Source organism: Mesorhizobium sp. M1307 (genome assembly GCF_040318155.1).
Classification (GTDB): Bacteria; Pseudomonadota; Alphaproteobacteria; order Rhizobiales; family Rhizobiaceae; genus Mesorhizobium.
On record NZ_JAMYLR010000020.1, the window covers coordinates 1 to 56,868 of the forward strand.

The following is a 56,868-nucleotide window of genomic DNA, read 5'->3' on the forward strand; positions in this document are numbered from 1 at the left end:
TCGACCTCAACGCAAGCAACAGATAGGGTGGGAAACTGTTCGCGATGTCCTCGCACACCTGTTCGCGATGTCTCCGGTCCAAACAAAGGGGAGAAGGGGAGGTCTGCGCGTCTCACGCCGGCCTGTAAACGCGCTCCGCCGTGTTCCAGAAAATATCGGCCTCGGCGGCCGCGCCGTGTTTCGCCACCGCCTCCCGGTGCGCCTTGATCAGCTCGGAATGGCTGGTCCACAGCTTCTCGATCGGGAAGTTCGAGCCGAACATCAAATGGTCGCTGCCGAGGATGTCGATGGCGTTGTCGACGATATAGGCGATCAGCGCCGGGTCGTTGCGGTGGACGAAGGTGCCGAGGCCGGACAGCTTTGCATAGAGGTTGGGCGCCGCTGACAGCGTGCGCAGGCCGGACTTCCACGCCTCGGTGGTCTCCGGCTCCATGTCGGTCAGCATGCCGGCGTGGGTGAGGATGAAATTCGTCTCGGAGTTGTCGCCGACGAGCGTCAGCCCGTCCTTCATCTGGGCGGGGAAAAGCTGCAGGTCGAAGGACAGGCCGTAATCCTTCAGCCGCGCGACATTGGCCCGCACCTTGGGATCGATGACCTGATCGGCCGAGGCGGCGAAGCGGAAGGCCGGCGTTCCGTGCCAGTGCAGCTGCATGCGCACGCCGCGCAGCAGCGGATATTTTTTCAGCCGGTCGATCTGGGGCCTGATATCGTCCACCGTCATATCGGCATAGCCCACGATGGCGTGCGGCCAGCCGGTTTCTTCCGCGGTCTTCTGCAGGAACGCCACCTCTTTCTCGAAATCCTCCTTGGCCCAGTTGGTCTGGACATAGACCGCCTTCTCGACGCCCGAGCCTTGCTGGTCGGCGAGGAATTCCTCGATCGGATAGTCACGGCGGATCGGCTCGTATGGACCGAAGATGCGCGGCACCATCGGCCCGCGCAGCCAGGGCTGGTCCTCTCGGCGCCAGATGTGGAAATGCGCGTCGATCGCCTTTTGCATCACAAAACCCTTTTCCAGATTGCCGCGGCCGCCGGGGCTGGGCGGGCGAGCGACAGGATGAACTCGGTGAGACCGGCGATCGAGGAGCCGTCGACCAGATCGTCGAGCACCGGCAGGATGGTGCGAAGTGCTGCCGTTGCCGGCCGGAAGCGCGGGTCGCCGGCCAATGGCGTCGCCAGCGAAAGCCGAAAGGCGCGGGCGCTCAGCCGGCGCATCGCGGTCTCCAGCTCGGCATGATCGCCGCGCTCCAGCGCGTCGGACAGGATGACGATTGCCGCCCCGCGTGCAAAGGCGGAGAAGCGCGGCACCGATAGAAACGCGAGCAGCGTCGGTCCCATACGGGTGCCGCCGTCCCAGTCGTCGACCTGGGCAGCGGCGCGGGCCAGCGCCTGGTTGCGGTCGCGAATGCGCAGCGGCGAGGTGATGCGGGTCAGCCGTGTGCCGAAAGTGAATACCTCCGCCCGGTCGGCGCCTTGCACGGCCGCATGCGCCAGCTTGAGATAGTCCGATGTGTAGAGCTTCATCGAGCCGGACACATCGATGATGATGAGAAGCTTGCGCGGCATTGTCTGCCGCCGGCGCAGCAGCGGCGAGGGGATATCGCCGTCGGCACTGACGATTTCGCGCAGCGAGCGGCGCAGGTCGAGCTTGCCGCGGGCATGCGTGCGTACGGTGCGGAAGGAGCGGCGGGCGGGCAACGCGGTGGCGAGCTTGCGGCGGAAGGCGGCAAGCCCGTCGCTGTCGCGCTGGAACTCGCGGACGCTCAACTGTTCGCTGGCCGAAGACAGTTCGCCGCCTTGCTCCTGGCGGACCACCTCGATTTCTTCTTCGCCCGTTGCACCATCGTCCTTGATGCGGGTTTCCTCGTCGGCCTCGCCTTCGACCACGGCAGCAGTGCTGCCATAGAAATGGCTCCGGAAATGCGCCTCGAATTCGTCGCGGCGGTCGGGCGGCGGCGCCAGCGTGGCGAGGGCGGCCTCGCGGATGTCGGCCATCGAACGGGGACCGAGCAACGTCACCGCCTGCATGAAGCCGGAGACCTGCTCGGGCGCCACCGGGAAGCCGTAGCGGCGGAGCAGCCGGCCGAAGCCGAGGAAGGGTGCTGCTCCTTGAGGCAGGCCCGCCGCGCTCACGCCAGCGCCTCCTCGACAATCTTGCCGAGCTCCGGCGCGATGCAGGATAGATCCTCCTCGTCTTTGATCAGCACGCCGATGGCGCGGCGAAACGCTTCCGGCCACGGACTGCCGCCTTTTTCGAGGATGGTCGCGGCATTGGCCCATTCGACCGCCTCGGCGATGCCGGGCGGCTTCGCCAGCGGACGCGCGCGAATATCGCGCACGGCGGCAGCCACGGCGCGCGCCGTGGCCTCGGCGACATCGCCGGCGCGCAGCATAATGATCTCGGCCTCGCGCCTGGCGTCGGGATAGGTGATCCAGTGGTAAACGCAGCGCCGCCGCAGCGCTTCGGCCAGTTCACGGGTGCGGTTCGAGGTCAGGATGACGATCGGCTGCGCCGTCGCGCGGATGGTGCCGCGCTCGGGAATGCTGATCTGGAAATCGGAGAGGAATTCCAGCAGCAGCGCTTCGAACTCATGGTCCGAGCGGTCGATCTCGTCGACCAGCAGCACGCGCTTTTCCGGCGCCTTCAGCACCTGCAGCAGCGGCCGCGCGATCAGGAAACGGTCGTCATAGATGTCGACCTCGTGCTCGCCGGCATGGCGGATGGCGAGCAGCTGGCGCTGGTAGTTCCACTCGTATAGCGCATGTGCGGCGTCGATGCCTTCATAGCATTGCAGCCGCACCAGATCGCGCCCGAGCAGTTCGGCTATCGCCTTCGCCGCTTCGGTCTTGCCGACGCCGGGCGCGCCTTCGAGCAGCAGCGGCTTACCCAGCCTGATTGCCAGGAAGATTGCGGTGGCCAGGCTTTCATCGGCGAGATAGCGCGAGGTGGCGAGCCGGGACGCCACCGCCTCCGGCGAGGTCGCGACTGTCTCTGCGTTTGAAGTCCGGGCGCTTCTCTTGGGCATTTCCGGCACTCAGTTCGGGGCTTGCGCCTTCAGCGCCCGCAGGATGCGCTCCGGCGTGATCGGCAGCGTATCGATGCGCACACCGACGGCGTCGAAGACGGCATTGGCGACCGCCGGGATCTGCGGGTTGGCGCACATTTCGCCCGGCCCCTTGGCGCCATACGGCCCGTCCGCCGAGGGCCTCTCCAGCACGATGATATCGGTTTGAGCGAGATCCCCAGGACCCGGCATCAGATATTGGTTGAAGTCGGTGCCGCCATGGTCGCGATTGGGATAATAGGGTTCGGTCGTTTCGTAGAGCGCATGGCTGATGCCCATCCACGAGCCTCCGACGAGCTGCTGCTCGACCATTTTCGGGTTCAGCGCGCGGCCGATCTCAAAGACGTTCTTCACGGTCAGCACGGTGACCTCGCCGGTCTCGTCGTCGACCTCGACCTCGGCAACCGTGCAGGCGTGGGCGTAGCAGGTCGACGGCTTCATCGCGCCGGTTTCCTTTTCCGGATAGGAGCGCGGGATCAAAAACATGCCGCGGCCGGAAATCGAACGGCCGCGCTTGAAATGCGCCGACAGCGCGACATCGAAGATCGAGATCGATTTCTGCGGCGCGCCCTTGACCAGGATGTTGCCTTGCCCGTCGGTCTCGAGGTCCGACGCATTGACCTCCAGCTCCTCGGCCGCCACTTCCAGCATCACCTGGCGGGCTTCCCTGGCCGCCTGGATAACCGCATTGCCGGCGCGATGCGTGCCGCGCGAGGCGAAGGTGCCCATGCAGTGCGGGCCGGTGTCGGTGTCGGCGGTGTCGACGACGACGCGGTCGGTCGGCACGCCGATCGTCTCGGCGCAGATCTGCGCCATGATCTGCTTCATGCCCTGGCCGAGATCGACGCTCGACAGCGTGACCATGAAATTGCCGGTCGGCGTCGAATGGACCAGCGCCTGCGTCGGGTCGCCGCCGAGATTCATGCCGGTCGGATAGTTGATCGCGGCGACGCCGCGTCCGCGCCTGATCGCCATCTCAAGCTCCCTTCGCGTAGGACGACATCGCCATGAATGTTTCTGCCACGGGCCAGTTGGCGGCGCGCGAGGCTTCCTGCATGCACTCGATCAGCGCAGCACCCTCGGTCGGCTGCCGATGTGCTTTCATGTCGCCATCGCGATAGGCGTTGATGAAACGGAATTCGAGCGGGTCCATGCCGATCAGCCGGGCGAGCTTGTCCATCTGCACCTCCAGCGCGAAATCGCCGATGGTGACGCCGAAGCCGCGCATCGCAGAGGACGGGGTGCGGTTGGTGTAGACGCAGTAGGTGTCGATCCAGACATTCGGGATCGTATAGGGGCCGGGATAATGCCCGGCGCCCTTCTGCGCGCCGTAGGGCGAATGGCGCGAATAGGCGCCGGCATCGGTGTAGCCCGTGACTTTACGCGCGACGATGCGGCCGTCGTTCATGACGCCGTCCTTGATGACGACTTTCTCGGCGGCGCGCGGCGAGGAAATCTGCATCTCTTCCTCGCGGCTGTAGATAAAACAGACCGGTCGTCCTGTTATTTTGGCGCCAAGGATGGCGATCGGCTCGACGATGACGTCGACCTTGCCGCCAAAGCCGCCGCCGACAGTGCCGCCGACGAAATGCAGCTTGTTGCCGGGCATCTGCAGGATGATCGAGGCGTTATCGAGGGTGAAGAACATCGCCTGCGTGTTGGTGTAGCAGGTGAAGCGGTCGTTACCCTCGGGTGCGACGATGCAGCCGGTCGTTTCGGTCGGCGCATGCTCGATCGGTGAAGACTGGTAGGTCTGTTCGAGCACGTGGTCGGCTCCTGTAAAGCCTGCCTCGACATCGCCGAAGCGCACCTTGCGGCATTCGCCGCTGTCGTAGAGGTAATAATTCCGGCCGTGATATTCGTTGACGATCGGCGCGCCGGGCTTCAGCGCTTCGTCCATGTCGAAGACGGCCGGCAGCACCTCGTAATCGACCTTGACCTTGGCGGCGGCTTCCTGCGCGGCGCGCCCGGTCTCGGCCAGCACCGCCACCACGGCCTCGCCCTTCCAGCGCACCTTGCCGTCGGCCAGCACCGTCTCGTCCTCCGGCCCGATCTGGATCAGGATCAGGATGGTGTAGACATTGTGCGGCACATCCTTGGCGGTCAGCACCTTGACGACGCCGGGGTGCTTTTCCGCCTCTGACGTATCGATGCTGCGGATGCGGGCGTGATGATGCGGGCTGCGCACCATCTTCAGGTGCAGCATGCCGGGAAAATTGCGGTCGGCGAAATAGGCGGTCTTGCCGGTGACATGGCCGGGCGAATCCGAACGCGGCCGCGGCTGGCCGATCTCGTGCAGATCGTCCTTGCGCTGGTCGGCGAAATAGCTCTTGCGGAGTTCCATTTTCTTAACTCCCCTCAAGCCGCGTTCTGCGAATTGGAGCGCGCGGCGCTCAGAACTGCCTGGATGATCGGCTCGTAACCGGTGCAGCGGCAGATATTGCCGGACAGTGCCTCGACGACATCCTCGCGGCTGGGGTTCGGCGTGTGATCCAGCAGCACCTTGGCGGCCATGATCATGCCCGGCGTGCAGAAACCGCATTGCGTGGCGAAAGCATCGAGGAAAGCGCGTTGCAGCGGATGCAGCACGCCGCCTTCCGAAAGCCCCGTGGTCGTGGCGATAGTTGCGCCATTGCAGGTCTCGGCCAGCGTCAGGCAGGACAGCCTGAGCTCGCCGTCGATGATGACCGAGCAGGCGCCGCAAGTGCCTTGATGGCAGCCGCCCTTCGGCGAGGTGTCGCCGATCTTGTCGCGCAACGCATGAAGCAGCGTCGTGCCGCTGTCGATGAACTCGGCTTTCTCCGCACCATTGAGCGTGAACTGAATCGGGACCTTTGCCATCTTTTTACTCCTTGCGCCGCAGCCAGGCGGACATATGCGCCACGGTCTTTCAGGCGAGCAGCAGCCGGCCGAGATGGACCGGCAGGACTTCGTTGCGATACCAGGCGCTGGCGATCGGATCGGTTGGCGGCGAAGTGCCGTCGCGGGCAACGGCCAGTGCCGGTGCGATGCCCTCGCTGGTGAGTTTCCGGCCAATCAAGGCTTTCTCCGCCGCCCTGGCACGGATCGGCCGGTCGGCCATGCAGCCGAGCGCGATCCGCGCTGACGTGACAGTGCCGTCCGGCGCCTGTTCCAGCACGGTGGCGATGCTCAGCACCGAAATGCCCTTTGGCTTGACCCGCGACACTTTCAGGAAGCGAAAGCCGCCTTCGGTCGGAAGCGTGAAGCCGACCGCGGTGACGATAGCGTCATTGCTCTCGCGCCTTGCCAGGAATGTCTCGATCGGCAGCTCGCCGTCGCTGGTGCTGACCGTTGCGTCCAAGGCCAGCAGCGCAACGGTGAAATCGCCGTAAGGCGCTGGCGCGAAGAGATTGCCGCCGACCGTTGCCATGTTGCGGATCGCCGGGCCGCCGACGGCGCGCGCGGCGTGGGCCAGCGGGGCGAGATCCGGATGGCGGGCGATCGCCGCCATGGTCACCGAAGCGCCGATGCGGACCTCGCCGCCGGAAATGTGGATGACCGACAGCGCCGGTTCGGTCGACCTGACGAAACCGGAGATCGACACGTCGCCTTCATTGGCGGCGCGCACCACCAACGTGCCGCCACCGAGGTAGCGGGTGCCGGCGGCTTTCAGCGCCGCGCTGGCATCCTTCACCGTCGCGAAACTCTGCAGTGCAAGCGCCATGGAACGCTCCCTTTACGCCTGGCTCTGGCCGGCAAAATGGGCCTTCAGGGCGTTGAACCCGCCCTGGAAGACGTTGGCGCCCATGCCTTCGGCCAATTGATCGGCTTCCTCGGGAGCGGCGTCGAAGCTGGCGGTCCATTCGGCATAGGTGCGGTCGCCGTCGGTCACCCGCCGCAACTGCAACGTCGCCTTGTGGTTGGTGAGCGGCTGCGGCGTCTCCAGGATGGCGTAGCTGACGAGGAAGTTCTCGTCGGAGAAATCGAGCAGCTTTTCGCGCAGGCGGGCGCCACTGGCGAGCTGGAAATTGCGCACGCAGCCGATCATGCCGGCATCCTTGCCGTCCTCGATATGGCTTTCGACCATGCGCGGGTGCCAGGTCGGCAGACCGTTGAAGTCGCGTATGCGGGCCCAGACCTTTTCGACCGGTGCGTCGATGACGCTGGAGATGGTGACTTTCGCCATATGATCGTTCCCTTGCACATCAGCTGCTTGGGAGGGTAGGGCGGCAGGCTCGGCGGCGCTTATCAATGCGTCTTGAACGCCTATCAAATAGTCTGAAAAACGGGCGCTCAGCTGATCGCCCGCGCCGCCTCGCGGTAAAGCGTCGGCGGGACGCCGACATGGTCGCGGAAGAAGCGCGAGAAATTGCCTTGCGTGGTGAAGCCGAGATTGCAGGCGACCGAGATCAGCGGCTCCTGCGACCACTGCAACTGCCGCACGGCTTCCTCCATGCGCAGCGTGTTCCAATAAACGTTGGGCGTCAGATTGGTCTGTTCCTTGAACAGCGCGAAGAAATGCGGCCGCGACAGGCCGACGCTGCGCGCCACGTCGTCGAAGCAGATACGCTCGCAGACATTGGCTTTCATCAGCTGGATCGCCTTGCGGACGCGGAAGTCCTGCATGGTGTTGATGCGGGCGCGCACGGTCTGCGGTGCGGAGGCATCGGCGGCATCGAGTACGCTGTCGATGAAGCGCTCGATCTCGTAATTGGCGATGTCGTCGATGCTCTCATTGTCGCTGAGATGGTCGAGGAGGTTAGCCGCTGCCTTGTGCAGCCAAGGCTCGAGCGTGATTGCCGGGGCGGAGAACAGCGGCGCGGCGGAAGGCAGCTCGCGGCGTTTCCGTGCCCAGTCCGGATCGATGTAAAAGGCGAGGAACAGGCCGGGCGTGCCGTCGCGGGACAGAGCGTGGCTGTGCGGCTGGAAGGAATTGATGCCGGCGGCGGTGCCCGGTCCAAGCCGCACCGTCTCGCGGCCGATGGTCATCTCGCCGGCGGTGCCTTCCAGCCAGATGATGATATGCGCCTCGACATGGGCGTGGGTGACGAAGTCGCTGGCGACGTTCAGGACAGAAACATGTCCGAACCGGCCCCAGTAGAGCCTGATCGCTTCCGTCATGGGTATATCCTCCCGCAGGCGACTGGCCTCCCTTCGCCTGCTGCGAGCGATTGTGCGGCGCAGTTCGGGCTTGCGTCAAGACGGATGTGCACGTCCGGGCGCCGGCCATGCGCCGCACCGGCGGATTATCAGACCCGGCGATAGGAGCGCGTCCCCTTCTCCCCCTGTGGGAGAAGGTGGATCGGCGCGCTAGCGCCGAGACGGTTGAGGGGTGTTGGAAGAAATGAGGCGATGGCAAACTGGAGCACCCCTCATCCGTCGCCTTCGGCGACACCTTCTCCCACAAGGGGAGAAGGGGGAGGCTGCGCTTGAACGTCAGTCGTTGCGCCTGAAATTGCGGATGCGGTCGAACAGCACGGCGAGCAGGATGGCGCCGCCGATGAACACGCCTTGCCAGAAGGCATTGATGCCGAGCAGGCCGAGGCTGTTGCGGATGACCTCGATCAGCGCCGCGCCGACGACCGCGCCGAAGGCTGTGCCCATGCCGCCGGCCAGGTTGGCGCCACCGATGACGGTGGCGGCGATCACCTGAAGCTCCATGCCGTTGCCGAGATTGGTGGTGACCGCGCCCAGCCAGCCGGTCTGGATGATGCCGGCAAGGCCAGCCGCCATTGCCGAGATCATGTAGACGACGACCTTGATCTGGCGCACCGGAACGCCGGTCAGCGTTGCCGCATGCTCGTTGCCGCCGATGGCGAAGATGTGCCGGCCGAATTTCGTCCAGCGCAGCACAAAGCCGGTAATCAACGCCAGCACGATCATGTAAAGCACCGGATTGGCGATGCCGAACACCCAGGCGCCGCCGCCCAGCGCCAGCAGCTTTTCGTGGTCCGGCCCGAACTGGAAGACGACGGTGTTGTTGGAGGCGACCATGGCTAGGCTGCGTGCGATCGACAGCATGCCGAGCGTCACCACGAAGGGCGGGAAGCCGAGATAGGCGATCAGAACCCCGTTGAAGGCGCCGATGATCAGCGCCGTCGCGATCGCAGCGCCAATGCCGATCTCGATGCCGTAGCCGGCATGCATGGTGACGGCCAGCACCATCGAGCACAGGCAAAGCACCGAGCCGACCGACAGATCGATACCGCCGGTGATGATGACGAAGGTCATGCCGAGCGCCACGATGGCGACGAAGGTGACGTTGCGGGTGATGTTGTAGAGGTTCTTGGTCGTGGCAAAGGAATCCGTGGCCACCGACAGGAACAGGCAGGCGAGGATGACCGCGATCACCACCCAGAAGGTCTGGCTGGCAAACACCTTGCTCAGCAAGGTGTGCTGCTTGTGCGCGATCGTCTGATCAAGGGTGACTGCCATTATCGACCTTTTTTACTCATGGTTGAGGCGTCAATCATACCTGTTCGATGGCGCCGGTGATGAGTCCGGTGACTTCTTCCGGCGAACTCGATGCGATCGTCTTGTCGGCGACCTTGCGGCCGCGCCGCATGACGATGACGCGGTCGGCGACGTCAAAGACGTCGGGCATGCGGTGGCTGATCAGCACGACGGCGATGCCCTGGTCGCGCAAATGGCGGATCAGGTTCAGCACCTCGGCGACCTGGCGCACCGAGATCGCCGCGGTCGGCTCGTCCATCAGCACGATCTTGGCCTGCGAAAGCATGGTGCGGGCGATCGCCACCGCCTGCCGCTGGCCGCCCGACATTTGTTTGACCAGGTCGCGCGGGCGCGTTTCGGATTTCAGCTCGGCGAAGATCTGGCCGGCACGCTTGTACATCGCGGCATAGTCGAGGATGCGAAGCGGCCCGAGGCCGCGGCGCAATTCACGGCCGAGATAGACGTTGGCGGCGGCCGTCAGATTGTTGCACAGTGCCAGGTCCTGATGGACGATTTCGATGCCGTGCTGGCGCGCCTCGACCGGCTTGTGCAGGATCAGCTCCTTGCCGTCCATCTGCATCGTGCCATGGCTCGGCGGGAAATTGCCGGCGATCATCTTGACCAGCGTCGACTTGCCGGCGCCGTTGTCGCCCATCAGGCCGACAACCTGTCCGGCCTCGATCGACAACGAAACGTCGTTGACCGCCTGGATGGCGCCAAAATGCTTCGAGATGTTGGTGAGTTCGAGAACCGCCACCAGCCTTCTTGCCTCCCCGTGCTTTGGGGCCTGCGGTTCTGCCGCGGCCATTCGCTCTCCCCAGTTCCTCCCGGAAGCAGCGATTTTGCCCATTTACGCATATGCCTCCTTGGCGTCAACCACGGCTTCTTTCGAAAAATCAGTTTTGTAGGACAAATAGCATTGACGTCGGTGACAAGGCGATATTAGCTAAGTGTCGGAGGAGCTTGCGCCGAGCCACCGGGTTGCCGGAAGGAATCGGTGAGGGTTTGTCGGTCAGGGATTTGGTAACCAGCGATATCTGTCGGTGCCGGTCCGAGACTGAATATGAAAATGCTTATCGACCTGGCTTGGCGACACGAGTGCGACGTCCTCTGTCATCTTGCTCCGGGTCGATCTGTGTGTGGCGGGCACGCGGTGTCCGTTTGTTTCAAAAGGGAGGACTGACATGAGGAAATCACTATTGCTCGCTGCCGCCGCCGTCATGGCGTTGGGTGCCGGGCCGGCTATGGCCAAGAAACAGCTCGTCATCGTGGTGAAGGGTCTCGACAATCCATTCTTCGAGGCCATCCACCAGGGTTGCGAGAAGTGGAACAAGGAAAACGCCAGCTCGGAATATGAGTGCTTCTACACCGGACCGGCATCGACCTCGGATGAGGCCGGTGAAGCCCAGATCGTCCAGGACATGCTGAGCAAGCCCGATACGGTGGCAATGGCGATTTCGCCATCGAACGCGCCGCTGATCGCGCAGACGATCAAAAGCGCCAATCCGTCGATCCCGATCATGACCCTCGACGCCGACCTCAGCAAGGAAGATGCGGCGCTGCGCAAGACCTATCTCGGCACCGACAATTACCTGATGGGTCACAAGATCGGCGAATACATCAAGAAGGCCAAGCCGAATGGCGGCAAGATCTGCACCATCGAAGGCAATCCGGCCGCCGACAACATCCTGCGCCGCGCGCAGGGCATGCGTGACGCGCTGTCGGGCAAGGACGGCCTCGCGGCGCTGGCGGGCGAAGGCGGCTGGACCGAAGTTGCCGGCTGCCCGGTGTTCACCAGTGACGACGGCGCCAAGGGCGTGCAGGCGATGACCGACATCCTCGCCGCCAATCCCGATCTCGACGCCTTCGGCATCATGGGCGGCTGGCCGCTGTTCGGCGCTCCGCAGCCCTACCGCGACCTGTTCAAGCCGATGGCCGACAAGATCGCCAGCAACGCCTTTGTCATCGGCGCCGCCGACACGATCGGCGACGAGGTGGCGATTGCTCGTGACGGGCTGGTGACCGCACTGGTTGGCCAGCGGCCGTTCGAGATGGGCTACAAGGCGCCCTCGGTGATGATCGACCTGGTCGACGGCAAGCCGGTCGCCGATCCGGTGTTCACCGGCCTCGACGAATGCACCAAGGACACGGTCGACACCTGCATCCAAAAGTAGGTCGGCAATTTCGGGGCGCCCATCGACGGGCGCCCCGTTCGCACTGTCCATACAAAACGCACGAGGCGACGCTGCTTTGGAGCGTAGGCCGCTGCTTTGCCGTGCCCTGAGTTCAGGCTTTCGACAAGCAGTTGCCGGGGAATACCAATGCCGGACGCGACATCAAAAAAGCGACCCGCCAAATTCAAGGCAGAGCCTGGGCGGCCGGCCGTCGTTCGGCGTGCCGATGCCGCACACTTTCCCGGCTCCAGTGTGCACGCCTCGCTCGCCAACGAAATCGGGCTGAGAATCGTGCGCGGCGACTATCCGCCGGGAACCATCCTGCCCAACGAGGCCAAATGGTCCGAGACCTTCGACGTCAGCCGCTCGGCGGTGCGCGAAGCCATAAAAATGCTGATGGCGAAGAGCCTGCTGGCGTCACGCCCGAAGATCGGCAGCTGGGTCGAGCCGAAGGAACGCTGGAACCTGCTCGATCGCGACGTGCTGGCCTGGTATGCGACCTCGCCGGACCGCGAGGTGTTCCTCAGGACCGTGCAGGAATTCCGCCACATCATCGAGCCGGAGGCCAGCGCCTTTGCCGCGATGCGGCGCACCGACGAGCAGATGGCCGAGATCAGCCTAGCCTGCCGCGAAATGGGCGAGGCGACCAACCTGCCGGAGCGGACCCGCGCCGACACGCGGTTTCACCTCGCCATCCTGCGGGCATCGGGCAACGATCTGCTGGTGCCGCTCGGCGTGCTGATCGAATCGGCGCTCGACCATTTGTTCCAGTTCGTCACCCGCGAGACCAGCGATCAGCGGCGGGCGCAGGCACTGCACGAGGCGATCGAGAAGAACATCCGCCTGCAGCGGCCCGCCGCAGCCCGCGCCGCGGTGCACAGGCTTCTTGCCAACACCGACGATGTCATCGGCCGGTCGCGGCGGTGATTTATAACGCAAAGTCCGGCGCCGCCCCTCATCCGGCTGCCGCCACCTTCTCCCCGTATAGTGACGGGGAGAAGGGGCTGGCCGCGATCTTGGCACACTCTTTGCAATGGAAATAGTTGGCGAAATCATCAGCGAAAGCGTCCTTCTCCCCGTCACTATACGGGGAGAAGTGCCCGGCAGGGCGATGAGGGGCGGCGCTGGCGTTGATTGAAAAATAGTGCGCCGTGCGCATTGCCCATGCGCTTAGATCGTCTGCATTTTTCGCATCCTTGGCCGGCATGACGTCGACACCGTTGAGCTTTGTGCGACCGGGGGCGTATTTTGTTCTTGCTTTGTGCCGGCAGCTATGCTACTAATTTTGGTATGGTGCTAATTGGCTCCAACGACCCGCCTCCCGAGGCGGTTTTTTGTTTCTGGCTTCTTCCGATCGGAAGTGCGCGTGCTTTGGTGCACAGACTTCTCGCCAATACCGACGACGTTATCGGCCGGTTTCGGCGCTGATTCGATCGTTTCTCGGCCAACTGCGTGTAAGTCGGGTCAACCAGCAACGAAGGTCGATCATTCCCGTCAGTCGCAAATCGCAAATTTAGGAGATTAGCCGAAACCCTCCCTTCGTCATCCCAGGGTCTGCGCGACGTCGCTTCGCTCCTGCTCCGCCCTGGGATGACGAAGGTGTGGTGTCATATGCTAATCGCCAGCGTTGGAGATTGGCGGATGTAGCTGGTCGGCAGCGAACGTTTGCAGTTGCGACACTCCCAGGCGTTAATCCCAACGTTCTCAGATCGTCTGCTTTTTGCCATCCTTGGTGGGCATCAGGTCGACACCGTTGACCTTGCCGATATGCGTGGCCAGCATCGGCACATATTGATCGGCGGGGCCGACCGCGAAGGCGCAGGCGAAGGCGTTCTTGGTGGCGTTGCCAAGCGGGTTGGCGATGCCGGCAGCACCCGCCATCGATTCGAGATAGGTGAGGTCCTTGAGGGCGTTGGCGATGGTGAATTTGTGCGCGTCGCGGTCGCCTTCCAGCGTCCAGCGCATGAAGGTCTGGTAGAAGCCGCAGTCCATGCGGCCGTTGCGGATGACGCTGTCGAAGCGCGGCGGCGAGATGCCGACCTTCTGCGCCAGCGCCAGCGCCTCGGAATAGATCGCGGCGTAGCCGAGCGAAATGAAGTTGTTGAGCAGCTTCATGCGGTGGCCGTCGCCGGTGTCGCCGATATGGACGATGCGTCCGGACCAGGTGTCGAGCACTGGCTTCAGCCGGGCAAAGATCGCATCGGGCGCGCCGACCATGGCGTCGAGCGTGCCTTCCCAGGCCTCCTTCGGCGTGCGGCTGAGCGGGGCATCGACATAGTCGACGCCGAGCGCCTTGAGTTCGGCGGCCAGCGCCACCGTCGAGACAGGATCCGAGGTCGAACAGTCAACGACAACCGATCCCGGCTTCAGGCCCTCCTTGAGGCCGCCTGGACCCCGAATGATGGCTTCGACTTCGCGGGAACCGGTGACGCAGATGAAGACAACCGTCGATGCCGCCGCCACGTCGCGCGAGGTCGCCGCTTCCTTGGCGCCCCGGCCGAGCAGGTCTTCCGCGGGCTTGCGGTTCTTGCGGCCGAGAAACGTCAGCGGATAACCTTTGTCGACGATGTTCTTCGCGATCCCGTGCCCCATCAGGCCAAGCCCGATGAAGCCAATCTTTTCACTCGCGGCAGTCGTGTTCATGTCGTTTCGTCCTATTTGCAGTGATGGATGACGGCGCTGCACCTTGCCGGCGAATTGTTGAGGCGGTTTTTGCCGCATGCCATGGCAGGCGATTGCAGAGTTCGATATTGTCTGACAATACACATGAATTCCAGGGAATGTGGAGAGCAAAATGACAAAGCGGATCATGTTCACCGGCGGCAGCGGCAAGGCTGGGCGCCATGTCGTGCAGTATCTGGTCGAGCAGGGCTGCCAGGTGCTCAACATCGACACCAAGCCGCTCGACAATCCCAAGGTGCGCACGCTGATCACCGACATCACCGACAGCGGGCAGGTGTTCAATGCGCTGTCGAGCTATATCGGCCTGCACGAATTCGACCCGTCGCTGCGTTCGCAACCGATCGATGCCGTTGTGCATTTCGCGGCGATCCCGCGCATCATGATCACGCCCGACAATGAGGTGTTCCGCATCAACGCGCTCGGCACCTACAACGTCATCGAGGCCGCGGTGAAGCTCGGCATCCGCAAGGTGGTGATCGCCTCCAGCGAAACGACCTACGGGCTGGTCTTCGCCAACGAACCGCGCGATCCGACGCATTTCCCGCTCGATGAGGCGTACGACGTCGATCCGATGGACAGCTACGCGCTATCCAAGGTGGTCAACGAGAAGACGGCGCGCGCCTTTGCACAACACGATGGCAGCGACATCTATGCCTTGCGCATCGGCAACGTCATCGAGCCGCATGAATATTCGCTGTTTCCGAAATGGTTCGCCGATCCGGGTTTCCGCAAGCGCATCGCCTGGAGCTATATCGACGCGCGCGACCTCGGCCAGATCACGCTGCGCGCCATCGAGAAGGACGGGCTCGGTTACCAGGTGTTCAACGCCGCCAATGACGACACCTCGTCCGACCTGCCGACAGCCGAACTTTTGAAGCGGTTTTACCCCGATGTGCCGGTCAAGGGCGAACTTGGCGAATACGAGACGCTGCTCTCCAACCGCAAGGCACGCGACATGCTCGGCTTCCGGCCGGAGCACAGCTGGCGGAAATACGTCAAGACGAGCTGACGGGCGCAGTAATTCAGTTTTGAAATTCCGCTGCCAGATTAAATTTTGGTAAGGCTCTCACCGGCCCATGGACAATGGATCAGCTAACCCCAATTAACGCTTCATAAATATTGATGCTTGAGCGGGCTAGCATTCCCCTCTCCCCTGTGGCACGGTGAAATCATGGATAGAAATAGGCCGAAACGACCCCGCGATCCCAATGAGTTGGCGAAGCTTATCATGGAATTGGCAACCGGAGACAAGGGCGAACCCCTGCAGACTCCAGATGGGAAAGACCTGATAGCGTCACTGATGGGCCGCAAGGGCGGGCTGAAAGGCGGCGTCGCTAGAGCTGCGAAACTGTCTCCAGAGAGGCGCAAGCTCATAGCTGTCAGGGCAGCACAAGCGCGATGGAAGAAAAAATGACGGAAGACGAGGCCAGCGTAAGGCTGCTTGAGTTGGCAGCGGCATCGGCCGAAATTTACGATGCCGATATCATCCTCTATTCCGGAGACATTTCGGACGTTGGCTTCGGGAAGATCGTTGAGACGATCCTCACAACGCGCAATCGAGAAAACATCGTCCTGGTCATGACTACCAATGGCGGTTCCGCCAATTCGGCTTACCAGATCGCGAGGTTCATCCAGAAAGTATACAAGAAGTTCTACCTGTATGCGCCAAGCTATTGCAAGAGCGCAGGTACCATAGTGGCGCTTGGCGCGCATGAGTTGATTATGGATCCATTTTCTGAGCTTGGCCCGCTTGATGTTCAGCTGTTGAAGCAAAACGAGCTTGGCGCAAGAAAATCGGGGCTTTTAACAAAATCCGCATTTGAAGGTCTCGCAGACGCTTCTTTGACCGTATTCGAGAGGCTGATGCTGCCTATTATGCAGAAGAGCGGCGGGCTAGTTAACTTTCAGCTGGCTGCCGAACTAAGCTCGACTATGACTGCCGCAATGATGTCGACAATATTTGCAAAGCTTGATCCAGATACCGTTGGCAGCGACAAACGAGACTTGGAAGTAGCTTTCGACTATGGTATAAGACTTATTGAAAAATCCGGAAATGCTAGTCATGCTACGGTGATGCACTTGGTTCAGCATTACCCCGCTCACGATTTCATCATCGACGATGAAGAGGCCAGCGACCTTTTTGAAAATGTTTCGTTCCCGGACCCGAACCTTATGGGTCTGGCGAGCTTGTTGGGTAGCAGGGCATACGATGAATCTGAGGATGTGCAGGTCATCTCACTAAGTGCGATGGCGACCGATCAAAGGAGCGACGACAATGAACGATCAACCCAAGAAGAAGCTGCATCGAACGGCGACGGAGTGCATACCGCCAGAAGTCGGCGCACTGATCGGAAGGGCAATTCAAAATCGAAAGGCGACAAGGACGAGGATATTCTCACCGATAATCCCGTCAACGCCGCGCCGGAAACCGATCTCGCAGGAGGCAATGGTGAAGGCACACCAATTAAGGATGCCTAGAATTTCAAAATAACTTTTGTCGGTGCGAAGGTCAGTCGATCCGCTCCATCGCCAGGGTGACGGGCGTCAGCAAGAACACTGTCGCCAAGCTGCTATCGGATGCTGGCGCGGTGTGTGCCGAGTACCAGGATCAAGCGCTTCGCAATCTGACCAGCAAGCGCATTCAGGTGGACGAAATCTGGTCGCTCACCTACGCCAAACAGAAGAACGTTGCTAACGCCAAGGCCGCTCCGGAAGGTACTGGCGACACGTGGACTTTGGACGGCCATCAATGCCGACACCAAGCTGGCCGTGTCTTGGCTCGTCGGCGGGCGGGATAGCGAATACGCAACGGGCGAAGCGCCTCGCCAACCGCGTCCAGCTGACTAGCGACGGCCACAAGGCTTACCTGGAGGCTGTTGAAGGCGCATTCAAACTTTGATGCATGTCGTTATCGCAAAACCGCTGCACATTTTTGCGCGACATGCATTAGGTTCAGGCGTTCGCCGTCGGGTTCATCCATACGATTTCCCAGACGTAGCCATCCGGGTCTTCGATGTGGCGGTTATACATGAAGCCAAGATCCTGTGCCGGGTTGGGATCGGCGCGACCGCCCGCCGCGACCGCGCTGGTCAGTGTTGCATCGACGGCGTCGCGGTTATCGACAGTGAGGGCGATCATTGCCTGGCTGTCGCGCTGTGCGTCGCCGATTGGGCGTGTGGTGAATTCGCGGTAGTGGTCATGGGTCAGCAGCATCACCCCGATCGTGTCCGAGAACATGAGCGAGGTGGATTTCTCGCCCGAAAACTGCGGGTTCACAGTGCCGCCTAGCGCCACGTAGAACGCCGTCGAGGCCGACAGGTCACGGACAGGCAGGTTCACGAAAATCATTTTGGGCATCGATTTCTCCTTCTCCAGGGCTGCGCGCTGCGCTATTGTCTTGCCACAATGTAAGTAGATGCGATGTATCTTGATTGCAAGATACATTTTTGCCGAGGGAATATTTGCCATGGATCGCGCCGAGGCCGCAGCTAAGGAATGGGCCCGCGAGCGCCCCGATCTTCCGTTGCTACCTGTTGAAACGGTAGGCCGTCTGCTTGATGCCGCCGCGCGGGTTATCCGCGATCACATGAACCCGTTGCTCAAAGAAGCTGGCCTGAATGTAGGTGAGTTCGATGTGCTCACGCCGCTCAGGCGCGCCGGTGAACCCTATACGCTCTCACCTACTCAGCTCTACGAATCGGCAATGATCTCCTCGGGCGGCATGACGAGCCGCCTGGATCGGCTGGAGCGCGCTGGGCTGGTTGAACGACGCCCCGATCCCAACGACCGGCGCGGCAAGCAAATTGCGCTGACGACTGGCGGAAAGCGCGCGATAGATGATTTGATCGGTCCAATGGTGGCGCTGGAAGAGCAATTAATCTCCGTGCTGACGCCGTCGGAGCAGGAAACTCTTAACGCTCTACTTAAGAAATTGCTCACCGGCCTTTGAATTAGAAACTGTTTTGTCGTTCACGGAAACGCCGAACCGATCTATATTTTTTGTTTTGAGCCAATTCCGGGCGGAAAATCGTTTCACACTTTTCCTGGAATTGCTTCAGGTCGTTGTCCACGTCGGCACTCACCTCTGCCTCTGAATCAACGAGTCCTGACCCTACTTGTCCTTCCAGAATTCGGCCTGGAGTTGCGCCGCTTCATCGGCAAGCAGCGGGCCGACGACTTCAGTCGGACGCTGCCCGGCTTCGAAGACGATCCTGCAGGGCAGGTCGAGTGTGGGGTTCTCGACATGTGCGCCCGTCAACCCCTTGAGGTCATGTTCGCTCTGCCCAAAGACGACCCGTCCGATGCCCGCCCAATAGATTGTCCCGGAGCACATCGCGCAAGGTTCGGCCGACGTGTAGAGCGTGCAGGAAGCCAGCTTTTCGAGACTGACATTCATCCCCGCCCACGAGGCTAGCAGCCTTTCGGCATGAGCGGTGCGGTCGCCCCCGCCGGCTTTGTAAGCGTTGGGCTGCTCGCGCAACACATTGCCGTCTTTGTCAGCGAGCAGCGAACCAAAGGGATGCTCGCCAGCATCGCGGGCCTTGCGCGCGACTTCGAATGCCTGACGGAGCAGGCGCTCATCATACGGGCGCTGTGGCATCGGCAGATCCTCCGCCGCTTGACCATAGTGCCGAACAATCCACCGAGACAAGTCAAGAACCTAAGCGCGTCGCGTTCGACCGGCCTCATGCGACGCGCTTTAGGTTCTCGTTTTAATGCATGTCGCGCAAAACCGCTGCACAGTTTTGCGCGACATGCATCAGGCTCAGGCCTCGTTGCGCTTGGGGCGTTGAGCCAGCCAGATGCTGCCGATGACGAAAACGACGCCGGCGATTTGAGGCAAGGTCAGCGTCTGATCCAGGAATACCCATCCGAGCAGCACGGCGGTCACCGGGCTGAGGAAAAGCAGCGATGACACCACTGCGGATTCCAGTCGCGCAATGCCCCGGAACCAGAGGACATAGGTCAGCGCCGCACCGATCAGGCCGAGCCACACCAGCCCAAGCAGGTTGGCCGCGGTCGGGAACGGGATGGGTGGTTCGAAAAGCAGGACCACCGGAACGAGAAGGAGACCACCGGCAGTCAGTTGCCATGCCGTAAAGGCGAGCAGCGATGCTGGCGGCTGCCACTTGCGGCTCAACACGCTTCCGAAGGCCATTGAGGCCGCCCCGGCTAGGCCGGCGGCAACGCCGGCCGCATCGAGCGTCGCGTTCGGGGTCAGCACCAGCAACGCGACACCGGCGATCCCGACAAGGGCGGCGACGATCGCCAACCGGCGGACAGGGCTGGCAAGCAGGGCAGCAGCGAGGAAAATCACAATCAATGGCTGGACCGACAGCACGGTCGCCGCGACCCCGCCCGGAAGCCGGTAGGCGGCGACAAACAACATGCTCAGGAAGATCGAGATGTTGAGGGCTCCGAGGACGAAACTGCGCAGCCACCAGATGCCCATCGGCAGTTGCCGAACGATCGCCAGCAGCAGCAATCCGGCGGGCAGGGCTCGCAGCATTGCGACCGTCATCGGCGAGAAGTTCGGCAGGAACTGCGTGGTGACGATATAGGTGCTGCCCCATATCGCCGGTGCGATGGCTGTAAGCAGCAGATCGGAACGGTGCGTCTTCATAAGATTTCCAGAACTTCGGCAAGAGGGCGGCGCGGCTTTTGCGGCCAGTTTCCGGGCGCGGCGCGGCCGACCGCGATGAGCATCACCGGCATTTCATTGCGCGCAAGGCCAAACTCGCGGGCCACGCCTTCGGCATCGAAGCCTGCCATCGGACCGGAGACGAGCCCCAGCGCTTCGGCCGCGAAAATCAGCGTTGCGGCGCCAAGCGTTGCCGAGCGCACGGCTTCGTCGCGGGCCGCTAGAGGATCGGCATATTGGGCGCGGGCGCCCTCCCGCCACCCCGAAGCCATATCCGCCGGCATGAAGCCGGCTTCGACGAACGGACGGAGCCTGGCATCGAGGGCAGCGTGGTCGGGCAGTACGCCGCAGATGATGAAGGTGACGGCTGCCTCCTGCACCTTGGCCTGGCCATGGGCGAGGCTGCGCAATCGTGCCTTTGCCTCCGGCGTCCGCACCGCGATGAACCGCCAATTCTGAAGGTTGTAGGCGCTTGGCGCGCGCGTTGCGAGACGTGCCAGCTCCTCGATCTCGGCGTCCGTCAATTCGTGCGAGGCATCGAACCGATTGGCCGACATGCGCCGCTCGATAAGGGAAATTGCGGGGTTGGTCATCATGTCATTCCGAAACTGAGAAAGTCGTTCGGGAAGCAGATAGAGAATTTACCAAGGAGCGATAATATGCAACAATTGCAAGACATTATTTACTGGAAGAGAATGGTGCGATGGATCGCCTGACGGCGTTGCAGGTTTTCCGCCAGGTGGCGGAACTGAACAGCTTTGCCGAAGCTGGACGGCGGCTCGGTCTCTCTCCCCCCGCCATCAGCAAGAACATCGCCGAGTTGGAGGCGCATCTGGCCGTGCGGCTCATCAACCGGACGACGCGGCGCATGGCCCTGACCGAAGAAGGCAGGATTTATCTGGAGCATGTCACGCATGGGCTCGATGCGCTGGCCAGGGCCGACCAGGTCCTCGGTCCGATCAAGACGGCGCCGAGCGGCACGTTGCGGGTCAGCGCGCCGATGACTGTCACGTTGACACGGCTTTCGGCTGCCATTCCCGAGTTTCTATCGCGCTATCCCGATTTGAAACTCGATCTGCACCTTGATGACAGGCGCGTCGATATCGTGCGGGAGGGATTTGACCTTGCCGTTCGCGGCAGCGACAATCTTGAGGATTCCAGCCTGGTCGCGAGAACGCTTGCGGTCATGCCGCATGTGCTTTGCGCAGCTCCGGTTTATTTTGAGCAGCATGGTCGGCCTAAAACGCCTTCCGACTTGAAGATGGCTAATTGCATCCGGTTCAGCCTTTCGGGGCATGCGGACATATGGGAGTTCCGCAAGGACGGCCGCACCGAGCGGATCGCCGTCGACGGACGATATTCGGTCTCCTCAAGCCTTGCTGTGCGCGATGCGTTGCGCGCCGGCTTCGGCGTCAGTCTGATCCCCTATCCCTATGTCGAGAGCGACCTGAAAGCAGGCCGGCTGCAATCGGCTCTGGATGACTGGAACAAGGTCGAAACCACACTGTATGCGGTCTATCCGGCACGGCAACATCTTGCCCCGAAAATCCGCGTCTTCCTTGATTTCCTGATCGAGGAATTCAGTCGGAACAAAGAGAAGTCGTTCATACCTCTCCGGCCTGAACGCTCGGCAAAGCGCGGTGTCCGCAAGGGGACGGATGCGGAAATTCAAACTGAGACACTGCCGTCGATTTCATCTCCTTGACACGCCTCCAAATCCGGACTTTGTGGAGCTATGCGGGACGCGAAGCCGAATAAGGGAAAGACAGCGGCCGAGGCGTCTGCCGAGCGCACGAGCGGTATTCGCCGGGCCGATGCGGCGCGCATGCCGGGGTCGAGCGTGCACGCGTCGCTGGCCAACGAAATCGGGCTGAGAATCGTGCGCGGCGACTATCCGCCGGGAACCATCCTGCCCAACGAGGCCAAATGGTCCGAGACCTTCGACGTCAGCCGCTCGGCGGTCCGCGAAGCCATAAAAATGCTGATGGCGAAGAGCCTGCTGGCGTCACGCCCGAAGATCGGCAGCTGGGTCGAGCCGAAGGAACGCTGGAACCTGCTCGATCGCGACGTGCTGGCCTGGTATGCGACCTCGCCGGACCGCGAGGTGTTCCTCAGGACCGTGCAGGAATTCCGCCACATCATCGAGCCGGAGGCTAGCGCCTTTGCCGCGATGCGGCGCACCGACGAGCAGATGGCCGAGATCAGCCAGGCCTGCCGCGAGATGGGCGAGGCGACGAACCTGCAGGAGCGGACCCGTGCCGACACGCGTTTTCACCTCGCCATCCTGCGGGCCTCGGGCAACGATCTGCTGGTGCCGCTCGGTGTGCTGATCGAATCGGCATTCGATCATCTGTTCGCTTATACCACCCGTGAACTCGACGATTTGCAGCATGCGCAGAGGCTGCATGAGGCAATCGAGAAGAGCATCCGGCTGCAGCGGCCGGACGCGGCGCGCAATGCGGTGCGCAAGCTGCTGGCCAATACCGACAGCGTCATCAAGTCCAGGTAACGGCCGTTCGGCATCAGGGTTTTAGCGCTCAATCGAAGGGTGCGGTCGCGAGATGCCGCCGGGTCAGCCCGATCAGCAGCGCCTGGTCGCGGGCGGCGTGTTCGGGTGGGTTGACGACGGCATCGCCACTGACGATCGCTGCCCAGAAGCCACGCATCTCTTCGACGAAGGCTTCGGCGTAACCGGCACGCAAATCTTTCTTCGACAGCGTGTGACCGTCCGAGGTCGTCACCGTCAGCCGGGTCGGATGATGGTTGAGCCAGGGCGAGGGGAATTCGAGCTCGAGGCTGGCATCGTCGAAGAACAGCGTGATCCGCTCCTTGTAGTCGGCGAGCTTGGGCACGGTGAGATGCGTCATGGTCCACAGCGCCTGCCCGTCCAGCAACTTGACGGCGCCCTGGCCGCCGTCGCCATTGGCAAAGATCTGCGCGCCGACGACCTCGCCGTCCGGCACGCCGAGCGCATCGAGCAGGCCATGGACGGCATTGACATCGTGAATCAAGGCCGAGCTGTAAGCGCCGGTAAATCCACGGAAAGCGAGATCGGTCAGATGCACGCCGACGGCCTCTTCGACCTGGCGCTTCTGCTTGGCGGCGACAGTGGCGACCATGTCTTTTGGGATATCGGTACCGCGCCTGTAGGGCTGATGGGCGATGAACGGCCAGGCGTCGGGATCGTTTACCTCCACCGAGACCGCGCGCAGCGTGCCCGATGTTCCAGACAGCGAAGCGAGCGCCAGCCGGTAGCTCGGGTCGAAGCGCTTCATATAGCCGACCTGAACGATTTTCCTGGCGGCATCGCGCGCGGCGATGATCTCGGCGATTTCCGCCAGCGAATAGCAGAGCGGCTTTTCGCAAAAGACATGCAGGCCGCGCGCCAGCGCCGCCAGCACCTGTTCGTGATGCAGCGGGTCCGGCGAGCCGATCACCACCGCGTCGAGGTGTTGGTCGAGGAGCTGGTCGATCGTTTCGAAATTGGCAATGCCATGGGTGTCGGTGACGAACTGCCGCGAAATCCTCGAGGGATCGGCGACCCCGACCAGCTCGAACAATTCACCGAGGCGCAGCAGATTGGGGATATGCTCGACCTGCGAGATCATGCCGGCGCCGACGACCCCGACGCGTAACCTGCTCATTGGATTATTCCCCGCAATGTCCGATTGTCAGCTCAAGGCGCCGCAGGCGGCCGGTTGCCGATCTGGGCGAGCAGGCCGGCAATCTCCGCCTCGACCGCCTTCAGGTCCTCGCCGCCCGACATGATCGAGATGACCTCGTCGCGCGAAATCTCGGACTTGGCGTAGGTGCCGCGATTGCGGCCGCGGTTGAGCAGCGTGAAGGTGTCGCCGACCGGATAGGCGTGGTGGATGTTGTGGCTGATGAAGATCACGGCCAAACCCCGCATGCGCGCTTCGATGATGAACTTCAGCACCATCGCCGCCTGGTGGACGCCGAGTGCGGACGTCGGCTCGTCGAGGATCAGCACGCGCGCGCCAAAATGCACGGCGCGGGCGATCGCCACCGACTGGCGCTCGCCGCCCGACAGCGTGCCGACGGCTTGCGTCGGATCGCGCACGTCGATACCGATATCGGCCATCGCCTGCCTGGCGATGGTGTTGGCGCGCTCCTTGTCGATGCGCGAGAAGGGCAGGCTGCTTTTGGTCGGCTCGCGGCCGAGGAAGAAGTTACGGGTGATCGACATCAGCGAGATCATGCCGAGGTCCTGGAAAACCGTTGCCACGCCGAGTTCCTGCGCGTCGCGCGGGCTACGGAAGGTGACCGGCTTGCCGTCGACCAGGATTTCGCCCTTGCTCGGCCGATAGACGCCGGACAAAACCTTGATCAGCGTCGACTTGCCGGCGCCGTTGTCGCCGAGCAGGCAGTGGACCTCGCCCGGATAGACCTTGATGTCGATGTCCTGGAGCGCGCGCACCGAGCCAAAATTGACGCTGACGCCGCGCAGTTCCATTGCCGGTTCGGTCATTTGGGCCGGTTCGGTCATTTGGGCCGGTTCGGTCATTTGCCACCTCCGCGGCCGAGCGCCTTCAGCCTGATGTAGTTGTTGACCAGCACGGCCATCAGGATGACGATGCCGAGGAAGACCTTGAACCAGTCGGTGTCGATGCCGGTGTAGAAGATGCCCATCTGCACCAGCCCGAAGATCAGCGCGCCAAACAGCACGCCATAGACGGTGCCGTAGCCGCCGGTGAGGAGCACGCCGCCGATGACGGCGGCGATGATCGCCTCGAATTCCTTGAGCAGGCCGCGCGTGGTGTCGGCGGAGCCCGCCTCCATCACCTGGATGGTGGCAAGCAGCGTCGCCGCGCAGGCGGTGTAGACGAACAGGCTGATCTTGACGCGATCGACCGGCACGCCGACGTTGCGGGCTGCGATCAGGTCGCCGCCGGTGGCGAAGATCCAGTTGCCGTATTTCGTCTGGGTAAGCACGTAGCCGGCCAGCGCCGTCAGGCCGAGCCACCAGACGATCGACATCGGAATGCCGGCGACGAAGGGAATGCCGTCGCTGCGGGTGGCGATCCAGCCTTGCGCGCCCATCCAGTGGAGCAGGCCGGTGAGCAGATGGCCGTTGAAAATGCCGGCCGTTGCCGGGTCCGGTGCGCCTTCGAGTATGTAGGGGATCTGCGTGCGGCCGGTGACGGCGCGGGTGATGCCGATCGACAGTCCGCGCAGGATATAGAGCGTGGCGAGCGTGACGATGAAGGAGGGCAGGCGCGTCTTCACCACGATCAGGCCGTTGAGATAGCCGGTGAGGATGGCAACGGCGAAGGCACAGGCGATGCCGCCCCATAGCGGCAGGCCCCAGTACTTCACCGTCAGCCCGATGACGACACCGGCAAAGCCGACCATGGAGCCGACCGAAAGATCGAACTCGCCGGCGATGATGAGGAGTGCTGCCGCGGTGGCGACGATGCCGAGCTCCGCCGACAGCGTCAGGAATGTCATCGATCCCTGCAGCGAATAGAGGTTTGCCGCGCCCGGCAGCAGCGCAAAGATGATGATCGTCGCAAGCAGCCCACCGGCGGCACCGGCTTCCGGCCGGCGCAGCCACTGGGTCAGCTTGCCGGTGCTGGCCAGCCGCTCGTCGGCGCCGGCGGCCCGCTTCGACGTCATGCCGAAGCGGTCGGTCGCCTTCAGTTCGCCCGGAGATATAGCCTTGTCTTCCACGACCGCCATTAGGCTCTCCAATCGCTCAATTCGCAATCTTCGAACGGATCGGGAGTGCGCTTGGCGCATTCTCCCGTTCCGTCGGAGCGCTTGCCTAGCGGATGCCCTCTTTGGCGAGCGCCAGGATCGCCTTGGCTTTTTCCGGCGAGTCGATGAACAGCGGTCCGGTATAGGCGTTGTTCTGCGGCCAGAAGCCGTGCGTCGCCTGCTCGACCAGATAGATCACCGGCAGATAGCCCATCAGATATTGCTGGGCGTCCATGCCGAAGCCCATTTCGCCGGCCACGACCGAATCGAGGACCTCCGGGCTGATGTCGAATGTGTAGAGCTTGAGCTTGCCGAACAGTTCCTTGTCGCGAAACATCGGGATCAGCGGGTTGGCGGCGGTGGCGCCAAGCGCAAAGACGGCCTGCGTGTCGGGATGCGCCGACAGATAGGCCTCGGTGCGGCGCTGGATGTCGGCCGGATCCGGCGCCACGGCCAGAACCTCGGTGCCGCCGCCGGAGGGCTTCAGCCCGTCATTGAGGCCCTGGCAGCGCTGGTCGAGGCTGACATTGCCGACCTCGTGGTTGATACAGACGACCTTGAGCGTGCCTTCCTTGGCCAGCCGCTCGCCGGCCTTCTTGCCGGAATCATATTCGGAAACGGTGCCGACATAGAGCGTCGTGCCGAGCTCGGCGCCTTCCTTTTCGCCGGAATCCAGAACCACCATGGGAATATTAGCGGCAAGCCCGGATTTGACCGATTTGCCGAGCGCATTGGCGTCGGCGATGGAGACGGCGATACCGTCCGGCTTGGTGGCGATAGCGGCGTCGAGAAGCCGGGCCTGCTCGACCACGTCGAAGACCTGCGGCGCGTAATATTCGACCTTGGCACCGGTAAGGGCGGCCGCGTCATCGACGCCGCGCTTGACCACCGACCAATAGGGATCGGATGCCGACCCATGCACTACGAAGGTGATGCGGACGTCCTTCGGATCCTTGAGGCCCGCGGCATGCGCGATACCCGTCATCAGGCCCGCCGAAACGAAGGCGCCCAATGCCACTTTCAGAAGCGTTTTCATCTTATTCTCCCATTTGTCGTTGCAGTTCCAATCCCTCTGGCGCCGTTTTCCGGCCGCGACGATCGGCTCACGTTGCGGATCGGGTGGCCGCTTTGCGGGCCTTTGCCGACGCCGATCGCTGTTCGTCCGCGGTGTTGCCGCGGGCTGTTGTTGATGATCGCCCCGCCGAGAGCGCTGCGCGAAGCTCCTCGCGCAACGGCTTCATGCCGATGACGTCGATCGGCTGTGCGGCGAGCCAGTCGCGAACCGTCGATGAGCGCTTTGTAAGCCGGCTCGATCGGCCTGGAGCGCGGCCGGCCCCAGGTCGTCTGGATGGCGGCGTCGAAAATGGCAAAGCCGCCGGCACGGGCCAGCGCCACGCCGCGCTGGAACGCCTCCTCGGTGACGCCGACCAGATTGTCGTTGGGGGAATAGGCGGACAGCGTCTTGGTCAGCAGCACCGGCAGCTGATATTCGAGCCCGAGCTTGATGTAGATGTTGCAGAATTCCGGCGACAATGCCGCTCCCATATGCGCGTCGAGGTGGGTGACGTCGATGCCGGCGCGATAGGCGGTGTCGATCTGGGCGCGAAGCTCGGCCTCGACCGCCTGCGGCACCGCCTTGCGGCGCGTGGTCGCCACATCCGGCCAGAAGAAGCCGAACTCGTCGGTCAGGCCGGCCGCCCGCGACGGCGCGGTCAACGGCCGCCATTTGTAGTGCTGCTTCTCGCTGTTCAGCGTCAGGTGGACGCCAAGGTCGAGGGCAGGGTTGGCGGCGGCGCTTTCGGCCATTTCGAGGAACCACGGGCACGGCACCATCACCGCGCCGGAACTGCAGACACCCAGCCCGCTCAATTCGAGGAAGGCGCTGTTGGCGCCGTGGCACATGCCGACATCGTCCTCGTGGAGCACGATCCGTTTGCTGGAGCCGGCGGCGTTCACGAACGGCCGCCTTTCCGCCGGCACGCCGGTTTCGAGGGTCTTCCAAAGTGTGTCCCGTATTTCATGGAACCAACCGTTTGCCCAACTGGCCGGAATGGAACGCCGAAAGCTGGGTTTCCGACAGGGCCACTTTGGCGAATTCGGATGGGTACGATTTGCCTGCCGGCTGAGACACTTAGCTACCGATTTCCCCAATCACGGTTCAAAACCAGTCATAGGAACCGTCTTCCGGGCGCAGATGGCTTGGTCGAATAGCGGCGGAGTGGTTCTTTCAAACCGTGCCGACAAGCCTACAGCTGTCCACACCATCAAGCGACCACATTATCAAGTGACCCACATTATCAAGTGACTGGAGGCCTGTCATGTACACCGCCGGCGAAGAGGAAATCGAAGCCATTGCCAGGGTGATCCGCTCGGGCGCGCTGTTTCGTTACGGCAAGGACAGCGAATGCGACCGCTTCGAGGCCCGCTATGCGCAGCATCTTGGCGTCGAGCATTTCGCGCTGGCCGCCAGCGGCACCTATGGGCTCGCCGCCGGCCTGATCGGCCTCGGCATCGGCCCGGGGGACGAAGTGCTGGTGCCGGCGCACACCTATATGGCGACAGCGACCGCGGTGCTGTCGGTCGGGGCCATTCCCGTCATCGTCGACATCGACGAGAGCCTGACCATCGATCCCATCGCCCTGCGCGATGCCATCGGGCCGCGCACCAGGGCGGTCATCCCGGTGCATATGTGGGGCGCGGCCTGCAACATGAATGCGATCATGGACATTGCTGCCAAGCGCGGCTTGCTGGTGCTGGAGGATGTCTGCCAAGGCATCGGCGGCGGCTATGAGGGCCGCAAGCTCGGCTCGATCGGCCATGCCGGCGCCTATTCCTTCAACTACTTCAAGAACATGACCTCGGGCGAGGGCGGCGGTATCGCCACCAGCGACCCGAAAGTGGCGGAGCGGGCGCGCTGCGCCATCGACCCTTGCCATTTCTACTGGCAGGGCAGAAGCGACAGCATCAAACCCTTCGCCGGCATCGGCGCGCGTGCTTCCGAACTGATGGGGGCGATGCTCAACGTCCAACTCGACCGGCTGGACGGCATCATCGAGGCGATGCGGGTCGAGAAGAAGACGGTGCTGGCCGGTACCCGCCACCTTAGCAATCTTGGGCTGACGCCGTCGCCGATGAACAGCGCGGACGACGATTGTGCCGCACAGGTGATGTACCTGCTGCCGAGCGAGCAGGCGGCGCAGACTTTTTCGAAGACCATTCCGAGCGTCGTTGCCGGCAAGACCGGCCGTCACAATTTCACCCAGTGGGACCAGGTGCTGATGCATGAAGGGGCGCATCACCCGGCGCTCAATCCTTACGCACTGCCCGAGAACCAGGGCCTGCGGCTGGATTATCCCGACGACCTCGGCAAGCGCTCGCTCGACATCCTCAACCGCACCGTGATGGTCGCCATGAACCCGGCGCACAGCGATACCGACATTCAGGACATGATCCACAACATCGACGCGGCGGCGCGGGTGGCGCTGGAGAATGCTTCGCTCGATGATATCGAATTGCGCAAGGCGGCACCGGTTGATCTGCAGAAGTTCGACAGTGTGAACTAGACCAGATCCGGCGCGGTTTGCTCCCCTGCGGTCGAGTTCCTTGTCCGGTGGCCGGCCGAGGATTCCGGCCGGCATAACCGGCCGCCAAAAAATCCGCGGGCCCGTGTCGGATAGGCCGGGCTCCGCTCGTCCTAGGGGGCATCGATCACCAACACGGAGGATTAACGATATGCCCGGCACCGTACGGCTGCACCGCGTTCTGACAACCAGCTCGGAGAAAGTCTACCGCGCGTTCCTTGAAGCGGATGCACTTGCGAAATGGCTTCCGCCGAACGGCTTCACCTGCACGGTTCATCACTTCGAGGCGAAAGTCGGCGGTGCGTTCAAAATGTCCTTCCGCAACTTCACCACCGGCGACAGCCACTCGTTCGGCGGCGAATATGTCGAGCTCGTGCCCAATGAGCGACTGCGTTACACCGACCGGTTCGACGACCCCAACCTGGCCGGCGAGATCGAGGTGACCGTGACATTGAAGAAAGTGTCGGTCGGCACCGAAGTGAATATCACGCAGGCAGGTATCCCAGACGCCATCCCGGTTGAGGCCTGCTATCTCGGCTGGCAGGAGTCGCTGCGAAATCTGGCGAAGCTCGTTGAACCCGAGATCAACCAGTAAGGTAAAGCGCTGCGCTGGCGGGTTGGCGTCGCTAACCGGAAACCCAGGGATGACGCCGGTCTTCCCACCCAACATGCGCCGGGGCCGGAAAGGCGGGATCGGCGAAGCAGCCGACCGCGACGGCGATCCATTCAGGCTTTCGCTCGGGCTCCCAGAAGACGCTCGAGCCGCAGCCCGGGCAGAAATGGAAAGTGACATGGTGGCCGCTCCGAGCTGATCGCCTGTAGGTACTGGCGTCGCCTTCGGCTTCTACCTTGTCGCGCGCAAAGAAGGCGGCGACGCCGTATGTGCTGCCGGTCCGTTTCTGGCAGTCGAGGCAGTGGCACTGTGCGACCAGCTGCGGCTCTCCGTTACAGGAGATCCTCAGTTGCCCGCAGGCACAGGATGCGGTTCTCATGGCAATCCTCATGGTTCAGATGAATGCGTTGCCCGCCAATACCGGCGGTGGGCATGCTTCTGGTTTTCGGGGAGGTTCGGCCTTGGGAAGCGCGCTTTGCGCGAACGCCGAAAACAAGCACCGACGCCCCATATTCCTAATCACTGCGGGCGACCGACTCAACCCCGCGGTGAACGAGATGGAGAGCCTGGCTCTAGCTTCTATCCAATCTTAGGAACGCGGCGCGCAACGCCAGAACGGCGCGCAGGATCTGACGTTCGTCCATCGCCGCATAGCCGAGCAGCAGGCCGTGCTCGGGCTCAGTGGAATGATAGTTGATGGAGATGCCCTGAACGTCGAGCCCCTCCTTGAGGGCGGCGGCGACCACGTCGCTGTCCTTATAGGGCCTGACGAAGCTCGCCAGCAGCTGCATGCCGGAATCGTTTTCCGTGACGATCAGCCATTCGGCCAGATGCTCCTGGCACAGCTTGACGAAGTTCGCCTGCCGGCGCGCGTAGAGCCGGCGCATGCGCTTGAGGTGCGTGGCGAAATAGCCCTGCATGATGAAGTCGTTGACCGTTGCCTGCAGGATCAGCGGCGCGAACTGGCCGGTGATGCTCACCGCCCGGTCGAACGGAACCGACAATTCGCGCGGCACGATCAGATAACCGATGCGCAGCGCCGGAATCAGCGTCTTGCCGAAGCTGCCGATATAGACGACGCGGTCGGCATGGTCGAGCCCGCGCAGCGCCGGCACCGGCCGGCCGCGGAACCGGTATTCGCCGTCATAGTCATCCTCGACGATCCAGGCGCCGTTGCGTTCGGCGATGTCGAGCAGTTGCAGCCGCTCCTCGATGCGCATGATGGTGCCGAACGGCCATTGGCAGGATGGCGTCACATAGATTAGCCGCGGCGGCGGCAGCTCCGGATCGGCAAGATGCCAGCCACGCCGGTCGACCTTCAACGGTGCCAGCTTGGCGCCGCTGGCGAGAAAGGCGCTTTTGGCGCCGAGATAGCCGGGCTCTTCCATCCAGACATGGTCGCCTTCGTCCATCAGCACGCGCGAGACCAGATCGAGCGCTGCCTGCGCACCGGTGACGATGATCACCTGGTCGGCGGTGCAACTGATGCCGCGCGACAGGCCGATGGTCGAGGCAATGGCCTGGCGCAGGCCGGGGTGACCGGCAAAGGAGAGATAACCAAGCAGACTATCGTCGCGGCTGCGTGCATTGCGCACCAGAAGGCTTGACCAGATGGTGAACGGAAACGATGCCGTTTCAGGCACGCCGGGATGGAAATTGATGACGCCGGCATTACGCGGCGGTTGCGGGCCGTTGACGATGGTCTGACCGCGCCGCGACAGCTTTTGCGGCGCTGCCAGTCCGGCGCGCAGGGATGCCAAGGGGCGGTTCTGCTGGATCGGCGCCACCCAGGTGCCCGATCCGGCACGCGCCTCGATAAAACCTTCGGCAAGGAGCTGGTCATAGGCGGCGATGACCGTGTTGCGCCCGACCTTCAGATCTTCGGCCAGCGAGCGCGTCGACGGCAGCAGCGTGTTCTGCGGGATCTGGCCGTCAAGAATGAAGCGTCGCAAGGCGCCGTAGATCTGCCGATGCATCGGTTCTTCCGAAGCGCGGTCGACCGACATGATGTCGAGGGAAAGGCGCATGTGGTCGGGCAAGGCACTATCCCCCGACGAACCGGGCGGCGCGGGCGATCTTTTCCTCGTTGAGCCGGCAGACGGTGTCGAGCACCAGCCGCCTGGTTTCGGGACGGATCTCGCGGCTGTTCTTCAGCGCGCGATGCACGGTGGCGGCGCCAAGTTCCGCCTTCTCGGCAATCTCGCGGATGGTGCAAAGCCGTTCCATGCCAAGCGCAGCTTCGAAAGCCATATCGCTCCTCCTCGGTTGCATCAAGGCACGGCTTCCGGCCGGCCTCAAGCTTGAAAGTCAGGGTTTGCAATCCAGAGCCGGGATTCTGCGATCCGCGCCGCGCAGGGAGCAAGGCGGCGCGGATCGCCGGGCGCTTTCGCGTCGCTAACCCCATCGAGGCGCGCGCCCATTGTGTTCCCCGGCTCGCAAGTGCAGGCCGGTCAGTTTGCCTGCCGCGTCGCCACTTCGAAGCCGGCCTCGCGGGCGGTGGCGAGCAGCGAGAAATAGCCCTTGCTGGCATAGGTCAGCGGATGCGCCTTGGCCGGATCCTGCTCGGCTTCGACAACGAGCCAGCCTTCATAGCCGCGCGCGGCGAGGGGTTTCAGCAATGACAGGAAATCGACCGAGCCGTCGCCGGGCACGGTAAAAATGCCGTCCATTACCGCCGCCATGAAGCTCATGTCCTCGCGGCGTGCCCGTTCCAGCACCGCCCTGCGAACGTCCTTGCAATGGAAATGCACGATACGGTCGAGATGCCGTTGCAGCAGCGATTGCGGGTCGCCGCCCGAAAACAGGCAGTGGCCGGTATCGAACAAAAGGCCGACGCTTCGGCCCGTCGCCGCCATCAGCCTGTCGACTTCATCGTCCGTCTCGACGATGGTGCCCATGTGGTGGTGGAAGGCCATGCCGACCCCGAATGCAGCCATGCGGTCGGCGACGGCGGTCAGTTTCTCGCCATAGGACGGCCAGTCCCTGTCGGCGAGGCGCGGACGCTCGGAGATCGGTGCGAAAATGCCGTCATGGCGACCGCGCGAGGTGTCGGCGTAGACGACGATCCTGGCGCCGAGGTCGCGCAGCAATGTCAGATGCGGGGTAATCGCCGCGAATTCCTCGTCGACCGTGCGGTCGAGAATGCGGCCATCGTACCAGCCGGAGACGAGTTCCAGGCCATAGGAAGACAGGAGCGGCCCAAGCACTTCAGCCTGGCGCGGAAATTTGCCGCCGAGTTCGGTGCCGCGGTAGCCGGCCAGCGCTGTTTCCGACAGGCAGGTCTCCAAGGACGTATCCCCGCCAAGCGCCGGAACGTCGTCATTGCTCCAGGTGATGGGATTGATGCCGATCTTGACCGTCATGACGCCAGGCTTTTGCGGGCTTGGGAATACAAGCCGAGCCTGCAGACTGGCGACAAAGAGGCCCTGTCACTAGGTCCAGTTCAGCCGAATTTGGCAGAACCAATTAATGGTGACCGATTCTAGTCTTCCTTTGGGCGGCCAAAAAGGACGCGCAGTTCATCTTTGGCGTCCTCCAGCACTTTCTTCTGCGCCGCCGGCAGGTTCTTGCCGGCGCGGTTGATGTAGAAATTCAGCATCGACATGGCGGATTGAAACGGCCCTGCCTTGCGTCGGTCGCTGTGCTCGGCCGATCGCTTCAAAGAGGCGGCGATCTTCTTGGGATCGTGGGATTCGAAGATGTGTTCCTCGAGGTCCAGCGCGTCGCTGTGCTCGGTGACGTCGGCGGACCATTTCCGTTGCGCGGTCATGGCAAACTCCTTCCACTAGGTCGTTGCCGGGAAAACGCCTTATGGCGCACCCCTGTTCCACTTCGGCCCGAATCCCTGGAGCCACGGATTTGCCTGTCGTGGCGCTGCTCGGCGATGCGAATGCGCCGATAGTGGTCAGAACCGCCGATTCAAGAACTGCGGACAGGAAACGCTCTTGACCCCAATCGTCTCAAGCCAGGCAGGAAGTTCCGGCATCGACAGTGCCTATGCCTGGATACGGCTGGGCATCTCGATGCTGCTGGCAACGATCGGCGGGGTCGGCATGTGGGCGGTGGTCGTGGTGCTGCCTGCCGTGCAGGTAGAATTCGGCGTCGATCGCGCCGCTGCCTCGATGCCCTACACCGCGACCATGGTCGGCTTTGCCGCCGGTAATGTGCTGTTCGGCCGCGCCATCGACCGCATGGGGTATTGGATCCCGGCGCTGATTGCCGCGATTACACTTGGCGCCGGCTTCCTGCTGGCGTCGCTGACCAGTTCGATCCTGCAGTTCACCCTCGTCCAGGGCCTGTTGGTCGGCGTTGGCTCGTCGGCGATCTTCGGGCCGTTGATCGCCGACATCTCGCACTGGTTCAACCGGCGCCGCGGCGTCGCGGTGACGGCTGCGGCATCCGGCAACTATCTCGCCGGAGCGATCTGGCCGACGGCGATGCCCTATGTCATGCAGACCGAGGGCTGGCGCTTCACCTATGCCGCGATCGGCGTTGTCTGCCTGGTCACCATGGTGCCCTTGATCCTGCTGCTCCGGCGCGGCGCACCGCCCCGGGCGGCTCCGGGATCGCCGGGCAGCCGCGTGGTTCAGCCGATCTCCCTGTCGCCGGCGGCCTTGCAGGCGCTGCTCATCGTGGCCGGGCTCGGCTGCTGCGTGGCGATGTCGATGCCGCAAGTCCATATCGTCGCCTATTGCATTGATCTCGGCTACGGCGTGGCGCATGGCGCCGATATGCTGTCGATCATGCTGGCGGCGGGCGTCGTCAGCCGGCTTGGCTCGGGTTTCCTTGCCGATCGCATCGGCGGTGTGAAAACCCTGCTGATCGGCTCGGTGCTGCAATGCCTGTCGCTGTTGTTCTATATCCCGTTCGACGGGCTTGCCTCGCTTTATGTCGTCTCGCTGGTTTTCGGCCTGTCGCAAGGCGGCATCGTGCCCTGTTATGCGATCATCGTGCGCGAATATATGCCAGCCAAGGAGGCTGGCCAGCGCGTCGGCATCGTCATGATGGCGACCATCTTCGGCATGGCGATCGGCGGCTGGATGTCGGGCTGGATCTACGATCTGACCGGCTCCTATGCCGCCGCGTTCCTCAACGGCATTGCCTGGAACCTGCTGAATATTTTGGCCATGGTGCTGCTGCTGTGGAAGGCCCGGCGCAGCGCTGCTGTGGCGGCCTGAAGCACAGCGGTACGGATACAGTCTCTCCGGCCGTCGCTTGACAACAGCCGAAGGCTGCGCGACGCCAGCAAGGTGTGGCAACGGGCCAGTTTGGCATGGCAGCAGTTTCAAAAACGCTGAACATCGTTTCACGGTCGCGTGTGGGCGGTTGCCCGGCGTCCGGACGAGTACGGTGATCAAGCCGCGCTCGCGCCGCGGCGGCGGCCGCCCGACCATCGCCGATGTCGCCCGCAAGGCCGGCGTCGGCGCCATTACCGTATCGCGCGCCCTGCGTGAGCCGGGGCGTGTCTCGGAAGATCTGCGCCGCCAGATCGAGTCGGCCGTGAACGAGCTCGGCTACGTGCCCGACCCGAATGCGCGGGCGCTGGCTTCGGCGCGCGCCGAGGTCTTTGGCGTTCTGGTGCCGTCGCTTACCAACAACGTCTTTGCCGAAGTGGTGCGCGGCATCTACGACAGCCTGTCGGACGGCCCTTTCCGGATTCAGCTCGGCAACACCCACTATTCCGGCCTCGAGGAAGAGCGGCTGCTGCAGGTGTTTGGCCCGCAACGCCCGGCGGCGCTGATCGTGGCCGGCATCGACCAGACGCTGGCCTCGCGAAAACTGCTGGAAACGGCAGGCTGTCCGGTGGTGCAGGTGATGGAGACCGGGCCCGATCCGGTCGACATGATGGTCGGCTTCTCGCATTTCGAGGGCGGCAAGGCGGCTGCGGAACATCTGATCGAGGCAGGCTATCGCCGGATCGGCTTCATCGGTGCGCGCATGGATCCGCGTTCGCAGCGGCGGCTTGCCGGCTATCGCGCGGCGATGGAGGCGGCCGGCCTGTTCGATCCGAGGCTCACCACCACGACGCCGGTGCCCTCCAGCGTCACCCTCGGCCGCGAATTGTTCCGTGACGCGCTGGCCAAGGTGCCGAGCCTCGATGGGGTGTTCTGCAACAATGACGATATCGCCCTCGGGGTGCTGTTCGAATGCCATCGCGCTTCGATCGCCGTGCCGAAGACGATCGGCATCGTCGGCTTCAACGATCTCGACATGATGGAGGTGGCCTTTCCGTCGGTCACCAGCGTTCGGACCTACCGCTACGAGATCGGCCGGCGGGCGGTCGCCATGGCGCTTGCGGCTATCGAAGGCAACAGGCCAGAGCAGCGGGTCGTCGACCTTGGCTTCGAACTCAAGCGACGTGAGAGCACGGCGCGCTGAAGCGAGCCTCGACGCAATGGCGCTTTACACTACGTCATGGTAGCGCTACCAGTTGTCGCCGGGCGGTACTTCGCTCAGAAGATGGGGGCTGTTTATTATACATAAGCGACAGCTCATGCTTGTTTATTATGTATAATATGATAGTTTTTGTGGGACTAGCCGGGCAGCAAAGGAGGGGATCGGGTCGGCATTCGGCCACCTGAACGCGCGACGGGTACGGCGGGAGGTGCCGGGCCGGAAACGCGCAAATTCATCGGCGTAACAACAAACAAACTGCAACTGGGAGGAATATCGATGATCAAGTCACTCGTTGGCGGTATCGTTGCCGCCACTGCTTTTGTCATGCTGAGCTCGTCGGCGATCGCCGATCCTGAAATCGTCAAGGGGCCATCGGCCGAGCCTGACTGCTTCGCGCCCTGGTCGGCCGATACGCAGTTCTTCAAGTTCCCCAAGAAAGATGGCCCGTACCGCATCGCTCTGGCCAACGGCTATATCGCCAACACATGGCGCATCCAGATGGTGCAGACGGCGAAGGCCTATGCAGCGCAGCCGGCGGTCGCGGCCAAGCTCAAGGAATTCAAAGTGGTCTCGACCGGCGAGGACGTGCCGGCCCAGATTTCGGCAATCAATAATTTCATCGATTCCGGCTATGACGCGATTGTCGTCAACGCCCAGAACCCGACCGCGTTCGGCCCGGTCATCAAGCGGGCCAAGGAAGCCGGTGTGGTGCTGGTCGCTTTCGACAACATCCTCGACACCAAGGATGCCATCAACGTCAATGTCGACCAGAAGGGCCTTGGCGAATTGTGGGCCAACTGGCTGGTCAAGCACGTGCCGAACGGCGGCAAGGTGCTGGAAGTGCGCGGCGTCGCCGGCACGTCCGTCGACACCGATCGCCACAACGGCATCCACGAGGTTCTCGACGCTTCCGGCAAGAAATGGGACGTCACCGAGGTCGTCGGCAAGTGGGATGACGGCGTTGCGCAAAAGGCTACGGCCGATGCCATTGCCACCAACGGCCCCTTCGACGGCATTACCGGACAGGGCGGCGATACCGGCATCGTGCAGGCGATGATCGATGCCAAGCATCCGTTCGTGCCGTTCGGCGGCGAGACGGAGAACGGCTTCCGCAAATTCTGCGCCAAGTTCGCCGCTGACGGCCTGAAATGCTCGTCGGCCGGTACCGGCCCGGCGCAGGTCGCGGTTGCCATCAAGACGGCGATTGCAGCACTTGAAGGCCAGGTCGTGCCGCAAGCGGTCAAGCTGCCGCTGGCGATCGTCGAGGATCCGAACTTCAAGGCAGGCCAGGACTACTTCCCCGACCAATCCGACAATTTCTTCGTCGGCAATTCCTTCCCGACCTGCGGCATCAATTTCACGGCGCAGGAAATCATGGGCCAGAGCAAGGAAAACCAGTAAACTCCGACAGCCCGACGCCGCGGGAGATCCCGCGGCGTCGGCGCTCGACATCCTGATTGCCAAGCGCCTGGGGAGGGCCGATGGACGGTGCGGTTCCGCTCTTCCGCATGGAAGGCATATCCAAGCGCTATGGCGGCGTGCGGGCGCTGGAGAAGGCCGAACTGTCGGTCACTCCAGGCAGCATCCACGCCATTCTCGGCGAGAACGGCGCCGGCAAATCGACGCTGATCAAGGTCATGGCGGGGGTTGTTGCGCCCGACGAGGGCCGCATGATGCTGGACGGAAGCGAAGTTACCTTCGCTTCGCCGGCCGCCGCCAACCAGGCCGGCATCGTCTGCATCTTCCAGGAGCTGTCGCTCGTCCCCGAACTCAGCGTTGCCGACAACATCGTCATTTCCGATCCGCCGAAGCGTTTCGGCATGATCGACCGCAAGGCGCAGCGCCGCATCGCCGAAGAAGCCCTTGCTCGCGCCGGCGCCTCCGATATCCATCCGCTGGCGCTGGTCAAGGATCTTCCTCTTTCAAGAAGGCAGATGGTCGAGATCGCCAAGGCACTGGCGCGCAAGCCACGCATCCTGATCCTGGACGAGGCGACCTCGGCGCTGACCGCGGCTGACGTCGCCAGGGTTTTTGCCGTGTTGAAGCGGCTGCGTTCGGAAGGGCTGGCGCTGCTCTATATATCGCACCGCATGAACGAGATCGCCGAGCTGGCCGACCAGTGCACGGTGTTCCGCAATGGCCGCAATGTCGCCAGCTACGCGGCCGGTACAAAAAGCGACAACGAGGTCGTCGAGCTGATGATCGGGCGCGAATACAGCCACATCTTTCCGCCCAAGCCCGCGCGGGCGGCTGCCGCAGCCACGCCGGTTCTCGAGGCGCGCAGCCTGTCCTGGACGGATCGGCTGCACGATGTCTCGCTATCGGTCGGGGCGGGCGAGGTGGTCGGGCTTGGCGGCCTCGACGGCCAGGGCCAGCGCGAATTGCTGCTCGCCTTCTTCGGTGTGCTGCGTGGCCTGTCGGGCCAGATCCTGATCGACGGCAGGCCGGTGGCGATCGCCAGCCCGGCCGCGGCGCGCGATGACCGGATCGGCATGGCGTTGATCCCGGAGGACCGCAAGACCGAAGGCTTGATGCTGCCGATGACGGTGCGCGAAAACCTCTCCTTTGCCGCCCTCGATCGGCTGTCCAGGGCCGGCATCATCGATCGCGCCGCCGAGCAGCGGCTGATCGACGACATGGTCGGTCTTCTGGCGATCAAAACCGCCGGCCTCGACATTTCGGTCGGCGCGCTGTCCGGCGGCAACCAGCAGAAGGTCGTCATCGCCAAATGGCTGATGCGGCAGCCGCGCATCATCCTGCTTAACGACCCGACGCGCGGCATCGACGTCGGCACCAAGCAGGAGCTTTACCAGTTGATGCGCAAGCTTGCCGACCAGGGTGCGGCGATCCTCTTCTATTCGACCGACTATGACGAGCTGATCGGCTGCTGCGACCGCGTGCTGGTGCTCTATGATGGCGCGGTCAAGCGCGAACTGGTCGGCGCCGAAATCACCGAGCGGGCGCTGATCGCCAGCGCGCTCAACATTCACGAAGAGATGCCAAGGCAAGGAGCGGGCGCGTGAAGGATTGGCGCTACTGGCTTGCCGAACAGCGCGGAACGTTGCTGGCGTTCGGCATCTTCGTTGTCATGTTCGTCATCTACACCTCGAACCATCCGGCGGGCTTCACCGCCAACGTCGTACAAACGGCCTCGAACAAGGGCGTGCTGCTCGCCTTCGTCGCCATGGCGCAAACGCTGGTGGTGATCACCGCCGGCATCGATCTTTCGGTCGGTATGATCTTCACGCTGACCAACTGCCTGGCCTCGTGGCTGGTCGTCGGCACCGGCATCGAGACCGCCTTCGGCGTCCTCGCCGTGCTCGGCACCGGGCTGCTGTGCGGGGCAATCAACGGTGCGATCGTTATCTATGGACGCCTGCAGCCGATCGTCGCCACCATCGCCACCGGCGCGGTCTATTTCGGCATCGCGCTGCTGCTTCGGCCGTTTCCCGGCGGCTCGGTCAATGAAGGGCTCGCCGATGCGCTGACCGGGCGCCTGTTTGGTTTTGTGCCGGCGAGTCTGGTGACGCTGCTGGCGGTCGTGCTCGTGGTCTGGGTGCCGTTCAGCCGGTCGGTGCTAGGCCGCGCCGCTTATGCAGCCGGCTCCTCGGAGATGGCGGCCTACATGTCCGGCGTGCCGATCCGGCGTGGAAAGTTCGCCGCCTATGCGCTTGCCGGTCTGCTTGCCGCGATCGGCGGGCTGTTCCTGACGTTCTTCACCTATACCGGCGATGCGGCCTATGCCAGCGGCAACGCCTATACGCTGTTTTCGATCGCCGCGGTCGTGCTTGGCGGCGTGTCGCTGTTCGGCGGCAAGGGCAGCGCCATCGGCGCGATCTTCGGCGCGCTTGCCTTCCGCACCATCGGCGACCTGCTGTTCGTCTTCGATTTCGATCCGCTCTGGCAGCCCCTGTTCCAGGGCGTCATTCTGCTGATCGCGGTCAGCCTCGGCGCGTTCGCCCTGTTTCGGGTCCGCAACCGGCTGGAGTGGTTCCTGTGAGCGAAACGACTGTGAGTGGTCTCGCCGGCCGCATGCCGAAATTCCTCCGCCGCGCCGACCCGGCGGTGCTGACGGCGTTCGCCTGTATCGTGCTGCTGCTGTTCCTCGGCAGCCTCTATTCGCGCAGCTTCCTGTCGCCTGAATACCTTTTGCAGCAGCTCAAGGTGGCGTCGTTTCTCGGCGTCATCGCGACCGGCATGATGCTGGTCATCCTGCTCGGCCAGATCGACCTGTCGGTGCCCTGGTCGGTGGCGGCCGGCGCCATGATGGCCTGCGCCGCGGCCGCATACGGTACCGTCGGCGTGGCGCTTGCCATTCCGTTCGGCATCTTCTGCGGTGTTCTGATCGGCATCGTCAACGGCATCGGCGTCGCCTATCTGCGCATTCCCTCGATGATCATCACGCTTGCCACCAACGCCGTCGCGCAGGGGCTGATGGTGGTCTACACGGGCGGTTTCTCGCCGCAGGATTCAGCGACTGGTGCGATGCGCTATCTGGCGACCGGCTTTGCCGTTCCTGCCGTGCCCAACGCCGTCCTCATCTGGGCGCTGATCGGCGCCGCAATGGTGTTCGTGCTGACCCGCACCGGCTTCGGCCGCACCGTTTACGGCATCGGCAATCGCGAGCGTGCCGCCTATCTTTCCGGCATCGATACAAGGCGCGTGGTGATGATCGCCTTTGCGGTTTCGGGCGGGCTCTCCGCCTTCGGCGGCGTGCTGTTGGCCGGCTATGCCTCCAAGGCGGCACAGTCGATGGGCGATGCCTATCTGCTGCCGTCGATCGCCGCGGTGGTGCTCGGCGGCACCTCGATCCTCGGCGGGCGCGGCTCCTATCTCGGCACCGTCGCCGGGGTAATCCTGATCACCCTCTTGCAGTCCATTCTCTCTGTCATGCAGATGCCGGAGGCGGGACGGCAGATCATCTACGGCGTCGTCATCGTCGCCATGCTGCTGCTCTATGGCCGCGCGCCGGCAAGCCGCTGACCTGCATGACCGGTAAAGACGTGGCATATAAGCCGGCGAGCACTGTTCGAACGACACCCGCCATCGTGGTGATGGGCGTTGCCGGCTGCGGCAAGTCGGTTGTCGGCGAAGCGCTTGCAGCGGCATTGGGCGCCGTCTTTATCGAAGGCGACAGGCTGCATCCGCCCGAAAACGTCGCGCGCATGGCGAGCGGCCAGCCGCTCGCCGACGCGTTGCGCGAAGGCTGGCTCGACGCGATCGGCCAGCGGATGGCCGCGTCGGTCGCAAGCGGGCAAGGTGTGGTCGCCGCCTGCTCGGCGCTGAAGCGCAGTTATCGTGATCGCCTGCGCGGCTTTTGCCCGGATGTCGTCTTCGTTTACCGGGAAATCGACCCGGCAACAGCAAAACAGCGCGTCGGCAATCGCAAGGGCCATTTCATGCCGGCAAGCCTGGTCGACAGCCAGTTCGCCACGCTCGAGGCGCCAGCGGCGGACGAGGCGGCGATAACCTTGGATGGCACGCGTCCGGTCGCCGACACCGTCGCGACTGCCTTGAGCCTGCTTGCGCGCTAGATTTGCGACGTCAGTTCGACTGGGAAATCGTCATTGTCGGCGTCGCGCATGGCCGCAAGGCTGCGGTTGTCCAGCACCTCGGCGATCGCCTGCCGGACCTCCAGCATCATGTGCCGAACCTGGCAGGTCGCCTCGTCGCAATCCTCGCAGCGCTGGTATTGCGTGCGGCTGGCGCAGGGGATCGGCGCCAGCGGCCCGTCGAGGACACGCACGACATGGCCGATCTTGATCTCGGAAGCCGGCCGGGCAAGGCGGTAACCGCCTTCCTTGCCCTTGCGGCTCTGGACGAAGCCGGCGTTACGCAACTCGCCCAGGATGGCATCCAGGAATTTCTTGGGGATGTTATTGGCGACCGCAATGTCGTTGACGAATGCGAGCTGGCCGACCGGCAGGCCCGACAGATGCACGAGGGCCTTGAGGCCGTATTTGCCTTTTTTGGTAAGCATGCCCCGAGTCAACCCATGAAGCCCCAACCACCCGCGTCTGGCGGCTGTTTGTGTGCAAATCATGACGGTTTGATCACGCGAAGCCGTTCGCGAAAACAAGCCGTCCGTTCTCACGGTAGGCACAAACGCGTTGATTCTTTGTAACGTTTTGGACGGAATGCGCCCGGAAAGTGCCAGAAATCACCTTTCGCGGCGCGAAAGCAAAGAAGCCGGCAAAGCCGGCTTCTGTCAAAGTTGGAAGATCGCCTCAGCGGCTGCCATAAGTCTGGTCGAGCAGGCCGTCCGCTGCAAAGTGCTCGGCCTGGACCTTGGCCCAGCCGCCGAAGACGTCCTCCACCGTCAGCAGACGGACATCGGGAAACTCAGCCTTATATTTGGCGGCGACCGCCGCGTCCCGGGCCCGCAGGCCGTTGCGGGCGGCGATGTCCTGGCCCTCCGGCGTATAGAGGAAGTCGAGATAGGTCTTGGCGAGATCGCGCGTGCCATGCTCGTCTGCAACGGTGTCGACGATCGCCACCGGAAATTCCGCCAACAGGCTGACCGAAGGCGTTACCTGCTCGAACTTGTCCTCGCCATACTCCTTGCGGACGCCGCGCGTTTCCGACTCGAAGGTGATGAGTACGTCGCCGATTTCGCGCTGCACGAAAGTGGTGGTCGCGGCGCGCCCGCCGCTGTCGAACACCGGCACGTTGTTGAACAGCTTGGTGACGAACTCCTTCACCTTGGCGTCGTCGTCCTTGAAAGCTTCCTTGGCGTAGGCGGTGGCCGCAAGATAGGTGTAGCGCGCATTGCCCGAGGTTTTCGGATTGGGGAAGATCACCTGGACATCGTCGCGCACGAGGTCGTTCCAATCCTTGATGTGCTTCGGATTGCCGGCGCGCACCAGGAAGGAGGGCAGCGAATAGAATGGCGAGGCGTTGTCGGGAAAGTCCTTCTGCCAGTCGGCGGAGATGAGGCCCTTCTTGACCAGGAAGTCGATGTCGATGACCTGGTTGAACGTGACCACGTCGGCGCCGAGGCCTTCGGCGATGGCGCGTGCTTGTGCCGAGGTTCCGGCATGCGACTGATCGATGGTGACGCTGGGGTGGCCGGCGACGAACGCCTTGTTGACCTGCGCAAACAGTTCGCGGCCGACATCATAGGAAGCATTGAGCAATCTGTCGGCCGACCAGGCTTGGGAGGATGCGAGGACCAGGCCGGCCAATGTGGCGACGCCAAGCAAAAATCGCTTCATGAAAACAGGCTCCAATGCCATGAGCTTAATGCCGGACCATAGCGGCAAGGCATCGTGCGCGACGAGGCACGCAGAGCGGCCGCTCCACGTTGTCGATAGAAGAAATATTCCCGCTGTGGGCGATTTCTAGTTTTTTCTTTCAAGCAGAGTCTCAGGACAGCTTGGCAGCGGCGCCGATGCCGTCGGCGTTGCGTCAAGAAAAGATCAGCCAAGTTGCACAAGAAGGTCGAGGAATTGCTGGCTGAGATACCCGTCTTGCCGCTCGATGTGCCGGTGGATGCCGAGCACGGCGCGATTCGCGCAGAACTGGAAGGCAGGGGCCAGACCATCGGCCAAAATGACCTTTTTATTGCTGCCCACGCCTGTACGCTGGGAACTACCCTGGTGACCGCCAATACCAGGGAGTTCAACCGGATCAAAGGCCTGAAGGTCGAGAACTGGCTGGTGTAGCGCCTGATAGAGGATCAAGCAGCCGGAAAAAGCTTCCAGCGCCGCGGCCTAAAAGCCACGCGACTTTTCTGCGCCGCCGGATGATCGACGGGCAATTCGATCTCGACCCGCTGACGTTCGCCGCCGATTTCGAGCTCGACCCGCCTGGTGCCGGCGACGCGGCGGCTGGCGGCGACCGTGCCGGCGATGCAGCCGTTGCATTCTTCCACCAGATCGACGTCGTGCGGGCGAAAGAACAGCGTCGCTTCGCCTTGCGGTGCGTGCGGCGCGGAAAGCCCGATCGGCCGGTCCGCGATCCAGACCTGGCCGTCCTCGACCTTGACCGGAAGCGAACTCGATTCGCCGATGAAGCCGTAGACGAAGGGCGAGTTCGGAGTGTCGTAGATTTCGTCGGCGGTGCCGACCTGCTCGATGCGGCCCTGGCTCATCACCACGACGCGGTCGGCAAGCTCCAGCGCCTCTTCCTGGTCATGGGTGACGAAGACCGTGGTGTGGCCGGTGGCGTCGTGGATGTCGCGCAGCCAGCGGCGCAGTTCGCGGCGCACCTGCGCATCGAGCGCGCCGAACGGCTCGTCGAGCAAAAGCACGGCCGGTTCGATCGCCATGGCGCGGGCCAGCGCCACGCGCTGGCGCTGGCCGCCCGAAAGCTGTGCCGGATAGCGTTTTTCCAGACCGGAAAGCTGAACGAGGTTGAGGAGTTCCGAGGCGCGGCGGCGGATTTCCTTCGCCGACGGGCGTGACGGCCCGTGCCGGACCTTGAGTCCGAAGCCGATATTGTCGGCGACCGTCATATGGCGAAACAGCGCGTAGTGCTGGAAGACGAAGCCGACATTGCGCTCCTGAATCGACTTTTGAGAGGCATCCTCTTCGCCGAAGAAGATCTTTCCGCGGGTCGGCCGCTCCAAGCCGGCAATCAGCCTGAGCAGCGTCGTCTTGCCGGAACCGGAAGGTCCCAGCAGGGCGATCAGTTCTCCCGACTTGATGTCGAGCGAAACGTCGCGGAGGGCCGGAAACCGCTCAAACTCCTTGCGCACGTTGGCAACGCGAACTTCCATGCAAATCCCTTTTGTAGTTGATGCATGCCGTTATCCCAAAACCGGTTCCCACTTTTGGGCGACATCAAATCTTTGTTTTATGCATGTCGTTGTCCAAAAACCGCTACACACTTTTGGGCGACATGCATTTGTCAGTGTCCGCGCGTCGCGGCGATCTCGGCGCCGTAGCGCATCTCGAGAAGTGTTTTCAAGACCAGCGTGACGAGCGCCAGGCCGGCAAGCAGCGAAGCGACGGCAAAGGCGGCGGCGGCATTGTACTCGTTATAAAGGATTTCAACATGCAGCGGCATGGTGTTGGTTAGCCCGCGTATGTGGCCCGACACGACCGAGACCGCGCCGAACTCGCCCATGGCACGGGCATTGCACAGCAACACGCCGTAGAGCAATCCCCATTTGACGTTGGGCAATGTCACGTACCAGAACGCCTGCCAGCCGTTGGCCCCGAGCGACAGGGCAGCCTCCTCGTCGCCATTGCCCTGTTCCTGCATCAGCGGGATCAATTCGCGGGCGACGAAGGGGAAGGTGACGAAGACGGTGGCCAGCACGATGCCCGGCACGGCAAACAGGATGACGATGCCATGCGCCTTGAGCCAGGCGCCGAGCAGGCCTTGCGCGCCGAACAGAAGTACATAGACCAGGCCGGAAATGACCGGGGAGACCGAAAACGGCAGGTCGATCAGTGTGGTCAGGAACGCCTTGCCCTTGAACTCGAACTTGGCGATCGCCCAGGCGGCGGAAATACCGAAGACGATGTTGAGCGGCACCGAGATCGCCGCGACCAGAAGCGTCAGGCGGATCGCCGAGCGCGTGTCCGGTTCGCTCAGCGCCTGTGTGTAGGCCTCGATACCTTTGGCGAAAGCTTCCTTGAAGACGATGATCAGCGGCAGGAGCAGGAAAATGCCGAGGAAGGCAAAGGTCACTATCATCAGCACGGTTCTCGCCGTGCGGCTCTCGGTCACCGCCGGCGACTGGCTTTCATGGTGCGGCGCGTAGGATTTGATCTCCGGGTCAGCCATAGCGCTTGCGGCTCCAGGTCTGCACCAGGTTGATGACCAGCAGCATGACGAAGGACAGCGCCAGCATGATCGCCGCTATCGCGGTCGCCGCGGCGTAATTATATTCCTCCAGCCGGATGACGATCAGAAGCGGCGCGATCTCGGATTTGAACGGCAGGTTGCCGGCGATAAAGATGACGGAACCGTACTCGCCGACGCCGCGCGCGAAGGCCAGCGCGAAACCGGTGACGATGGCAGGCGCCAGTCCGGGTAGTAGAACGCGGCTGATGATCTGGAAGCGATTGGCGCCGAGCGTGGCGGCCACTTCTTCTACCTCCTTGTCGATCTCCTCCATGATCGGCTGCACGGTGCGCACGACGAAGGGCAGACCGATGAAGATCAGCGCGATGACGATGCCGAGCGGCGTATACGCGACCTTAATGCCGAGCGGCGTCAGCAGGCTTCCGATCCAGCCATTCGGTGCGTAAAGCGTGGTCAGCGCGATGCCGGCAACCGCCGTCGGCAGCGCGAAGGGCAGGTCGACCATGGCATCGGCGATGCGGCGGCCTGGAAAGCTGTAGCGCACCAGCACCCACGCGACGATCGTGCCGAAGACGACGTTGACGGCGGCGGCAACGAAGGCGGTGCCGAAGCTGATTTCAAGCGCGTTGATGGTGCGGCGGTCGGTGACGATCGCCCAGAAGTCGGTCCAGCCGAGCGCCGCCGAGCGCCAGATCAGCCCGGACAGGGGGATGAGGATGATGAGGGTGAGGTAGGCAAGCGAGAAGCCGAGCGTCAATCCGAAACCCGGAATGACGCTCGGCTGCCTGAATCGCCACCTCGCCTTGGCGGGTGCTGTGGTCATGTCGTCCTGATCTAAATGCTACTGGGCCGGCTTGTAGATCTGGTCGAATATACCACCATCGCCGAAATGATAAGGCTGTGCCTTCTTCCAGCCGCCAAAAAGCGGGTCGTCGATGGTGATCAGCTTGATCTCAGGCAGCTTGGCCAAGTCCTCCGCCGGCACCAACTCGGGCTTCGAAGGGCGATAATGGTTTTTGGCGATGAGCGTCTGGCCTTCCTTGGAATAGAGATAGTTCAGATAAGCTTCGGCAACTTTCCGCGTGCCTTTGGCGTCGACATTAGCGTCGACCACGGCGACCGGCGGCTCGGCCAGGATCGAGGTCGGCGGGTAGACGATATCGAAATTGTCGGCGCCGAACTCGTCGAGCGCCAGATAGGCCTCGTTTTCCCAGGCGAGCAGCACGTCGCCCAGCCCTTTTTGCGCGAAGGTCACGGTTGCGCCGCGCGCACCGGTATCGAGAACCGGGACATGCGCATAGAGATTGCCGACGAATTCCTTGGTCTTGGCCTCGTCGCCGCCATCCTTGGCGCTGGCGTAGGCCCAGGCGGCGAGATAGTTCCAGCGCGCACCACCGGAGGTCTTGGGATTCGGCGTGATCACCTGGACGTCGTCCTTGACCAGATCGCCCCAGTCATGGATGCCCTTGGGGTTTCCCTTGCGGACGAGAAAGATGATGGTCGAGGTGTAGGGCGCCGAATTGTTTTCGAATTTCGTCCGCCAGTCGGGATTGATCCTCTTCGCTTTCGAGACAATGGCGTTGATATCGCCTTCGAGCGCCAGCGTCACCACGTCGGCGTCGAGCCCGTCGATCACGGCGCGCGCCTGCGCGCCCGACCCGCCATGCGATTGCTGGACGGTGACCGTCTCGCCTGTCTCGGCCTTCCAGTGGGCGGTGAAGGCCTCGTCGAATTGCTTGTAGAGCTCACGCGTCGGATCATAGGACACGTTGAGAATCGTGGTGTCGGCAAACGCGAAACCGAGCGTGCCGAACTGGACAGACGTGGCGACCAGTGCGCCGAGCAGTTTCCTGAAATGAGGTTTGGTCATTTCCGCCTCCGTTGAACTCGCGCCAAATCTACCGAATTGATAGAATTTAGATGCATTCAATGTTGCCTTTTTTGGCCTATTGAAGCAATTTTTCGCCTAGTTTCGGCGATGCGAGAAACTATTTTCCCGCATGGACCATGATCGCGCTCCCGACGCGATTATCTAGAGACGGCTAGCTCTTCGGCAATGGCTGCGTCGCGCCCGAAGGTTTCGGCCGGCTATTCGGCGGTAACGGGAAAGTTGAAGCGCTCTTTTGGAAACGGCTCGTTCTCCAGCGTGAAGTGCCACCATTCGCGGGCGTAATTCTTGAAGCCGCGGGCACGCATCGCCTCGACAAGTCTTTTGCGGTTAGCCGCCGCTTCACGGGCTATCGGTCGGTGAGCCGTTTCGCTCGCTGGATCGAAACAGTCGAAACCCGTGCCGAAATCGAGCGTGTCGGCATCGGTCGCGCCGCAGGCCGGTTTCGGAGCGCTCTTGCGGTCGGCTCGCGCGATCGCGACATCGACCGTCGATCCGCGCGAATGGGTGGACAGTTCGCCGATATAGCCCTTGGCGATGAGATCCTTGCGCTTGACCTTTGGGTACCATTGCGGGTCCGGTGGCCCGCTCGTTTTTGTCCATTCACGCATGTCGGAGACAGCCCGCGCAGGGCGATAGCAGTCGAACACGACCAGCGTCAGTCGTTCGGCGGCAATCGCTTTCTGCACTGCCGAAAGCGCTTGCGCCGCTTGCCTGGTGAGGACGCATACCGGCGCATCGTAGCCGCTTACCTTGCGATGCAGGAAATTTTCGAGGCGGGCATAGCGGATATCCTGCCGGATATTGGGATCGATGTCGGCTAGCCGAACAAAGCTGGCGGGCAGCGCGTCAGCAGACGCCGAGGAAATACCGGCGGCCGAAAGCAAGACGTAAAATCCAATCCCCTGAATCACCTGCCAGAAATTATTCAAGGGAAACTTTCACTCGACGAAAACCTTCACACTGGCCGCGCGTCCCGCCGCGTCGATCACGGTTAGGGTCGAATAGCCGGCGCCGTCCGGCTGCCAGGTCGCGGTGCGCCGCCGGTCGATGCCGACCAGCGGCTTGCCGTTGGCCAGCCAGCGGAATGGTGCGCGGCCGCCTTGCAGCTTGAGCACCAGCGGCGAGGCGTCGGCCGAGGAAGTGCCGAGATCGACGCGAGCGCCGTCGGGCGGAAAGATGATGGTTGGTGCAGGTTCGCTCGGCGTCGCCTGTACCAGCCCATCGGCGCCGGCGCCGAAGCGCGTCAGCGTCACCGGCAGCTCCTCGCGCTTCGGACGCCGGACGCCGGACGGCTGGCTCGGCAGCGGTACGGCGGCCAGGCTGGAACGGGCAAAACCTTCGAACAGGATGGGCGCAGCCGAGACATAGCCGGACAGGCCGGGCACCGCGCCGGCGTCGGGGCGGCCGACCCAGACGCCGAGCACGTAGCGGCCGTCGAAGCCGACCGACCAGGCGTCGCGATAGCCGTAGGAGGTGCCGGTCTTGTAGGCGATGCCGCGTTGGGCGGCACCCTGGGGAGGCTTGACGCCTGACAGGATGTCGGTGATCTGCCAGGTCGCCTGCCCGTCGAGGATGGTGGTGGTCGAGCGTTCGGCATTCGCCGGCTCGGTGCCGTCATGCAGCGTGTGTGCCTTGCCGCCATTGGCAAGGCCGGCATAGAGTTGGACCAGGTCGCGCAGGGTCACCCCGACGCCGCCGAGGCCGATCGCCAGGCCGGGCGCTTCGTTGACGGGCAGGATAGGGGTCACATCGGCCTGGCGAAAGCGTGCCATCAGCCGGGCCGGGCCGACCGCGTCGAGCACGCGGATCGCCGGCACGTTGAGCGACAATTGCAGCGCCTGCCTGATGCTGACATCGCCCTGATAGCCCATGTCGAAGTTCTTCGGCCGATACCCGGAGAAATCCGCTGGGCTGTCCTCGATCAGCATCTCCTGCGCCACCAGGCCTTGTTCGAAGGCGAGGCCGTAGATGAACGGCTTCAGCGTCGAGCCAGGCGAACGAACGACCTTGGTCATGTCGATCCAGCCCGAACGGCTGGCATCGAAGAAATCGGCCGAGCCGACCTCGCCAAGAATATCGCCGGTGCGGGCATCGGCCAGCACCATGGCCACCGAGAGGCGAGGGCCGAGCCTGGCGGCCGCATCCTTGGCCACCTGCTCCAGCCCTTCCTGGACACTCTTGCGGATCGTCAGTTGCAGCTTCTGGCCGGGAATGGTCTGGGACAGCATCGTATAGGCCGCATGGGCAGCGAGCGCCGGCAAGGTCCGCCGCAGCCCCGACACATCGTCGAGCGCGGCACGCGCGGCCTCACGTTCGCCGAGCAGGCCTGCCGAGACCATGCGGGTCAGCACGCGGTCGCGGGCGGCATGGGCGACGTCGAGGTTGCGGTCAGGGCGCCGCTTTTCCGGCAATTGCGGCAAAGCGACGAGCAGGGCCGCCTCCGAGACCGTCAGCCGTTTCGGCTCCTTGCCGAAATAGGCAAGCGAAGCGGCGCGCACACCTTCGAGATTGCCGCCATAGGGCGCCAGCGTCAGATAGCGTTCGAGGATCTCGCGCTTGGAAAGCCGCCGTTCGATCTGGAGGGCGCGCAGCATCTGCTTGATCTTCGAGCCGAGGCTGCGGCTGTCGCGCGGTTCGATCAGCCGGGCGAGTTGCATCGGCAGCGTCGAACCACCGGAGACGATATGGCCGCTGGTCGCGAACTGGCCGGCGGCACGCGCCAGTGCCAGCACGTCGACGCCTTGATGATCCCAGAAACGCTTGTCCTCATAGGTGACCAGCATGTCGACGAACTGCTTGTCGACCTGGTCCAGGCTGGTAGCGAGCCGCCAGTAGCCATCCGGCGTAGCGAAGGCGCGCAGCAGCTGGCCGTCTCGGTCCTGCACCTCGGTCGAGACCGCCAAAGCAGCCGGCAGCGGCGGCGGAAAAGCGCGGTCGAGCTGCCAGAGGGCGGCGGCGGTGATTGCAGCGAGACCGGCCAAGGAAATGCCCGTGATGGCCGCTCGGCGCAGGAATTTTCTGGAGAGCATGGCGCCGCCCCTCATCCGCCTGCCGGCATCTTCTCCCCGTTTAGTGACGGGGAGAAGGGGGCTGTCGCGACCCTTGGCGCCTTTTCTGCGACGTTAAAGTTCGGCGAAAACTTCGGCGCATGGCTCTTTCTCCCCGTCTCTATACGGGGAGAAATGCCCGGCAGGGCAATGAGGGGCAGCGCCATCGCCATATTCCTATCCGCCATTTTTTGCCTTACGGCGCCTTGATCTCCATCATGCCGGTGGCGGTGCGGGCCGAATATTGCGGCCGGTACATGTCCTTGATCGTTGCCGCCGGGTGGGCGTAGGTGCCCGGCGTCACCGCGCGCACGACGTAGGCGAGTGTGATGTTGCGGTCGCCGTCGCCGTCGTTGGGATTGAACGCCGCGACGAAACGGTCGTCGCGGAATTCGAGATGGGCGGCATCGGTCTGCGCCAGCCAGGAGAAGTTCGTCAATTGGGCGCTGGAGACCAGGCCCGGATTGTCGATCTCGAAGCCGGCCGGCAACAGGTCGGTGATCAGCAGTCGCGAAGGCCAGGTGTTCTGCTCGTAAACCTTGAGCACGACGACATAGCGTTCGTTCTGCTTGACCTCCGTCACGTTGGCCTCTGTGCCGTCTAGCTTGTAGTAGGTACGGCTGATGGTAAAGCCGTTGCCGCCGGCCGGCAGAGGCTGGATCGGCGAGGCCACGGTGGTGACGACCGCCTGCAGCGGATTTCTGCCGGTGTTGACGATGGTGAGCGGACTGTCGGCCAGGTCGCCACCGGCGATCTGGTCCGAATAGCCGCCGGCATGCGGTGCGCCGTTGACGGTCAGCGCGATCGAATCATTGCCGGCCTTCAGCGCGCGGGCCGCCAGCAGCATCCAGGACTCGTCCTGTGTGCTGGTCCACCTGGCGTCGGCGCGTTCCCTGGTTACTAGTTGGATCAGCGCCGGCACGATGGTAGGCACCGGCTTGCTTTCCGCGGCAAGCGCCAGGATCGCCGCGCCGTCGCGCAGTGGCGAGCCATAGTCGGACCGGTAATAGTCATATTCGGGCGTCGACTTGGCCAGTTGCAGCGCGGCCTGGAAGGTTGCCTCCGAGCGCTGGGTGTCACCGTAGAGGGCGAGAGACGCCGCCAATTGGGCGACGGCCATCGGGCTGGTAAAGGCTTCGAGCTGGGTGTCGGCATAATAACGCAGATCGCCGACCGAGGCCTTTTTGTTGCGGGCAAGCACATAGAGCGCATAGGCGATCTCGCTGCCGCGATCCTGGACGTCCTGATCGTAGCCGATCGCGTTCTGCAGATTGCTCAGCGCCTGGTTCATCGCCAGGGCCGGTACGTCGTATTTCTGCTCGCGCGCCCGGGTGAGGAAATCGGTGACATAGGCATCGAGCCACAGATCGCCGGAACCCGGACCCCACAGGCCGAAGCTGCCGGCCGAGGCCTGATAGCTCAGCACCTTGTAGATGGCGTCCTGGACGCGGCCATGCAGATCGGGGTCGCTGGCCATGCCGATGCCGGAAGCCATCTCGTTGACGTAGAGAAGCGGCATGGCGCGGCTGGTGGTCTGTTCGGCGCAACCATAGGGATAGCGGTCGAGCGTCATCAGCAGCGACGGTACGTCGAAGGCAGCCGCCTGCGAAACGCCGACGCTGACCGAAGCGCCATCGAGCAAGCTTGCCGCCAGCAGTTCCTTGTCGACGCGCAGCGCGCCGCCATTGCCCTTGAGGTCGACGACCATGCGGGTGGTCACCGGCAGTTGCGCCGGGCGCACCGGCACATAGAGCGTCTGCTCGACGGCGGTGCCGTCGGCATGCGCAAGCTTGATGGTGATCGAGGCGTTGCCCGCGGTCTGCGCAATCAATGGCACGGTCAGCGTCTGCCGCTTGCCTTTGGCCAGCGTCAGCTTTTCAGGCAAGGCGGCACTGCCGGTAGACAGGTCGCCCGTCGTGTCGATGGTCAGCTTGTAGTCGCCAGCGGGGCCGTCCGTGTCGGCGACGTCGAGCCGCATGACGGCGGAATCGCCGGGAGCCAGGAATCGCGGCAGGCCGGCGGTGATCACCACCGGATCGCGAACGATGACGTCGGACTGGGCATGGCCGACTGCTTCCTTTGTCCAGGCGACGGCCATGACGCGCACGGTGCCGTTGAACTGCGGTATGTCGAAGTCGATCCGCGCCTTGCCGTCGGAGTCGAGCTGGACCGGGCCGGAGAAGAAGGCGACCAGCTTTTCGGTCGGCGGACTGCCTTGCGATTGCATGTTGGCGCCGTCGCCGCCGGTGCGCAGCTTACCGGTTGTGCCCAGCGAGCCGTCGATCAGCCGGCCATAGATGTCGCGAACCTCGAGACCGAGCATGCGCTGGCCAAAGAACCAGTTCTCCGGATCCGGTACCTTGTAGTTGGTCAGGTTGAGGATGCCGACGTCGACGGCGGCGACCATGACATAGGCGTTGGTGCCGGGCTGCACGCCGGCTACGGCGACCGGGATCGACAGCTGCTGGCGCGGCATGGTCTTGTCCGGCGGCGCCAAGCTGACGGCAAGCTTCCGCGAGCCGGGATCGAGCTTCAGCCATTTGACGCCGATGGCGCGCGCCGGCATGCGTGTCTCTTGCGCATCGCCCGGCCTGAACAGCGTTGCCGTGACGTAGGCGCCGGCACCCCAGTCGTCGCCGACCGGGATGTCGACGGTGCTGCCGCCGGCCGGCACGCTGGCGGTGACGGTCTTCAGGAGCTTGTCGGCGCCGATGGTGACGAGCAGCTCGCCGGCAAAGTGCGGCGACACTTTGAGCTTGGCCACTTCACCCGCCGCATAGGTATCCTTGTCGAGGGCGATCTCGAGGCCGTCGGGCGTTTCGGTGGTGGTGGAACTGACATACCAGCCGGCGTCGAACTCGTAGCTGGTGGCCGGGCCTTCCGGATCCGCTGTCTCGATCTCAAGCCGGTAGCGGCCCCAGTCGACCGGCAGCGACACCGTCGCCTCGCCATCGGCGCTCAGGTGGACCTGGCCGTTGGCCACCGCCTTGGTGAAGGTGACCGGCTCATAGTTCCAGGAGTTGCTCGAGCGGTACCACTGGTAGCTACGCTCGACCTTGACCAGCGACCACTGCGCGCCCTTCAGCGCCTCACGCTTGCCGTCTGGGTCGACAGCGATCAGGCTGAACTTGGCCGTGCCGCCTTGCGGCACCTCGTCGTCGTCGAAATCCGGGCGGATGCCGATCATGTGGCCCTGCGGGCGGATGCCGATATTCAGCGAGCGCTCGACGGCACGGCCGCCGGTTTCACGCATCCTGACAGTGACCTTGGCATCGACCAGCTTGGTGGTGGATGGCAATTGATCGACGGAGACCGGGAAGGTCGCCTTGCCGTCTTCGCCGACCACCGGCAGGCCGGTGAAGGGCGTCACCGTCGGTTCCGCCGACTGTTCGTCGGCCAGACCGAAGGAATAGCCTTTGAAGCGATCCCAGTCGCGGCCGGTCGACAGCGTCAATTCGCCTTCGAGCGCGAGGCCCGCGGCCGGCGCGCCGTAGAGAAAGCGGCCGTCGACGGTAATGTTGGCGGTCTCGCCCTGCGCGATCTCCTGCTTGTCGGAGGACAGGTCGAACTCGATGCGGTCCGGTACGAAGTCCTCGACCAGGAACATCTGGCTGGCGACCGCCGCCTGCTTGGGATCGGTATGGATCGCCACCGTCCAGGTGCCGCGCATGGCGTTGGGTTCCAGCGGCAGGTCGACCGCGTGACCGCCGGCCGATGCGCCGTCGCTGACGATGCGGCGGTCCTCGACGCCGTCGGGCCGCGAGAAGATGAAGGTCAGCGGCAGGTTCTCGACCGCCTTGGCGGCACTGTCGCGGGCAAGGGCTGCGACATGGACGTCCTCGCCGGCTCGGTAGATGCCGCGCTCGGTCCAGGCATAGACGTCGAGCGCGCCAGGTGCCGGCCGTCCGGCGACGCCACGGTCGGACAGGTCGAAGCCGGCACGGCCCATATCGAGGAAGACGAAATCGTCGTCGCCCTGTTTGGCCATCAGCACGGCCGGGGCCATGCCGCTGTCGCCGCGCGTCAGGCCGGGATTGAACACCGCCCGCCCTTCCGCGTCGGTGGTCGCGGTGCCGAGGATTTCATTGTTCCTGGCCAGCAGCGTCAGCTCGGCGCCGGCGATCGGCTTGGCGGTTGCGAGCGAACGGGCAAAGACGTTCAGCCCATCCTGTCCGGTATAGGTCGACAGGCCGATATCGGAGACGACGAACCATTGCGTGGCGTGCGAATCATAGTCGTCGCTGCGATCGTTGACGGTTTGTGCGGTCAGCACATAGACGCCGGGCTTGCGCTTCGGCAAAGCCTCGTCGATTGGGAAGGAGGTGGTGACTTCCTTGTTGAGGTCGTTGGCGATGTCGAGCTGGCCTTGCCAGACCGGCTCGCCCATCTGTTCGGAGATGTTCGAAATGTCGTAGCCGTCAAGCTGGCGCAGGAACTGATATCCCGAAAGAAGCTGGGCCAGCGAGCGGTCGCCGATGCGGAAGAGCTTCATTTCGGCGGCATTCATGTTGACGGTGACGACCGGTATGCCGCGGCGTGCGCCGGCGGGCAGCACGAAGCTGTCGCCGGTGAAGCGGGCCGAAGGCGCGCGGTCCTGCACGTAGATCGACAGGACCACCGGTGCCGCGGTGACCTCGCCAATGGCGGCCGGCAAGCCGGCGCGGAAGGTCACGTCATAATGTTGGCCGTGCTCGAGTCCTTCGACGCAGATCTGCTTGTCCTTGGCTTCGACGCCCTTGGGAGCGGCGTTGTCGACAGTAACGAACTGCGAGTAGTCGACGCCGGTCTTGACCAGTTCCTCGGAGAACTGCGCGCAGATGCGTGGCGCGCTGGTGTCGGCATCGACGGTATGATCGATGACGCGGAAGCCCTTGCGGGCCTTGAGATCCTGATAGGCGGCCCTGACTGCCGGCGAATTGACGAGAGCGAGGCTCGCCTCGTAGGCCTGCAGGGCCGGCCTGTAGAGATCGCGGCGATCAAGGCCGTCCCCGAGCAGCGCCAGCACGTCGGCGCGCGTCTTGGTGGTGCGCAGCAATTTGTAGGCGTTGAAGGCGGCGGAAGTGGCGTTCGCCGGTAGGGTCGACGGCTCCGAGCTGTTGGCGGTCGGATGGACGGCAAGCGTTTCGCGCGCCAGCTCGAGCCAGAGCTGGCCATCATCAGGCAACACCGAAACCGCCGCTTCGTATTTGTGCATGGCCGAGCGATGGTCGCCCGTCAGCGCCGACTGTTCGGCGGCGGCCCTCAGCGCCGTCAGCCCCTCGGTCGGCTTGGTGTAGGTCGGGCCGGTGAGCTTGTTGCGGTATTGCTGGGCCTGGTCGGCCATCCAGTTGGGGAAGAAGGCGAGTTCGGGTGGCGCGCCGATGTCGGGATCGCCATCGATGTTGACGATCTTGCCGGCGACGGCGCCGCCGAAGGGTTTCAACGAATTGTAATCGGATTTAAGGAAGCACCATTTGGCCTTGAGGTTGTAGGTGAAGGCGCGGCAGGCCGGGTCGCCGAGGCAGGTGGTCTTGCACTGGTCGAGGCTGACATTCTGGTCGGATCTGAGATCGAAACCGAAATAGTCGGAATTGTCCGATGTCACCACCGGCCGGGCTTCGGCCGCTTGCGCGACACCGCTCCAGGCAAAAAAGAGAAGGAAAAGAATTGATAGACCACGAGCCGCGCGCATTGCCATAAACCCCTCCAGACAAGTGCTTACGTCCAGAAATCTTCAAGCTTCAGTCGCGCTTGTCAACATCGGGACGCGGCAGGATCCGCCTGCCAACGGTTTGCTTTCCGGCCGGTGACCGGTAGTAGCTCCATAGGACAGGGGATCACGCTTTCTTGCGGCGACGCAGAAGGTGTGAGTTCCAAGCCCTGTCTATTTCAGCAATTGGATTGTGGCCCC

General features: G+C 63.2%; 52 protein-coding genes and 2 pseudogenes. 18 read left to right on the forward strand and 36 right to left on the reverse strand.

What is annotated here, in order from left to right; translation table 11 throughout:
* Positions 1–112: 112 nt before the first annotated feature.
* The 11 genes from NKH16_RS20900 to NKH16_RS20950 form a co-directional block, all read right to left on the reverse strand.
* Positions 113–1,000 (reverse strand): amidohydrolase family protein, encoded by an 888-nt coding sequence (locus tag NKH16_RS20900; RefSeq protein ID WP_352749773.1) that lies wholly within the window; start codon positions 998–1,000, stop codon positions 113–115.
* Positions 1,000–2,133, reverse strand: coding sequence for a vWA domain-containing protein (locus NKH16_RS20905; protein WP_352901595.1), 1,134 nt, complete (start codon positions 2,131–2,133; stop codon positions 1,000–1,002). Before NKH16_RS20905 ends, NKH16_RS20900 begins: the two co-directional genes overlap by 1 nt.
* Complete coding sequence (locus NKH16_RS20910) at positions 2,130–3,026, reverse strand: AAA family ATPase (protein ID WP_352749776.1); 897 nt, start codon at positions 3,024–3,026, stop codon at positions 2,130–2,132. The genes NKH16_RS20905 and NKH16_RS20910 overlap by 4 nt, the downstream gene beginning before the upstream one ends.
* 9 nt (positions 3,027–3,035) lie before the next feature.
* Positions 3,036–4,040, reverse strand: coding sequence for a xanthine dehydrogenase family protein molybdopterin-binding subunit (locus NKH16_RS20915; RefSeq protein WP_352503852.1), 1,005 nt, complete (start codon positions 4,038–4,040; stop codon positions 3,036–3,038).
* A gap of 1 nt (position 4,041) precedes the next feature.
* Entirely contained in the window at positions 4,042–5,409 is a 1,368-nt protein-coding gene (locus NKH16_RS20920; protein ID WP_352901598.1) for a xanthine dehydrogenase family protein molybdopterin-binding subunit, read from the reverse strand.
* A 14-nt stretch (positions 5,410–5,423) separates the two neighbouring features.
* Complete coding sequence (locus tag NKH16_RS20925) at positions 5,424–5,906, reverse strand: (2Fe-2S)-binding protein (protein ID WP_352684799.1); 483 nt, start codon at positions 5,904–5,906, stop codon at positions 5,424–5,426.
* 49 nt (positions 5,907–5,955) lie between these two features.
* Complete coding sequence (locus NKH16_RS20930; protein WP_352749779.1) at positions 5,956–6,750, reverse strand: FAD binding domain-containing protein; 795 nt, start codon at positions 6,748–6,750, stop codon at positions 5,956–5,958.
* A gap of 12 nt (positions 6,751–6,762) precedes the next feature.
* Entirely contained in the window at positions 6,763–7,212 is a 450-nt protein-coding gene (locus NKH16_RS20935) for an SRPBCC family protein (RefSeq protein ID WP_352749780.1), read from the reverse strand.
* A 107-nt stretch (positions 7,213–7,319) separates the two neighbouring features.
* Positions 7,320–8,147 carry a helix-turn-helix domain-containing protein gene (locus NKH16_RS20940; protein WP_352474974.1) on the reverse strand — a complete coding sequence of 276 codons (828 nt, stop codon included), beginning with the start codon at positions 8,145–8,147 and terminating at the stop codon, positions 7,320–7,322.
* Positions 8,148–8,462: 315 nt separating this feature from the next.
* On the reverse strand, positions 8,463–9,461 hold the full coding sequence (locus tag NKH16_RS20945) for an ABC transporter permease (RefSeq protein WP_352749782.1): 999 nt from the start codon (positions 9,459–9,461) through the stop codon (positions 8,463–8,465).
* A gap of 34 nt (positions 9,462–9,495) precedes the next feature.
* Positions 9,496–10,236: an ATP-binding cassette domain-containing protein gene (locus NKH16_RS20950; protein ID WP_023675804.1), complete on the reverse strand. Its 741-nt coding sequence runs from the start codon at positions 10,234–10,236 to the stop codon at positions 9,496–9,498.
* A gap of 427 nt (positions 10,237–10,663) precedes the next feature.
* On the opposite strand from NKH16_RS20950, the gene NKH16_RS20955 reads away from it, so the two are divergent.
* Together NKH16_RS20955 and NKH16_RS20960 are read left to right on the forward strand one after the other, a co-directional pair.
* The gene (locus NKH16_RS20955) at positions 10,664–11,653 is read left to right on the forward strand and encodes a sugar-binding protein (protein WP_352901604.1); all 990 of its coding nucleotides are present in this window, start codon (positions 10,664–10,666) and stop codon (positions 11,651–11,653) included.
* 147 nt (positions 11,654–11,800) lie between these two features.
* Positions 11,801–12,580, forward strand: coding sequence for a FadR/GntR family transcriptional regulator (locus NKH16_RS20960; protein WP_352901606.1), 780 nt, complete (start codon positions 11,801–11,803; stop codon positions 12,578–12,580).
* 28 nt (positions 12,581–12,608) lie between these two features.
* Here NKH16_RS20960 and NKH16_RS20965 read toward each other — a convergent pair whose 3' ends face one another.
* Positions 12,609–12,860, reverse strand: coding sequence for a hypothetical protein (locus NKH16_RS20965; protein ID WP_352683613.1), 252 nt, complete (start codon positions 12,858–12,860; stop codon positions 12,609–12,611).
* 497 nt (positions 12,861–13,357) lie between these two features.
* Positions 13,358–14,296 carry an NAD(P)-dependent oxidoreductase gene (locus tag NKH16_RS20970; protein WP_352901609.1) on the reverse strand — a complete coding sequence of 313 codons (939 nt, stop codon included), beginning with the start codon at positions 14,294–14,296 and terminating at the stop codon, positions 13,358–13,360.
* Positions 14,297–14,447: 151 nt separating this feature from the next.
* On the opposite strand from NKH16_RS20970, the gene NKH16_RS20975 reads away from it, so the two are divergent.
* The 3 genes and pseudogenes from NKH16_RS20975 to NKH16_RS20985 all read left to right on the forward strand — a co-directional run.
* Complete coding sequence (locus NKH16_RS20975; protein WP_352901610.1) at positions 14,448–15,344, forward strand: NAD-dependent epimerase/dehydratase family protein; 897 nt, start codon at positions 14,448–14,450, stop codon at positions 15,342–15,344.
* Between the two features lie 401 nt (positions 15,345–15,745).
* A complete protein-coding gene (locus tag NKH16_RS20980; RefSeq protein WP_352901613.1) occupies positions 15,746–16,813 on the forward strand; it encodes an SDH family Clp fold serine proteinase in 1,068 nt (355 codons plus the stop codon).
* A 23-nt stretch (positions 16,814–16,836) separates the two neighbouring features.
* Positions 16,837–17,225: pseudogene (locus tag NKH16_RS20985) on the forward strand (IS1 family transposase); the annotation flags it as partial.
* Positions 17,226–17,287: 62 nt separating this feature from the next.
* Here NKH16_RS20985 and NKH16_RS20990 read toward each other — a convergent pair.
* Positions 17,288–17,692, reverse strand: coding sequence for a VOC family protein (locus NKH16_RS20990; protein WP_352571748.1), 405 nt, complete (start codon positions 17,690–17,692; stop codon positions 17,288–17,290).
* Between the two features lie 109 nt (positions 17,693–17,801).
* Between NKH16_RS20990 and NKH16_RS20995 the strand changes: the two genes are divergently transcribed.
* A complete protein-coding gene (locus tag NKH16_RS20995; protein WP_352571749.1) occupies positions 17,802–18,284 on the forward strand; it encodes a MarR family winged helix-turn-helix transcriptional regulator in 483 nt (160 codons plus the stop codon).
* Between the two features lie 162 nt (positions 18,285–18,446).
* Here NKH16_RS20995 and NKH16_RS21000 read toward each other — a convergent pair whose 3' ends face one another.
* The 3 genes from NKH16_RS21000 to NKH16_RS21010 all read right to left on the reverse strand — a co-directional run bounded on the left by NKH16_RS21000 (position 18,447) and on the right by NKH16_RS21010 (position 20,569).
* Positions 18,447–18,935, reverse strand: coding sequence for a nucleoside deaminase (locus tag NKH16_RS21000; protein ID WP_352901616.1), 489 nt, complete (start codon positions 18,933–18,935; stop codon positions 18,447–18,449).
* A gap of 165 nt (positions 18,936–19,100) precedes the next feature.
* A complete protein-coding gene (locus NKH16_RS21005; protein ID WP_352901619.1) occupies positions 19,101–19,958 on the reverse strand; it encodes an EamA family transporter in 858 nt (285 codons plus the stop codon).
* Complete coding sequence (locus NKH16_RS21010) at positions 19,955–20,569, reverse strand: nitroreductase family protein (protein ID WP_352708110.1); 615 nt, start codon at positions 20,567–20,569, stop codon at positions 19,955–19,957. Before NKH16_RS21010 ends, NKH16_RS21005 begins: the two co-directional genes overlap by 4 nt.
* Positions 20,570–20,679: 110 nt before the next feature.
* Here NKH16_RS21010 and NKH16_RS21015 point away from each other — a divergent pair, with 110 nt between their 5' ends.
* Both NKH16_RS21015 and NKH16_RS21020 read left to right on the forward strand, forming a co-directional pair.
* Positions 20,680–21,681: a LysR family transcriptional regulator gene (locus NKH16_RS21015; protein WP_352901622.1), complete on the forward strand. Its 1,002-nt coding sequence runs from the start codon at positions 20,680–20,682 to the stop codon at positions 21,679–21,681.
* Between the two features lie 30 nt (positions 21,682–21,711).
* Positions 21,712–22,485 carry a FadR/GntR family transcriptional regulator gene (locus tag NKH16_RS21020; protein WP_352901625.1) on the forward strand — a complete coding sequence of 258 codons (774 nt, stop codon included), beginning with the start codon at positions 21,712–21,714 and terminating at the stop codon, positions 22,483–22,485.
* 28 nt (positions 22,486–22,513) lie between these two features.
* On the opposite strand, the gene NKH16_RS21025 is transcribed toward NKH16_RS21020, so the two are convergent.
* The 5 genes from NKH16_RS21025 to NKH16_RS21045 form a co-directional block, all read right to left on the reverse strand.
* Positions 22,514–23,620, reverse strand: a complete 1,107-nt coding sequence (locus tag NKH16_RS21025; protein ID WP_352901628.1) for a Gfo/Idh/MocA family protein — start codon at positions 23,618–23,620, stop codon at positions 22,514–22,516.
* 32 nt (positions 23,621–23,652) lie between these two features.
* Entirely contained in the window at positions 23,653–24,465 is an 813-nt protein-coding gene (locus NKH16_RS21030; protein WP_023675815.1) for an ATP-binding cassette domain-containing protein, read from the reverse strand.
* Positions 24,466–24,497: 32 nt separating this feature from the next.
* On the reverse strand, positions 24,498–25,613 hold the full coding sequence (locus NKH16_RS21035; protein WP_352901667.1) for an ABC transporter permease: 1,116 nt from the start codon (positions 25,611–25,613) through the stop codon (positions 24,498–24,500).
* A gap of 148 nt (positions 25,614–25,761) precedes the next feature.
* Positions 25,762–26,730, reverse strand: a complete 969-nt coding sequence (locus NKH16_RS21040) for a rhizopine catabolism ABC transporter substrate-binding protein (RefSeq protein ID WP_023675817.1) — start codon at positions 26,728–26,730, stop codon at positions 25,762–25,764.
* A complete protein-coding gene (locus tag NKH16_RS21045) occupies positions 26,727–27,650 on the reverse strand; it encodes a polysaccharide deacetylase family protein (protein ID WP_352901631.1) in 924 nt (307 codons plus the stop codon). The genes NKH16_RS21040 and NKH16_RS21045 overlap by 4 nt, the downstream gene beginning before the upstream one ends.
* A 362-nt stretch (positions 27,651–28,012) precedes the next feature.
* On the opposite strand from NKH16_RS21045, the gene NKH16_RS21050 reads away from it, so the two are divergent.
* Both NKH16_RS21050 and NKH16_RS21055 read left to right on the forward strand, forming a co-directional pair.
* A complete protein-coding gene (locus tag NKH16_RS21050) occupies positions 28,013–29,257 on the forward strand; it encodes a DegT/DnrJ/EryC1/StrS family aminotransferase (protein ID WP_352748979.1) in 1,245 nt (414 codons plus the stop codon).
* 169 nt (positions 29,258–29,426) lie between these two features.
* Positions 29,427–29,870, forward strand: coding sequence for an SRPBCC family protein (locus NKH16_RS21055; RefSeq protein ID WP_352465254.1), 444 nt, complete (start codon positions 29,427–29,429; stop codon positions 29,868–29,870).
* 31 nt (positions 29,871–29,901) lie between these two features.
* Here NKH16_RS21055 and NKH16_RS21060 read toward each other — a convergent pair whose 3' ends face one another.
* The 5 genes from NKH16_RS21060 to NKH16_RS21080 form a co-directional block, all read right to left on the reverse strand.
* A complete protein-coding gene (locus NKH16_RS21060; protein WP_352465253.1) occupies positions 29,902–30,267 on the reverse strand; it encodes a GFA family protein in 366 nt (121 codons plus the stop codon).
* A 193-nt stretch (positions 30,268–30,460) separates the two neighbouring features.
* Positions 30,461–31,927 (reverse strand): rhizopine catabolism transcriptional regulator MocR, encoded by a 1,467-nt coding sequence (mocR, locus tag NKH16_RS21065; protein ID WP_352740684.1) that lies wholly within the window; start codon positions 31,925–31,927, stop codon positions 30,461–30,463.
* A 4-nt stretch (positions 31,928–31,931) separates the two neighbouring features.
* Positions 31,932–32,138 (reverse strand): LacI family DNA-binding transcriptional regulator, encoded by a 207-nt coding sequence (locus NKH16_RS21070; RefSeq protein WP_352453276.1) that lies wholly within the window; start codon positions 32,136–32,138, stop codon positions 31,932–31,934.
* 200 nt (positions 32,139–32,338) lie between these two features.
* On the reverse strand, positions 32,339–33,250 hold the full coding sequence (gene iolE / locus NKH16_RS21075; RefSeq protein ID WP_352453277.1) for a myo-inosose-2 dehydratase: 912 nt from the start codon (positions 33,248–33,250) through the stop codon (positions 32,339–32,341).
* Positions 33,251–33,369: 119 nt separating this feature from the next.
* Positions 33,370–33,657, reverse strand: coding sequence for a DUF3175 domain-containing protein (locus NKH16_RS21080; protein WP_352453278.1), 288 nt, complete (start codon positions 33,655–33,657; stop codon positions 33,370–33,372).
* A gap of 175 nt (positions 33,658–33,832) precedes the next feature.
* On the opposite strand from NKH16_RS21080, the gene NKH16_RS21085 reads away from it, so the two are divergent.
* From NKH16_RS21085 to NKH16_RS21115, 7 genes are all read left to right on the forward strand, one after another.
* Positions 33,833–35,065, forward strand: a complete 1,233-nt coding sequence (locus tag NKH16_RS21085) for an MFS transporter (RefSeq protein WP_352453279.1) — start codon at positions 33,833–33,835, stop codon at positions 35,063–35,065.
* 172 nt (positions 35,066–35,237) lie between these two features.
* Positions 35,238–36,266, forward strand: coding sequence for an HTH-type transcriptional regulator GntR (gene gntR / locus NKH16_RS21090; protein WP_352453280.1), 1,029 nt, complete (start codon positions 35,238–35,240; stop codon positions 36,264–36,266).
* Between the two features lie 294 nt (positions 36,267–36,560).
* Entirely contained in the window at positions 36,561–37,685 is a 1,125-nt protein-coding gene (locus NKH16_RS21095) for a sugar ABC transporter substrate-binding protein (protein ID WP_352453282.1), read from the forward strand.
* A gap of 80 nt (positions 37,686–37,765) precedes the next feature.
* Positions 37,766–39,307 (forward strand): sugar ABC transporter ATP-binding protein, encoded by a 1,542-nt coding sequence (locus NKH16_RS21100; RefSeq protein WP_352453283.1) that lies wholly within the window; start codon positions 37,766–37,768, stop codon positions 39,305–39,307.
* Positions 39,304–40,284, forward strand: coding sequence for an ABC transporter permease (locus NKH16_RS21105; RefSeq protein WP_023675830.1), 981 nt, complete (start codon positions 39,304–39,306; stop codon positions 40,282–40,284). Before NKH16_RS21100 ends, NKH16_RS21105 begins: the two co-directional genes overlap by 4 nt.
* On the forward strand, positions 40,281–41,267 hold the full coding sequence (locus NKH16_RS21110) for an ABC transporter permease (RefSeq protein WP_352456242.1): 987 nt from the start codon (positions 40,281–40,283) through the stop codon (positions 41,265–41,267). Before NKH16_RS21105 ends, NKH16_RS21110 begins: the two co-directional genes overlap by 4 nt.
* Positions 41,268–41,272: 5 nt before the next feature.
* The gene (locus NKH16_RS21115) at positions 41,273–41,818 is read left to right on the forward strand and encodes a gluconokinase (protein ID WP_352748985.1); all 546 of its coding nucleotides are present in this window, start codon (positions 41,273–41,275) and stop codon (positions 41,816–41,818) included.
* Here NKH16_RS21115 and NKH16_RS21120 read toward each other — a convergent pair.
* Both NKH16_RS21120 and NKH16_RS21125 read right to left on the reverse strand, forming a co-directional pair.
* Positions 41,815–42,264 (reverse strand): RrF2 family transcriptional regulator, encoded by a 450-nt coding sequence (locus NKH16_RS21120; protein ID WP_006202816.1) that lies wholly within the window; start codon positions 42,262–42,264, stop codon positions 41,815–41,817. The two genes, NKH16_RS21115 and NKH16_RS21120, sit on opposite strands and share 4 nt — an antisense overlap.
* A 247-nt stretch (positions 42,265–42,511) precedes the next feature.
* A complete protein-coding gene (locus NKH16_RS21125; RefSeq protein ID WP_352748988.1) occupies positions 42,512–43,498 on the reverse strand; it encodes a sulfate ABC transporter substrate-binding protein in 987 nt (328 codons plus the stop codon).
* Positions 43,499–43,678: 180 nt separating this feature from the next.
* Here NKH16_RS21125 and NKH16_RS21130 point away from each other — a divergent pair.
* Positions 43,679–43,948 (forward strand): annotated as a pseudogene (locus tag NKH16_RS21130) (PIN domain-containing protein); the annotation flags it as partial.
* 14 nt (positions 43,949–43,962) lie between these two features.
* On the opposite strand, the gene NKH16_RS21135 reads toward NKH16_RS21130, so the two are convergent.
* The 7 genes from NKH16_RS21135 to NKH16_RS21165 all read right to left on the reverse strand — a co-directional run bounded on the left by NKH16_RS21135 (position 43,963) and on the right by NKH16_RS21165 (position 56,655).
* Positions 43,963–45,003, reverse strand: coding sequence for a sulfate/molybdate ABC transporter ATP-binding protein (locus NKH16_RS21135; protein ID WP_352647042.1), 1,041 nt, complete (start codon positions 45,001–45,003; stop codon positions 43,963–43,965).
* A 131-nt stretch (positions 45,004–45,134) separates the two neighbouring features.
* Complete coding sequence (cysW, locus tag NKH16_RS21140; protein ID WP_352621239.1) at positions 45,135–46,019, reverse strand: sulfate ABC transporter permease subunit CysW; 885 nt, start codon at positions 46,017–46,019, stop codon at positions 45,135–45,137.
* The gene (gene cysT / locus NKH16_RS21145) at positions 46,012–46,863 is read right to left on the reverse strand and encodes a sulfate ABC transporter permease subunit CysT (protein ID WP_352747487.1); all 852 of its coding nucleotides are present in this window, start codon (positions 46,861–46,863) and stop codon (positions 46,012–46,014) included. The genes cysW and cysT overlap by 8 nt, the downstream gene beginning before the upstream one ends.
* A gap of 18 nt (positions 46,864–46,881) precedes the next feature.
* Positions 46,882–47,910 carry a sulfate ABC transporter substrate-binding protein gene (locus NKH16_RS21150; protein ID WP_352901640.1) on the reverse strand — a complete coding sequence of 343 codons (1,029 nt, stop codon included), beginning with the start codon at positions 47,908–47,910 and terminating at the stop codon, positions 46,882–46,884.
* 218 nt (positions 47,911–48,128) lie between these two features.
* Positions 48,129–48,815 (reverse strand): M15 family metallopeptidase, encoded by a 687-nt coding sequence (locus tag NKH16_RS21155; protein WP_352901643.1) that lies wholly within the window; start codon positions 48,813–48,815, stop codon positions 48,129–48,131.
* Positions 48,816–48,869: 54 nt separating this feature from the next.
* Positions 48,870–50,960, reverse strand: coding sequence for a penicillin-binding protein 1C (pbpC, locus tag NKH16_RS21160; protein ID WP_352747492.1), 2,091 nt, complete (start codon positions 50,958–50,960; stop codon positions 48,870–48,872).
* A gap of 214 nt (positions 50,961–51,174) precedes the next feature.
* Entirely contained in the window at positions 51,175–56,655 is a 5,481-nt protein-coding gene (locus NKH16_RS21165) for an alpha-2-macroglobulin family protein (RefSeq protein ID WP_352901646.1), read from the reverse strand.
* Positions 56,656–56,868 lie beyond the last annotated feature (213 nt).

Coding starts and splice junctions, on each gene's coding strand:
- NKH16_RS20920 (WP_352901598.1), bottom strand. CDS start 5,409: ATGGAACTCCGCAAGAGCTATTTCGCCGACCAGCGCAAGGACGATCTG.
- NKH16_RS21035 (WP_352901667.1), bottom strand. CDS start 25,613: ATGACGTCGAAGCGGGCCGCCGGCGCCGACGAGCGGCTGGCCAGCACC.
- NKH16_RS21005 (WP_352901619.1), bottom strand. CDS start 19,958: ATGAAGACGCACCGTTCCGATCTGCTGCTTACAGCCATCGCACCGGCG.
- NKH16_RS20910 (WP_352749776.1), bottom strand. CDS start 3,026: ATGCCCAAGAGAAGCGCCCGGACTTCAAACGCAGAGACAGTCGCGACC.
- NKH16_RS21010 (WP_352708110.1), bottom strand. CDS start 20,569: ATGACCAACCCCGCAATTTCCCTTATCGAGCGGCGCATGTCGGCCAAT.
- NKH16_RS21120 (WP_006202816.1), bottom strand. CDS start 42,264: ATGCTTACCAAAAAAGGCAAATACGGCCTCAAGGCCCTCGTGCATCTG.
- iolE (WP_352453277.1), bottom strand. CDS start 33,250: ATGACGGTCAAGATCGGCATCAATCCCATCACCTGGAGCAATGACGAC.
- pbpC (WP_352747492.1), bottom strand. CDS start 50,960: ATGCTCTCCAGAAAATTCCTGCGCCGAGCGGCCATCACGGGCATTTCC.
- NKH16_RS21000 (WP_352901616.1), bottom strand. CDS start 18,935: ATGCCACAGCGCCCGTATGATGAGCGCCTGCTCCGTCAGGCATTCGAA.
- NKH16_RS21040 (WP_023675817.1), bottom strand. CDS start 26,730: ATGAAAACGCTTCTGAAAGTGGCATTGGGCGCCTTCGTTTCGGCGGGC.
- NKH16_RS21050 (WP_352748979.1), top strand. CDS start 28,013: ATGTACACCGCCGGCGAAGAGGAAATCGAAGCCATTGCCAGGGTGATC.
- NKH16_RS20915 (WP_352503852.1), bottom strand. CDS start 4,040: ATGGCGATCAGGCGCGGACGCGGCGTCGCCGCGATCAACTATCCGACC.
- NKH16_RS21020 (WP_352901625.1), top strand. CDS start 21,712: ATGCGGGACGCGAAGCCGAATAAGGGAAAGACAGCGGCCGAGGCGTCT.
- NKH16_RS20935 (WP_352749780.1), bottom strand. CDS start 7,212: ATGGCGAAAGTCACCATCTCCAGCGTCATCGACGCACCGGTCGAAAAG.
- NKH16_RS20960 (WP_352901606.1), top strand. CDS start 11,801: ATGCCGGACGCGACATCAAAAAAGCGACCCGCCAAATTCAAGGCAGAG.
- NKH16_RS20940 (WP_352474974.1), bottom strand. CDS start 8,147: ATGACGGAAGCGATCAGGCTCTACTGGGGCCGGTTCGGACATGTTTCT.
- NKH16_RS20975 (WP_352901610.1), top strand. CDS start 14,448: ATGACAAAGCGGATCATGTTCACCGGCGGCAGCGGCAAGGCTGGGCGC.
- cysW (WP_352621239.1), bottom strand. CDS start 46,019: ATGGCTGACCCGGAGATCAAATCCTACGCGCCGCACCATGAAAGCCAG.
- NKH16_RS20900 (WP_352749773.1), bottom strand. CDS start 1,000: ATGCAAAAGGCGATCGACGCGCATTTCCACATCTGGCGCCGAGAGGAC.
- NKH16_RS21115 (WP_352748985.1), top strand. CDS start 41,273: ATGACCGGTAAAGACGTGGCATATAAGCCGGCGAGCACTGTTCGAACG.
- NKH16_RS20990 (WP_352571748.1), bottom strand. CDS start 17,692: ATGCCCAAAATGATTTTCGTGAACCTGCCTGTCCGTGACCTGTCGGCC.
- NKH16_RS21150 (WP_352901640.1), bottom strand. CDS start 47,910: ATGACCAAACCTCATTTCAGGAAACTGCTCGGCGCACTGGTCGCCACG.
- NKH16_RS20980 (WP_352901613.1), top strand. CDS start 15,746: ATGACGGAAGACGAGGCCAGCGTAAGGCTGCTTGAGTTGGCAGCGGCA.
- NKH16_RS20965 (WP_352683613.1), bottom strand. CDS start 12,860: ATGCCGGCCAAGGATGCGAAAAATGCAGACGATCTAAGCGCATGGGCA.
- NKH16_RS21060 (WP_352465253.1), bottom strand. CDS start 30,267: ATGAGAACCGCATCCTGTGCCTGCGGGCAACTGAGGATCTCCTGTAAC.
- NKH16_RS20930 (WP_352749779.1), bottom strand. CDS start 6,750: ATGGCGCTTGCACTGCAGAGTTTCGCGACGGTGAAGGATGCCAGCGCG.
- NKH16_RS20925 (WP_352684799.1), bottom strand. CDS start 5,906: ATGGCAAAGGTCCCGATTCAGTTCACGCTCAATGGTGCGGAGAAAGCC.
- NKH16_RS21030 (WP_023675815.1), bottom strand. CDS start 24,465: ATGACCGAACCGGCAATGGAACTGCGCGGCGTCAGCGTCAATTTTGGC.
- NKH16_RS21025 (WP_352901628.1), bottom strand. CDS start 23,620: ATGAGCAGGTTACGCGTCGGGGTCGTCGGCGCCGGCATGATCTCGCAG.
- cysT (WP_352747487.1), bottom strand. CDS start 46,863: ATGACCACAGCACCCGCCAAGGCGAGGTGGCGATTCAGGCAGCCGAGC.
- NKH16_RS21100 (WP_352453283.1), top strand. CDS start 37,766: ATGGACGGTGCGGTTCCGCTCTTCCGCATGGAAGGCATATCCAAGCGC.
- NKH16_RS21095 (WP_352453282.1), top strand. CDS start 36,561: ATGATCAAGTCACTCGTTGGCGGTATCGTTGCCGCCACTGCTTTTGTC.
- NKH16_RS20945 (WP_352749782.1), bottom strand. CDS start 9,461: ATGGCAGTCACCCTTGATCAGACGATCGCGCACAAGCAGCACACCTTG.
- NKH16_RS21070 (WP_352453276.1), bottom strand. CDS start 32,138: ATGGCTTTCGAAGCTGCGCTTGGCATGGAACGGCTTTGCACCATCCGC.
- NKH16_RS21080 (WP_352453278.1), bottom strand. CDS start 33,657: ATGACCGCGCAACGGAAATGGTCCGCCGACGTCACCGAGCACAGCGAC.
- NKH16_RS20995 (WP_352571749.1), top strand. CDS start 17,802: ATGGATCGCGCCGAGGCCGCAGCTAAGGAATGGGCCCGCGAGCGCCCC.
- NKH16_RS21135 (WP_352647042.1), bottom strand. CDS start 45,003: ATGGAAGTTCGCGTTGCCAACGTGCGCAAGGAGTTTGAGCGGTTTCCG.
- NKH16_RS20955 (WP_352901604.1), top strand. CDS start 10,664: ATGAGGAAATCACTATTGCTCGCTGCCGCCGCCGTCATGGCGTTGGGT.
- NKH16_RS20970 (WP_352901609.1), bottom strand. CDS start 14,296: ATGAACACGACTGCCGCGAGTGAAAAGATTGGCTTCATCGGGCTTGGC.
- NKH16_RS21015 (WP_352901622.1), top strand. CDS start 20,680: ATGGATCGCCTGACGGCGTTGCAGGTTTTCCGCCAGGTGGCGGAACTG.
- NKH16_RS21055 (WP_352465254.1), top strand. CDS start 29,427: ATGCCCGGCACCGTACGGCTGCACCGCGTTCTGACAACCAGCTCGGAG.
- NKH16_RS21165 (WP_352901646.1), bottom strand. CDS start 56,655: ATGGCAATGCGCGCGGCTCGTGGTCTATCAATTCTTTTCCTTCTCTTT.
- NKH16_RS21125 (WP_352748988.1), bottom strand. CDS start 43,498: ATGAAGCGATTTTTGCTTGGCGTCGCCACATTGGCCGGCCTGGTCCTC.